This window comes from Ornithinibacillus proteolyticus, assembly GCF_039581225.1.
GTDB classification, from domain to species: domain Bacteria; phylum Bacillota; class Bacilli; order Bacillales; family Amphibacillaceae; genus Ornithinibacillus; species Ornithinibacillus massiliensis.
This window is the reverse complement of record NZ_JBCPXV010000029.1, coordinates 1-46,226: the sequence shown is the minus strand read 5'-3', so window position 1 is coordinate 46,226 and position 46,226 is coordinate 1. Positions and strand designations below refer to the sequence as shown.

The 46,226-nt window shown below is 37.1% G+C and carries 42 protein-coding genes and 2 riboswitches; of the genes, 35 read left to right on the top strand and 7 right to left on the bottom strand.

Annotation, left to right across the window (positions count from 1 at the left end):
• Window positions 1-441 precede the first annotated feature (441 nt).
• The 13 genes from AAIB49_RS13700 (at window position 442) to AAIB49_RS13640 (ending at window position 13,207) form a co-directional block, all read left to right on the top strand.
• The gene (locus AAIB49_RS13700; protein WP_343458342.1) at window positions 442-1,947 is read left to right on the top strand and encodes a VanW family protein; all 1,506 of its coding nucleotides are present in this window, start codon (window positions 442-444) and stop codon (window positions 1,945-1,947) included.
• A 22-nt stretch (window positions 1,948-1,969) separates the two neighbouring features.
• The gene (locus AAIB49_RS13695) at window positions 1,970-3,625 is read left to right on the top strand and encodes a GspE/PulE family protein (protein WP_343458341.1); all 1,656 of its coding nucleotides are present in this window, start codon (window positions 1,970-1,972) and stop codon (window positions 3,623-3,625) included.
• Window positions 3,626-3,636: 11 nt separating this feature from the next.
• Window positions 3,637-4,677: a type IV pilus twitching motility protein PilT gene (locus AAIB49_RS13690; protein ID WP_339214314.1), complete on the top strand. Its 1,041-nt coding sequence runs from the start codon at window positions 3,637-3,639 to the stop codon at window positions 4,675-4,677.
• Window positions 4,677-5,888: a type II secretion system F family protein gene (locus AAIB49_RS13685; protein WP_339214316.1), complete on the top strand. Its 1,212-nt coding sequence runs from the start codon at window positions 4,677-4,679 to the stop codon at window positions 5,886-5,888. Before AAIB49_RS13690 ends, AAIB49_RS13685 begins: the two co-directional genes overlap by 1 nt.
• Before the next feature lie 98 nt (window positions 5,889-5,986).
• Complete coding sequence (locus AAIB49_RS13680) at window positions 5,987-6,433, top strand: type II secretion system protein (protein ID WP_343458340.1); 447 nt, start codon at window positions 5,987-5,989, stop codon at window positions 6,431-6,433.
• A gap of 315 nt (window positions 6,434-6,748) precedes the next feature.
• Window positions 6,749-7,747 (top strand): type IV pilus biogenesis protein PilM, encoded by a 999-nt coding sequence (gene pilM, locus AAIB49_RS13675; RefSeq protein WP_343458339.1) that lies wholly within the window; start codon window positions 6,749-6,751, stop codon window positions 7,745-7,747.
• Window positions 7,748-8,338 carry a PilN domain-containing protein gene (locus tag AAIB49_RS13670; RefSeq protein WP_343458338.1) on the top strand — a complete coding sequence of 197 codons (591 nt, stop codon included), beginning with the start codon at window positions 7,748-7,750 and terminating at the stop codon, window positions 8,336-8,338. It abuts the gene before it with no gap.
• The gene (locus tag AAIB49_RS13665; RefSeq protein ID WP_343458337.1) at window positions 8,331-9,008 is read left to right on the top strand and encodes a hypothetical protein; all 678 of its coding nucleotides are present in this window, start codon (window positions 8,331-8,333) and stop codon (window positions 9,006-9,008) included. Before AAIB49_RS13670 ends, AAIB49_RS13665 begins: the two co-directional genes overlap by 8 nt.
• A 53-nt stretch (window positions 9,009-9,061) precedes the next feature.
• A complete protein-coding gene (locus AAIB49_RS13660; RefSeq protein WP_343458336.1) occupies window positions 9,062-9,523 on the top strand; it encodes a type IV pilus modification PilV family protein in 462 nt (153 codons plus the stop codon).
• The gene (locus AAIB49_RS13655) at window positions 9,513-9,956 is read left to right on the top strand and encodes a PilW family protein (protein WP_339214326.1); all 444 of its coding nucleotides are present in this window, start codon (window positions 9,513-9,515) and stop codon (window positions 9,954-9,956) included. The genes AAIB49_RS13660 and AAIB49_RS13655 overlap by 11 nt, the downstream gene beginning before the upstream one ends.
• A gap of 1 nt (window position 9,957) precedes the next feature.
• A complete protein-coding gene (locus AAIB49_RS13650; RefSeq protein ID WP_343458335.1) occupies window positions 9,958-11,400 on the top strand; it encodes a DUF7305 domain-containing protein in 1,443 nt (480 codons plus the stop codon).
• A 196-nt stretch (window positions 11,401-11,596) separates the two neighbouring features.
• Entirely contained in the window at window positions 11,597-11,821 is a 225-nt protein-coding gene (locus AAIB49_RS13645; RefSeq protein ID WP_339214328.1) for a hypothetical protein, read from the top strand.
• Window positions 11,822-11,899: 78 nt separating this feature from the next.
• Window positions 11,900-13,207: a DRTGG domain-containing protein gene (locus AAIB49_RS13640; protein ID WP_339214329.1), complete on the top strand. Its 1,308-nt coding sequence runs from the start codon at window positions 11,900-11,902 to the stop codon at window positions 13,205-13,207.
• Between the two features lie 22 nt (window positions 13,208-13,229).
• Here AAIB49_RS13640 and AAIB49_RS13635 read toward each other — a convergent pair whose 3' ends face one another.
• Window positions 13,230-13,529, bottom strand: coding sequence for a YtpI family protein (locus AAIB49_RS13635; protein ID WP_339214331.1), 300 nt, complete (start codon window positions 13,527-13,529; stop codon window positions 13,230-13,232).
• 113 nt (window positions 13,530-13,642) lie between these two features.
• Between AAIB49_RS13635 and AAIB49_RS13630 the strand changes: the two genes are divergently transcribed.
• On the top strand, window positions 13,643-14,584 hold the full coding sequence (locus AAIB49_RS13630; RefSeq protein WP_339214332.1) for a DHH family phosphoesterase: 942 nt from the start codon (window positions 13,643-13,645) through the stop codon (window positions 14,582-14,584).
• A gap of 60 nt (window positions 14,585-14,644) precedes the next feature.
• Here the strand turns inward: AAIB49_RS13630 and AAIB49_RS13625 are convergent, their stop codons facing one another.
• From AAIB49_RS13625 to ytrH, 3 genes are all read right to left on the bottom strand, one after another.
• Window positions 14,645-14,842 (bottom strand): YtzJ family protein, encoded by a 198-nt coding sequence (locus AAIB49_RS13625; protein WP_186870182.1) that lies wholly within the window; start codon window positions 14,840-14,842, stop codon window positions 14,645-14,647.
• 183 nt (window positions 14,843-15,025) lie between these two features.
• The gene (gene ytrI, locus AAIB49_RS13620) at window positions 15,026-15,529 is read right to left on the bottom strand and encodes a sporulation membrane protein YtrI (protein ID WP_339214335.1); all 504 of its coding nucleotides are present in this window, start codon (window positions 15,527-15,529) and stop codon (window positions 15,026-15,028) included.
• Complete coding sequence (ytrH, locus tag AAIB49_RS13615; RefSeq protein WP_339214337.1) at window positions 15,529-15,861, bottom strand: sporulation membrane protein YtrH; 333 nt, start codon at window positions 15,859-15,861, stop codon at window positions 15,529-15,531. Before ytrH ends, ytrI begins: the two co-directional genes overlap by 1 nt.
• Window positions 15,862-15,992: 131 nt before the next feature.
• On the opposite strand from ytrH, the gene dnaE reads away from it, so the two are divergent.
• The 8 genes from dnaE to AAIB49_RS13575 all read left to right on the top strand — a co-directional run bounded on the left by dnaE (window position 15,993) and on the right by AAIB49_RS13575 (window position 26,873).
• Window positions 15,993-19,346 (top strand): DNA polymerase III subunit alpha, encoded by a 3,354-nt coding sequence (gene dnaE, locus AAIB49_RS13610; RefSeq protein ID WP_343458334.1) that lies wholly within the window; start codon window positions 15,993-15,995, stop codon window positions 19,344-19,346.
• An 89-nt stretch (window positions 19,347-19,435) separates the two neighbouring features.
• Complete coding sequence (gene ystJ, locus AAIB49_RS13605) at window positions 19,436-20,665, top strand: NADP-dependent malic enzyme (protein WP_343458343.1); 1,230 nt, start codon at window positions 19,436-19,438, stop codon at window positions 20,663-20,665.
• Window positions 20,666-20,715: 50 nt separating this feature from the next.
• The gene (locus tag AAIB49_RS13600) at window positions 20,716-21,330 is read left to right on the top strand and encodes a FadR/GntR family transcriptional regulator (RefSeq protein WP_339217940.1); all 615 of its coding nucleotides are present in this window, start codon (window positions 20,716-20,718) and stop codon (window positions 21,328-21,330) included.
• A 147-nt stretch (window positions 21,331-21,477) separates the two neighbouring features.
• Window positions 21,478-22,338: an acetyl-CoA carboxylase, carboxyltransferase subunit beta gene (gene accD, locus AAIB49_RS13595; protein WP_339214341.1), complete on the top strand. Its 861-nt coding sequence runs from the start codon at window positions 21,478-21,480 to the stop codon at window positions 22,336-22,338.
• A complete protein-coding gene (gene accA / locus AAIB49_RS13590) occupies window positions 22,335-23,291 on the top strand; it encodes an acetyl-CoA carboxylase carboxyl transferase subunit alpha (protein WP_343458333.1) in 957 nt (318 codons plus the stop codon). The genes accD and accA overlap by 4 nt, the downstream gene beginning before the upstream one ends.
• 300 nt (window positions 23,292-23,591) lie before the next feature.
• Entirely contained in the window at window positions 23,592-24,551 is a 960-nt protein-coding gene (gene pfkA / locus AAIB49_RS13585; RefSeq protein ID WP_339214344.1) for a 6-phosphofructokinase, read from the top strand.
• A 19-nt stretch (window positions 24,552-24,570) separates the two neighbouring features.
• Window positions 24,571-26,331, top strand: coding sequence for a pyruvate kinase (pyk, locus tag AAIB49_RS13580; RefSeq protein ID WP_339214346.1), 1,761 nt, complete (start codon window positions 24,571-24,573; stop codon window positions 26,329-26,331).
• 152 nt (window positions 26,332-26,483) lie between these two features.
• Window positions 26,484-26,873, top strand: coding sequence for an FxsA family protein (locus AAIB49_RS13575; RefSeq protein ID WP_339214348.1), 390 nt, complete (start codon window positions 26,484-26,486; stop codon window positions 26,871-26,873).
• A 3-nt stretch (window positions 26,874-26,876) separates the two neighbouring features.
• On the opposite strand, the gene ytvI is transcribed toward AAIB49_RS13575, so the two are convergent.
• On the bottom strand, window positions 26,877-27,983 hold the full coding sequence (gene ytvI / locus AAIB49_RS13570) for a sporulation integral membrane protein YtvI (RefSeq protein ID WP_339214350.1): 1,107 nt from the start codon (window positions 27,981-27,983) through the stop codon (window positions 26,877-26,879).
• A 315-nt stretch (window positions 27,984-28,298) separates the two neighbouring features.
• On the opposite strand from ytvI, the gene citZ reads away from it, so the two are divergent.
• From citZ to pnpS, 5 genes are all read left to right on the top strand, one after another.
• A complete protein-coding gene (gene citZ, locus AAIB49_RS13565; protein ID WP_339214352.1) occupies window positions 28,299-29,414 on the top strand; it encodes a citrate synthase in 1,116 nt (371 codons plus the stop codon).
• Window positions 29,415-29,503: 89 nt separating this feature from the next.
• Complete coding sequence (icd, locus tag AAIB49_RS13560; protein WP_339214354.1) at window positions 29,504-30,775, top strand: NADP-dependent isocitrate dehydrogenase; 1,272 nt, start codon at window positions 29,504-29,506, stop codon at window positions 30,773-30,775.
• 23 nt (window positions 30,776-30,798) lie between these two features.
• Window positions 30,799-31,737: a malate dehydrogenase gene (gene mdh, locus AAIB49_RS13555; protein WP_339214355.1), complete on the top strand. Its 939-nt coding sequence runs from the start codon at window positions 30,799-30,801 to the stop codon at window positions 31,735-31,737.
• 359 nt (window positions 31,738-32,096) lie between these two features.
• A complete protein-coding gene (locus AAIB49_RS13550) occupies window positions 32,097-32,789 on the top strand; it encodes a response regulator transcription factor (protein WP_343458332.1) in 693 nt (230 codons plus the stop codon).
• A complete protein-coding gene (gene pnpS, locus AAIB49_RS13545; protein ID WP_343458331.1) occupies window positions 32,786-34,156 on the top strand; it encodes a two-component system histidine kinase PnpS in 1,371 nt (456 codons plus the stop codon). The genes AAIB49_RS13550 and pnpS overlap by 4 nt, the downstream gene beginning before the upstream one ends.
• A gap of 207 nt (window positions 34,157-34,363) precedes the next feature.
• On the opposite strand, the gene AAIB49_RS13540 is transcribed toward pnpS, so the two are convergent.
• Window positions 34,364-35,149: a carbon-nitrogen family hydrolase gene (locus AAIB49_RS13540; RefSeq protein ID WP_339214359.1), complete on the bottom strand. Its 786-nt coding sequence runs from the start codon at window positions 35,147-35,149 to the stop codon at window positions 34,364-34,366.
• Between the two features lie 10 nt (window positions 35,150-35,159).
• Window positions 35,160-36,233 (bottom strand): iron-containing alcohol dehydrogenase family protein, encoded by a 1,074-nt coding sequence (locus AAIB49_RS13535; protein WP_343458330.1) that lies wholly within the window; start codon window positions 36,231-36,233, stop codon window positions 35,160-35,162.
• Window positions 36,234-36,302: 69 nt separating this feature from the next.
• A riboswitch (SAM riboswitch) is annotated at window positions 36,303-36,407 on the bottom strand.
• A 235-nt stretch (window positions 36,408-36,642) separates the two neighbouring features.
• On the opposite strand from AAIB49_RS13535, the gene AAIB49_RS13530 reads away from it, so the two are divergent.
• The 8 genes from AAIB49_RS13530 (at window position 36,643) to AAIB49_RS13495 (ending at window position 46,080) form a co-directional block, all read left to right on the top strand.
• Window positions 36,643-37,818, top strand: coding sequence for a pyridoxal phosphate-dependent aminotransferase (locus tag AAIB49_RS13530; RefSeq protein WP_343458329.1), 1,176 nt, complete (start codon window positions 36,643-36,645; stop codon window positions 37,816-37,818).
• A gap of 117 nt (window positions 37,819-37,935) precedes the next feature.
• A riboswitch (SAM riboswitch) is annotated at window positions 37,936-38,040 on the top strand.
• A 104-nt stretch (window positions 38,041-38,144) separates the two neighbouring features.
• The gene (locus AAIB49_RS13525) at window positions 38,145-39,149 is read left to right on the top strand and encodes a methionine ABC transporter ATP-binding protein (RefSeq protein ID WP_343458328.1); all 1,005 of its coding nucleotides are present in this window, start codon (window positions 38,145-38,147) and stop codon (window positions 39,147-39,149) included.
• Window position 39,150: 1 nt separating this feature from the next.
• Window positions 39,151-39,822, top strand: a complete 672-nt coding sequence (locus AAIB49_RS13520; protein WP_339214364.1) for a methionine ABC transporter permease — start codon at window positions 39,151-39,153, stop codon at window positions 39,820-39,822.
• A 38-nt stretch (window positions 39,823-39,860) separates the two neighbouring features.
• The gene (locus AAIB49_RS13515) at window positions 39,861-40,676 is read left to right on the top strand and encodes a MetQ/NlpA family ABC transporter substrate-binding protein (protein ID WP_339214365.1); all 816 of its coding nucleotides are present in this window, start codon (window positions 39,861-39,863) and stop codon (window positions 40,674-40,676) included.
• 149 nt (window positions 40,677-40,825) lie between these two features.
• On the top strand, window positions 40,826-43,462 hold the full coding sequence (polA, locus tag AAIB49_RS13510; protein WP_339214366.1) for a DNA polymerase I: 2,637 nt from the start codon (window positions 40,826-40,828) through the stop codon (window positions 43,460-43,462).
• A gap of 12 nt (window positions 43,463-43,474) precedes the next feature.
• Entirely contained in the window at window positions 43,475-44,302 is an 828-nt protein-coding gene (gene mutM / locus AAIB49_RS13505) for a DNA-formamidopyrimidine glycosylase (RefSeq protein ID WP_339214367.1), read from the top strand.
• Between the two features lie 13 nt (window positions 44,303-44,315).
• Complete coding sequence (gene coaE, locus AAIB49_RS13500; protein ID WP_339214368.1) at window positions 44,316-44,918, top strand: dephospho-CoA kinase; 603 nt, start codon at window positions 44,316-44,318, stop codon at window positions 44,916-44,918.
• A gap of 130 nt (window positions 44,919-45,048) precedes the next feature.
• Window positions 45,049-46,080, top strand: coding sequence for a glyceraldehyde-3-phosphate dehydrogenase (locus AAIB49_RS13495; RefSeq protein ID WP_343458327.1), 1,032 nt, complete (start codon window positions 45,049-45,051; stop codon window positions 46,078-46,080).
• The last annotated feature ends 146 nt before the right edge of the window (window positions 46,081-46,226 follow it).

Sequence of the window (46,226 nt, the reverse complement as noted above, 5' to 3'; positions counted from 1 at the left end):
CGCAGACCGAATTAATGTACAATTAAATCAGCAACAAGTAGCATGATTTCTGTTTTTAAAAATACATTTTAGAAATTCTGTAGGATTCTGTATTTTTAAAAAGAGCAATTATGAAATTGACTCAAATTGTAAATAGATAATGTTATAAATATATATTTTTTGTCAAATATTCCTAGAAATTATTGACATTTCACTAAATTCATTGGTACGATTAGGCTGATACTAAAGTACTACTTTTAGAAATACATATAATTTTCAGTATCAATCCCGAGAATTATAGCATAATGGCCTTAACACTAACGGCTCTTCGTTAGTGATATATTTCTATGCAAATGATATAGGGATTGGGTACTAGTTATTAATAACTATACACAAGCTTTACTATGTAATGAATTGTTCTTTTGCGTTCAACGTAATATGTCGAAAAGGTGGATTTTATCCATGAATATAGCAAAAAAAGCTGTCATTTATTCCAGTATTTTGATTGTCATTAGCATTTTGGTAATCGCTAGCTTCATGTTTTTAGGAGATTTTTCATTTCCTAAGGGTTCACAAGTGGCGGGTATTGATGTTGAGGGATTAAAGGTTGATGAAGCGAAAGAAGTCTTGCAAAAAGAAATAAATGATTGGCAGAATCAGCCTTCGATGGTGGCTGTCAGTGAACATGAAGAATTAGAAATTCCACGGGCAATGTTCCAATTTGATATTGAAAAGTCGTTAAAGAATCTGAAGGAAAAAGTACAAGAAAATTGGTTGCCGTTTATCAAACGGAAGAACATACATATTCCATTAGAGTTAACTCTAGCTGCTGATGATAGGTTTAAGGATTGGCCAACCTATATAGATGTGCCGACAACCATGAAGAAAGCTACAACATTAGCGGAGAATTTACAAGAAGCACCGGTTGCAATCGTTTATAAGGATGAAGGAGAGCCATTTTTACATACAGTTGTAGATACTTCTGTTGAATTACCAAATGGACTGTCTTCTAAAAAAGTAGAGATGATTGTCGAGTCGATCAATGGTCAAACAATCAAACCAAAGGAATCCTTTTCTATACTTGGAACATTTCCAACGCTATCGAGTGATAGTCAACAAGAGGTGAATTTTGTTGCGTCAAACCTTTATGCTTTAGTGTTACAAACGAATCTAACCGTATTGGAGCGTCATGCACAAGAAGTTATCCCTGCATACTTAGAGCCGGGGATGGATGTGAATATTAATACGAGGAAGGAAAAAGACTTAGTGCTCTACAATCCGAACGATAACACATACACACTTACAATAAGTCAAGACGGCGACCAGCTTAAATTATCGATTAATGCTTTAACTGATGAGTCTACATTAGGCTATCGAGTAGCAAGGATAAAACGAGTGGAGCCTAGAACGATCTATCGTTATAGTAAAGACCTTAGATTTGGTGAAAGCACGATTATTCAAGAAGGAGAAGCGGGGTTAGAAGTAGCAGTATACCGTAATGATGCTAGGGAGGAAGAGCTTATTAGTAGAGATTTCTATCCTCCTGTTCCGAAAATTGTCGTCGTACCATTTGAAGATGAAATCTCAGAAATGAATCGAGCGGCAGACGAAATGCTATTAAATAGTACTGTTCGAGAAGATGATATTTCATCAAGTGATGAGCAACAAGAAAGGAATCACAACGATGACTCTGTTAGGGAAAGGTTAACACAATGGGATAATCCTAAAGCTATGGAGGACTTTATTCAGTTTGTCATTCTATTCTGTGATCTGCCCATTACAGATATTGATTTAGCAGAAGAGGATATCGAAGAAGCGATTATCGAATGTATCGAGAAAATGGATGCGGAGGAGCTACATCTATTAAGCTTCTTATGGAATGTATGGAATCTAGCAGGTCCATTCGAATTCCAATTGGAGCAATCTGAAGAAATGGAAGCAGATAACCAATCGAATAATGTGAAATAGACAGAAGCTAGGGGTGTTAATTTTGGTGAGAAAGCGATTAGGAGATTTACTTGTAGGTGCAGAATTAATCACGGAAGAACAATTAGCTGCCACATTAGCAGATAAATCACCAGATGAAAAACTCGGTGATGCTCTATTACGTGAAGGCTATATTACAGAACAGCAATTACTAGATGTTTTAAAATACCAGCTTAACATTCCACAAGTAGATCTTTATCAATATGCAATTGATAAGGAAGTGGTTCAGCTAGTACCAAAGGAGCTAGCTAAGCGACATAATCTGATGCCTATTCGTGTGGAGGGGAATAAACTCTTCGTAGCGATGGCAGATCCTATGGACTATTTTGCTATTGAGGAGCTTCGCATTGCAACGGGCCTGCAAATTAATCCAGGTATTGCAACGAAAGATTCTATCTTTCGGACGATTACGAAGTACTATGACCTTCAAGAATCGATTGAAGAAGTGATGGGGGATTATGCTCCGGAAGAATCAATTGATGAGACGGGAATAACGGATGAGGATTCTCCAATTGTACGATTAGTAAATCAGGTGATAGCTAATGCGGTAGCACAAAAGGCAAGTGATATCCACTTTGACCCACAAGAGAGAGAGTTAAGGGTTCGCTATCGTGTGGATGGTGTTTTACGTACGGAACGGTCCTTGCCAAAATATATGCAAGGCATGCTAATCGCACGTATTAAAATCATTAGTACTTTGAATATTACAGAAAACCGTATCCCACAAGATGGACGTGTGAAAATAACCATTCAGGACCGATCAGTAGATATTCGTGTTTCGACACTACCGTCTATTTATGGGGAAAAAGTGGTTATGCGTATTTTAGATTTAGGTACAAACTTAAATGATGTGGACAAGCTAGGATTTACTGAACATAATCTTGTCACATTTAAAAGCATGATCGAGAAGCCGAATGGCATTGTTCTCATAACGGGTCCAACAGGTTCAGGGAAATCCTCGACACTATATGCGGCATTGAACCGGTTGAATCGAGAAGAAGTGAACATTATTACGATTGAAGACCCAGTGGAATATCAATTAGAAGGTATTAATCAAGTGCAGGTGAGGGAAGAAATCGGGATGACCTTTGCAAGTGGATTACGGTCTATTCTTCGCCAAGATCCTGATATCGTCATGATCGGGGAGATACGTGATGTTGAAACAGCACAAATAGCTGTACGTGCATCCTTAACAGGACATCTAGTATTGAGTACACTTCACACGAATAGCGCTGTCGATGCTTTAAGCCGATTAATGGATATGGGGGTAGAACCGTTTCTATTATCCTCTTCATTAAATGGAATAGTGGCTCAACGTTTAGTAAGAAAAATATGTCCTGATTGCAGTGAAAAGGTAGGCCCAACAGAGCGAGAACTAAAAATGTTTTCAAATGCCAATTTAGTAGTATCTGAGGTTACTAGAGGTAAGGGATGCTCTAGCTGTGGGATGACTGGATACCGTGGTAGGGTTGCGATTCATGAGGTACTACCAATCGATGAAATGATTCGTAATCTCATCGTAAATACAGGAACAAGAAGAGAAATCCTTTCGTATGTCAGGAAGAAAGAAATGAAGTTTCTATTGGATGATGGTCTTCTAAAAGTGTCACAAGGATTGACGACTACGGAAGAGGTATTACGGGTCGTGTCATCAGATTAGGAGGAAGATTAATGTACATGATTGAAGAATTGCTCAAACTAGCGCATATCCAACAAGCTTCTGACTTACACATAACGGCAAATTCTCCTCCGGTATATAGAGTTCATGGAAAGCTTATCCGACATGGTGAAGAAGCCCTATCGAATACAGATACAGAAAGTTTAGCAAGGCAGCTTTTATCTGAAGCAGAATGGAAACGATTGATGGAAGTCGGGGAGATGGATAGTTCTTTTAGCTTGGAGAATGTATCTAGATTTCGGATCAATGTGTATCATCAGCTTGGAAACATAAGCATCGTGGCGAGGGTAATCCCAAAAGATATCCCGTCGCTTGAAAAACTACAAATGCCAGTAGTATTACAGCAATTAGCTTCAAAGCCAAATGGGTTAATACTAGTGACCGGTCCAACTGGTTCTGGTAAGTCCACAACATTGGCAGCAATGATTAATTACATAAACGAATCCATTGCAAAGCATATTATTACGCTAGAAGACCCAATTGAGTTTGTACACGAACATAAGAAGTCGATTATAAACCAACGTGAGGTTGGTAAGGATACGGAAAGCTTTGCTAATGGGTTGCGAGCAGCATTAAGACAGGATCCGGATATTATTTTAGTTGGAGAAATGCGTGATCATACAACAATCTCTACAGCGCTAACAGCTGCAGAAACAGGGCATTTAGTATTAGCGACCCTCCATACCAATAGTGCTGCACAGACGATTAATAGAATCATAGATGTATTCCCGCCGCACCAACAAGCACAAATTAGAATTCAGTTGGCATCCGTTTTAGCGGGAGTTATTTCGCAGCGATTACTATCAAAACAAGATGGCTTAGGGAGGGTAGCTGCAACAGAGATTCTAGTAAATTTACCTTCTGTAGCTAATTTGATTCGAAATGAGAAGGTCGATCAAATAACCAATGTGTTACAAACCAATCGTTCAGTTGGCATGCACACGTTAGAAATGTCTATTAAAGACCTGTTACAAAAAGGGTTAGTAAAATTGGATGATGTTAGTGATTTTCTTTCAGGTGTAGGTGATTACTAATGCCAATGTATAAATATGTCGGCAGAACGCCTAATGGATTATTAAAGAAGGGTACGATAGAAAGTGCATCCAAATCCCAGGCTATTATTGCCATAAAAGAAAAAGGGATTAGTCCTCGTGAGATTACCGAAACGAAAGCAACCCTACTAAATAGGGATATATCCATTGGCGGAAATTCCGTTAAAACCCAGGATTTTGTTATTTACTGTAGGCAATTTGCTACATTAATTCGAGCAGGAATTTCAATAGTAGAAGCAACTAATATTTTGGCGCTTCAAACAGAAAGTAAAGGTTTAAAAAAGGCTCTATTCCGTGTAGAAGCAGACCTTAAGGAAGGAAAGGCTTTCTCGGATGCTGCAGAGAAACAATCCAAATTCTTTCCACCTTTATTCATCAATATGATACGAGCTGGAGAGGCAACTGGTAATATTGATGAAACATTAGATCGTCTTGCCGTTTACTTTGAGAAGCAAAATAATCTTAAGAAAAAGGTTCAATCTACATTAGCTTATCCTGCTGTATTATTAGTGGTTATTATTGCTGTGGTCATTTTCTTAATGGTATCGATTGTACCTACACTAACCGCAACATTTGCTAGTTTCGGTGGAGAGTTACCAGCTATAACCCTATTAGTTGTTGCAATGAGTGAATTTATTCAAAGCTCATGGTGGCTTGGGCTGTTAGTCCTTGCTCTTTTTATCGGGATATTCGCATTCCTATATAGAAGTAATCAACGGTTTCAATACGCTACACATGTAGTATTGTTTAGACTACCTATATTTGGCAAGTTATTACAAAAGTCAGTAATTGCACGAATGACAAGAACCTTATCCTCCTTAGTGTCTAGTTCTGTTCCTATTTTACAGGCGTTGACGATAGTGGAGAGGGTAGTCGGAAATCCAGTAATTGGTCAGGTGATACTTGCTTCCCGTGACAGTTTAGAACAGGGGAGAGCATTATCAGAACCACTGAAGAGGAGCTGGGTATTTCCTCCACTCGTAACCCAAATGATTGCGATTGGAGAACGAACTGGTCAGCTTGATTTCATGCTAGCAAAAGTTGCTGATTTCTATGAGGAAGATGTTGACCGTACCGTTGATACATTGAAGTCTCTCATTGAACCGATAATGATTGTAATCCTAGCCTTTGTTGTAGGATTTATTGTCATTGCCATTATGGTTCCAATGTTCTCGATATATACCGAGATGTAAGAGAGTTTATTCTAAATGGGAGGTGAATCAATCGATTATTTGCAGTGGAATTTTATGCTTAAACGTATAAACAATATAAATTTGGAGGGGAAAGAAATATGAAAAAATTATTAAAACGATTAAAGCAAGACGAAAGAGGTTTAACATTAGTTGAGTTATTAGCAGTTATTGTTATTTTAGGAATCGTTGGTGTCATCGCATTTGTGGCGATTGGTAATGTTATTGAGAATTCTAAGAAGGATGCACATATCGCAAACGCACAACAAGTTATCTCAGCAGTAGAATTGGAAGAAGCTAGTGGTAATACTTTAGACGGATCTAAAGATGCTAGTGAAATTGATTCTGTTGGTGAGTTAACAGATCCTTGGGATACTAGTAATGGAAGTTATAATTTTAAAGTTGGAAGAAGTGCTACAGGCGAAGATATTGTAATTTCATCCACTCAAAGTGAATGTTCATTCACTAATGCAACAAAAAGCGATTTAATAGAACATGGTAGAGATGCTTGTGGAAAAACGTTCCCTATAACTAATAGCGAAGAATAATTGTAGAAATCCAGGGTACCAATTTTTTGTGAAAATTAAAGCCAAATAAATAATAACAAAACTCCAGCTCCGGAAATATTACATAGCGCTCAGTAGACGCAGGCTCGATCTAGGGAATTTGAAAGGATTCTCTTGTTCTGCAGAAGTTTATGCATATTTCCGGAGCAGGAATTATCTATTATATAGTCAGAAATCTAGTGTTCTGGCCTTTGATAATCACCTAGTTCTTTTTACAATTTTACAACCCTAACGTTGTGAAATTATAAAAGGAACTAGTAGTAGAACTTAATTTTCCTATTTAGGATGGTGAGCAGGATGTTCGGTAAACCAAATAAAATAATTAACATCGTGATAGAAGACTATGTCATTCGTTTAGTGGAAACCAATAACTCTAATATTTCTTCTATTAAAGTAATACATGAAAAGCCGATTCCTAGTGGCTTGATTGAGAGTGGGAAAATTATGGATGAAATCGGATTTTTTGAGTTTATGAAAAATCTGGTGAAAGAACTTGGAATAAAGAATCGTCATGTGCGATTTTTTGTGCCCAATCCCCTTGTCATTATGCGACAAGTTGAAATTCCGCCTGATTTAAGGAATAAGGACATCACGGAATATTTTCGAGTTGAAATTGGGAAATCGATTCATCTACCCTTTAAAGATCCTGTATTTGATGTTCATTATCTACCTTTTCAGGATTACTTTGATACCAATGAAGAGGAAGTGTTGACCGGGACATTCTTCGCTGCTCCTCGCGATGAGATGATGAAGTACACAGAAATTTTTGATGATGCATCCTTAAAGCCGATTAATGCTGATGTAGAAGCACTTGGAGTATATCGTTACTTTCATCATGTCAATCGTATAGACCGTGATAAAGTGTATTTATTTATAAAATTGGATGTTACATCATTTAATATTAGTATTTTTAAAAGACATCAATTGGAGTTTCTACGCTATCAGAACCTAGATTTGCATTTGAATCATGCAAGCATAGATGAGGGAAGCACTCGTCTGAACTGGGAATACCAAGAAAGTGATGAGCAGGTAGAGGATATGATAGAGAATCAAGTGATTGAATTAGAGCGCATTATGAACTTCTACCAATTTTCTATGAAAAAAGGGGAAGAGAAGATAGATGAATTGATTATTATAGGGGATAATCCATATTTACCAGTATTCTATCAAAAAGTGAATGATCGCTTCGAAATACCGACGAATAGGTTAAAAGGAGTCGTCTCGCAGAAGTCAGATAAGGAAATTGAACCACAATTTATTCCCGCACTCGGTTTAGCGCTTAAAGGAGGGGCATAGATGCTTCCCGAAGTAGATTTATTACCTAAAATAGAAAGGCAGAATTCTGCATTATACCTATTATTTGTTAGTGGATTATTGTTATTTTTACTATTGCTTCTCGTTTTTATCTATTCGTTTTTTACTACGAAACATGCGTTAGGAGAAATCGAGCAGAATTTAGCAGAAGTAAACGAGGAAAAAACGATGCTACTGGAGCAAGTTACGAGTCTAAAGGAAAGCAATGATAAGGATACATATGGACAGGCAATGGCGTATGCGGAGCACCAGATCATACCAACTTCTCGGTTTATTGATGAATTAATAGCCTTACTTCCAGAAAGTGGCTATTTAAGTAGCTATACTTATAACTATCAATCCGTGACAATTGAAACACAACTGGAGACAATGAGTGATGTGGCTGCATATTTTTCAGAGCTAAATGCCTCGCCATTTATTACAGATGTGAAAGTCAATCAAATGAATACCTTTGACATAACCTCTTATCAAGATAGAACAGATATGTATGAGTTAATCCCACGGTACACAGTAAATTATACGATTGATGTTGACCAACGATATATGAAAGAGGAGGTAGAAGGAAATGAATAGCTTATTTCATGAAAATAAACAATCATTTCTTCTACTATTAGCGTTATTATTTATCTTATTGACTGTAGTCTATTTCTTTTTCTATTTACCTATGGATCAGGAATTGAAATCAAAAGAGAATAATATGGAACTTGTAGAAAAGGAAGTTTCTACTCTGCAATCAGAAGTGATGAAGCTAGAAGAAGGAAATCAAGCTGGGGTAGAGCCATATATGCAAGCGGAAAAATTACCACAGGATCCCGAATTAGAGAAGCTTATTCTTACTCTACAGGAGATTGAATTTATTAGTGATAGTAGAATAGACAATATTAACTTTACTTATGGTGGAAGTGAACCGCTGCGAACAGATGTGGAGGATGAAGTTGAATCTGAATCTGAACCTGAAAATCAAGATGAGGAACAAGAGGGATTGGAGCAAGTAGAAAGCGTTATGGATTTTGCAAACAAGCCAGATAATGTAGAAGTCATATCTGTCAGTATGGCTGTAAATTCACCTGACTATGAGCACTTCCAACTATTTCTAAACCAGATTGAAAAACAAGAACGGTTTATGACGGTAAGCTCGCTTCATTTTCAAAAACCAGCAGAAAGAGAATTACTTTTAGAAGGAGATTCTTTTCAAACAATCACAGCAAATGTAACGATTACGACATTTTACTATCAGGACTAATCATTTGGTAGTGTGCTTATTAAACTAATCATTGGTAGTAGGGGTTGAATGTAATGAAATGCTTGAACGATTGGTATCGTAATGAATCTGGTTTAACACTTGTGGAACTCTTAGTGTCGTTTGTGTTAATTACCTTAATATTAACAACCTTTATCACGTTTTTCGTTCAATCCGCTACTATGACTACTACATCTGAAACGATTATAGATGCCACTTATATAGCACAAGCTGAAATGGAAAACCTTTATTCGGCGAGTTCAAGTACGAAATTTAGCCAAAGAGAGAATGCGATAACCGATCTAGGTTATGTATGGTTGAAGGAATCGGAAGAATGGACGGTCTTTACGAAGGAATTGGATGGTTCTAACTATATCATCCATGTAAGACTGCATCGTGATGAAGTCGAAGCTAATATGACTCGAGTCATAGTGGAAGTGTTTGAAGAAGAGGAAGACAACCTTCAAGCTAAAATGGAAAGTGTAGTGGTGTGGGGAGAAGAAGACTATGAAGAATAATCTAGTTAATGACAAAGGAATGACTTTGGCTGAATTGCTAGTAGTGTTAGCAATTAGTAGCTTCATCATGATTATTCTTACTAGTATCCTCCTAACAGTCCAGAATCAGTATACAGATCAATCCAGTGAAACGGGTAAGTTATTTTCGATGACGTACGCGTCTAAAGTCATCACGAAAGAAGTAAGGATGGCAGGGAATATAGAGGTATCCCCTGATCATACATCATTTACAATAAATGATGACACAGCCTATGTATTTCATCGAGAGGACGGATTACTAGTTAAAAATGACGTATCATTTGTATCTAATATTCGCGATTTTTATGTAGATGTCATCAAAGATGAATTTGAAAATGAAAAATTTATACTGAGAATTAATACGGAATCTGGTAAGGGTGTTGATACGGAAATAATCGTAAGGGGAAGTGACTAGATTGAAGAAGCTACCAAATAAGTTTCCACAGGAAAATGGATTCACATTAGTTGGTGTTTTACTAGTTATCGTATTAATTTCGATCCTAAGTGTATCGATTATCGGGATAACGACTACTTCACTACATACTTCTCAGACAGAACGACAAGATCAATCGGCTTATTATATAGCAGAAGCAGGATTACATGTCGAGCTAGCAAAAACGGAAGCTGCCATACGGGAAATATACGAAAATACAGATGATGAAAATACCTTTTTCACCACCTTACATACTAGAATAGTTGGTGATCAGCAGGATTATACCGATTTTGAACCAGTATTTGGTGAAATACCGAAGGCCGCAATAAAGATAGAACAATTGAATGAAACTAACCCAAGAGAATTTCGTATGACATCAACAGGCTATATTAGTGATAAAAAGCGGGTATTACAGCAAGGCTTCACCATTGAATGGGTACCAAAAAGCTCAGGCAAAAGTATAATTCCTAATTGGGCGTTATTAGTAAGTGAGACAATCGATATACCAAACGGACGAATCGAAGGAGATATAGGAACACTTAGAACAGGTGCTCATAGTGTAACTGCCTCAGGTGGCGGGAGTGTAAATGGTAGCATTTATGTGCCTTACGGAAGTGAGCATCATGCTATCTATAAACCCGATTGGATGACTTCCTTCCCAGATGCAACTGGAGCGGACTTAGATGCTACCTTGCCTAGCTTACCTCGATTTCCAGATATTCCTCATTATCCAATTAGTCCGGAGCGTTCGATAATTGTACAGGAATGGTATCAGGATGGGACGTATGATTTAACGACTTCTGAAACATTTGATGAAATTAGACTTGGCAGTAACAGGACACTTACTATCAATGTTGGAAATACGGATAAGGAAATAGTAGTGGATAATTTAAATGTCATCAATGGGCATATTCAACTATTGGGAACTGGAAAACTGACGATTTATACGAATCATATTGTCATGGGAAGCGGAAGTACGATCAATAATCAAGGCGATGTTAATCAGGTAAATATATTTTTATCTGGATCGGACAATCCATCCAATCCTAAGCAGTTTACGTTAGGGGGAGCCCAAAAAATATATGGCTCGTTATATGCTGAGGATGCCAATATAGATCTTGGAGCTGGAGGAGGAATAAAAGGGAACATATTTACCGGTGGGACAAGCTTTAAGGTTAGCGGGGGAAGCTGGGCGACGTCTCCATTAATATTAGCTCCGAATGCAGTGTTTGAACATACCAATGGAACAATAAAGGGTACGGTTATATGTAAGGTATACAACATGAGTGGGGGAGCAAATTTGAGCTATGGGGAAATGCAATTTGTCGAAGGACCTATCTCGGTAGAAGGAATTGAAAAAGAATATGGGAACACCGCTCCAACTGGTCAACCAATCATCATGAAGAAACCATTGAGTGAACAATAGGGATATGTTCTATAAATATATTGTACGATAAAAAAATCCTTTACTATTCGAAGACTATTTCGGTGGTAAAGGATTTTTTTGTCTACCGATTTTTTATGTAACCACAAATTCGATATATAAGAATGTATGGATAGGCTGGCATGGTTCTGTTGACCAAGTCCTCTTCATAGACTGATTATAGAAAGGGGGAACTCGTATGAGACATTATGCATTTTTACGATTACTTCTGGCCGCATTTTTCTTATACTTTGCGTGGCCATTAATTCCACAGTCCTCATCACAGCTTGAAATGCTATTCTGGGGCTGCTGGCTTGTGTTTTTTGTACTCGTATTTGGAGCTAACCTAGCTACTATATTTAAGATGTCCGAACCACCTGTAATGGAACAGGAATATGACAAAGTTAGACAGACAGATGGTTAAACATTGAGCATGACGCTATTCATCTGTATAATAAAGTTACAAAATGTGACTAGTACAGTTGAAAGTCGGTGAACCAAAGTGGCCACTAAACATGAGCAAATTATTCAACATATTATTTCGCTACCTGTTGGAAGTAAAATTTCCGTTAGACAAATTGCGAAACATTTGAATGTAAGTGAAGGAACAGCCTACCGGGCGATAAAAGAAGCTGAAAATATCGGGTTAGTTAGCACGATTGAGCGTGTAGGTACGATTCGTATTGAGCGTAAGAAAAAAGAGAACTTTGAAAAGTTAACATTCGCTGAAGTAATCAATATTGTGGATGGACAAGTACTTGGTGGTCGAGAAGGACTTCATAAGACACTGAATAAGTTCGTTATTGGAGCCATGCAATTAGATGCGATGATGCGTTATACAGAGGCAGGTTCATTACTCATTGTCGGAAACCGAGTAAAGGCGCATGAGCTAGCGCTTAATGAGGGTGCTGCCGTACTGATAACGGGAGGATTTGATACAGAGGATTACATAAAGCGGCTAGCAGATGAAATGCATTTGCCGATTATTTCTACAAGCTATGACACCTTTACCGTAGCAGCAATGATTAATCGGGCCATTTATGACCAGTTAATTAAGAAAGAAATTGTCCTAGTTGGTGATATTTGTACACCAGTAGAACATGCCCACTACTTAATGACAACGGATACCGTAAAGGCATGGTATGAGCTGAATGAGCAATCAACCCATTCTAGGTTCCCTGTACTAGATGGAAAGAATCGAGTAGTTGGTATGGTCACGTCTAAGGATATTATTGGGAAGGAAAGCGACTTTCCAATCGATAGGGTGATGACGAGGAATCCTATCGTTGTGCAATCGAAAACCTCCTTAGCATCAGTTGCGCACATGATGGTATGGGAGGGGATAGAGGTTGTGCCGGTTGTGGATGAGTCCTCTACGTTGAAAGGAATCATCTCGAGACAAGATGTCCTAAAAGCCCTGCAGCAAATTCAACGTCAACCTCAAATAGGGGAAACAATTGATGATATTGTAAAAAATAATATAGCGTCTGATGAAGGGGATAAGACTACTTTCGAGGCTAAAGTAATTCCTCAAATGACCAATCAATTAGGGACCTTATCACCAGGCGTATTTACCTCGCTTGTAACAGAAGCTAGTAGCAGGCTACTTCTTCAGCTAAAAAAAGGGGATTTAGTTGTGGAAAACATTACGGTGTATTTCATGAAGCCAGTTCCAATTGATTCCCAGCTCGTTATTAAACCAACAATTATTGAGGCAGGAAGAATTTATGCTAAGATAGATGTAGAAGTATTTAATGAGAAGAAGTTAGTCGGAAAAGCGTTATTAATGGCACAAATAATGGATCGATAACAAAAAAGCTGGCTAGTTAGAACTAGTCAGCTGGGTTTAATCGTTTCCATTCATTACGATAATGCTTTGTTTCCCTTATTCCTCTAATTAATTGCATTACACCAAGTATAATAAATAGAATGCCAATATAAAGTGATATTTTAGTTTGATAAAATATATATTGATTAATTCCAAATGTAAAAATGAATAACCCAAGACAAATTCTGGATTTCGCATTAAAGTACCGTTGTGTTAATCCGTTCTTGGTTTTCAGTATAGCTACTTTATAATAGATGTACATAACAGCGGATAGGACAATAACGATTGGAAAAATAATTAACATATAATCTACTCCTAATAAACTAGCTTAAATTCATACATGACATATTGTAGCACTATATGAGGACGAAAGGCTAGTTATTATGTGATAATATTTTGAACAGTAAGGAGAATATGATGTCAATACAAGCGATTCAACAAGCCATTGAAGAATTTAATACGATAATTATTCATCGCCATGTTCGGCCAGATCCAGATGCGTTAGGTTCTCAAGCAGGACTACGTGAACTCATTAAAGCATCCTATCCAGAAAAGAATGTGTATGTAGTGGGGGAGGATGATCCTTCCTTAACGTTCATGGTTGAGATGGAACAGATTGATGATCAAGTATATGAGGATGCATTAGTTATTATTTGTGATACTGCAAATACGGGGAGGATTGATGATTCTAGGTATCATCTAGGTAAGAAAGTAATTAAAATTGATCATCATCCTAATGTCGATCCTTATGGTGATTTGAGTTGGGTGGACACAACGGCTAGTTCAACGAGTGAGATGATCTATGAATTCTACCTTCATGCGAAAGGTCTAACCTTAACGACTGCAGCAGCAAGATTGCTTTATGGAGGTATTGTCGGAGATACAGGACGATTTTTGTATCCAAGTACAACGAAGAAAACATTACAATATGCAGCAGACTTAGTCACATATGATTTTGATCGAACGAAGCTATATGATGGGATTTACAATGTTAAGGATCATATTGCTAGAATGCGAGGATATATTCTGCAAAACTTTACATTAGATAAAGATGGTCTTAGTGTTGTGAAATTGACAAAAGATGTCTTAGACAAATTCCATGTCAGTCCACTAGAGACAGGGCAGTTAGTTGGAACGTTAGGGGAAATCGAAGGAATCGTTACATGGGTATTTTTCATCGAAGAAGAGGAACAAATTCGAGTGCGCCTCCGTTCAAAAGGGCCGGTAATTAATGAAGTAGCAGCGAAATACAACGGGGGCGGGCACCCATTAGCATCTGGAGCTTCCGTTTATTCGTGGGATGAAGCGGAGAATGTGGTAAAGGATTTACAAGAAGTAATAAAGCAATTTAATCAATAAGGTTAGAGCTGTTCGTTGTTCTACAAAAAAGTGCTGATTTCTTAATTGAAATCAGCACGATTAACTACTTTTACTCTTTGTTACTGGAATAAACCAGCATCCAGAAGGTGTTTCATCATAGTAGACATCTAGTCCATATTTCTCTATATCTCTTTTAATTAGGCGAATAACTTCTTTTGATTCTGCATATGCGGTACGCCCATTACGAAGCTGATTAATTTTTCGGTCACGAATTCGTCTTTCATTCATAATCAACATGAGAATTCCTCCCCTTTCTCAAATTTATGAATGGATATTCATCTTTATTCTTATTTTACTCGAAAAGTGTTGAAATTCCTACTACTATGCCTCCCTTTTCATGAAATGTTCACATAGTTCACCAAAAAACCTTACCCTTTAACCATATGAAATAGATGTGGGTAAGGTGTTTGTATCCATGTGTTAATTTGAGATTTTAGCATTGGCCATTATTCGAACGGTAGGTGCAATGATTAATCGTTTAATCTCGAGGTTATAGGTGAAATCATCCACTTTAAAGGTTTTATTCTCAATCGAAGAAAATAATAAGGAGTCACTATCGGCAATGGTTAATAAATCCTTTCCGATAATACCTTTAATTTCCTCCTTTACGAGACTTTCCAATTGATTTTGAAGCAATCTATCAATTTTTAGTTCTTCGGCATTTAGTATTTCCAGGTTGATTTCTTCTATCGTAATTTTTTGTTTGGATTTTTCATTTAACTCCTTTTTATCATTTTCTAATACTTCTATTCTATTTTCTGCATCTTGTAGTTGCTCCTTAAGATTACTGTTTTCTATAATTAATTTCTCATACATGGTTCCATACATGAAGATTACCATCCAATAAGAAATAAGACCTCCTAAAAACATCCCAACTAAGAAACGCTGCCAAGTTGGCTTTTTATGGTATCTAGGAATATGCATTACGTAATATCCTCCTGGATGAGCCACTCTATAATAATCATAGCAGTTTTTGCTCCTCCCATTGCCGATAAGATTAGCAGACCTTGTTTTAATACTTCAATAAAAGGACCTTCTAAAAATCCCTTTTGTAAGTTCTCAATAGCGTCAAATGTTCCACCAATTGCAGCAACGATAGCCCAAATTCCAAGCTTACGAGCAATCCGAGCCATTCCTGTAAATGGTGCTTCTCCAGTAGCGAATGCACCAATGCCACCAATAAGTGTTCCGCCAATTAGGACACCGAAAGCGATGAAGAAACATTGAATAAATTGTTCGAAAAAACGTTCTTCCATTTTGGTTACCCCTTAAGTTAAAAGTTACGTTCTATATATTCTATGAGAGATAAGGACGGGTTATGTTTGTTGATATACGAACAGATTGAAATTGGCTATAATAGATTTAGAGAAAGTTGAGGCGGGTTAGTATGTCATTTACACATTTACAAATTAAAACTGGATATAGTTTTTTTAATAGCACAATTACGGTAGATAGACTGATCAGAAAAGCGCTACAGTTGGATTTGAAAGCTTTAGCACTAACAGATGAGAATGTCTTACATGGGGTTATTCCGTTTTATAAGCAATGTGTAAAACATGGGATCAAACCTATTATCGGAATGACCGTAACTGTAGCAGAAGATGATAAACCGATGGATATCCTATTATTAGCAAAAAATAATACAGGCTATCGAAATTTAACGAGATTAAGTACTTTCATTCAACGAGATGAGCAAAATCCAATTAATCAAACAATGCTTGTTGAATATTTAGAGGAATTAATTGTCATTGTACCGGTCCATTCCAGTAAGGTAGAGCAATTAATTCGAAATGGTTCCTATGATCAAGTAGAGCAGTATGTTACATTTTGGAAGTCGAATGTTGGAGCGGAAGACTTCTACTTAGGTGTGGGAGACTATGGCTCCGAACTTGATAAGCAGTTGAATATGTTAGTTCGCGCCTACACTGAGCGATTCAATACGAAAGTAGTAGCAATTAATGATGTTCGGTATTTACAAGAAAAAGATGCCTATGCCTTTGATTGTTTACAGGCAATGAAACAAGGGAAAAACTGGTCTGTACAGGAAGCGGCTGTATCGATGCGAAACCATCATTTGCGATCTATAGCTGAAATGAAGCAATTATTTGCTGAGTGGCCAGAGGTCTTGGAGGAAACGAAACGAATTGAAGATCGATGTCATGTTACATTTAATTTTGAGGCAAGGATGATTCCAGCCTATCCGGTACCAGAGGGAACTACTGCACAAGAATACTTAGAACAGGTTTGTTGGGCTAATCTTCCAAATCGCTATTCCAATGTGACAGAGCAAATAAAAGCAAGGTTAAAACATGAACTATCGATTATTAAGAAGATGGAGTTCAGTGATTATTTCCTAATCGTTTGGGATTTTATTCAATACGCGAAGGAACAGCATATTATGGTTGGACCAGGTCGTGGTTCGTCAGCTGGTTCCTTAGTTGCTTATTCTTTAGGTATCACAGATGTTGATCCAATCCAATATAATTTGCTCTTTGAACGTTTCTTAAATCCGGAGCGAATTACCATGCCAGATATAGATATTGATTTCTCTGATTTACGACGTGATGAGGTAATTGCCTATGTTCGGGAGAAATATGGAGCAGAACATGTGGCTCAGATTATAACGTTTGGAACTTTTGCAGCACGTTCTTTAATTCGTGAGCTTGGAAAGACAATGGCAATTAATCAACAAGATATTTCTTTTGTTTTAAAACAAATCCCTAGTCAGGCTTCGGGTTCATTAGTACATATGATTAAGAATTCAAAGGAATTAACGAATTATGTACAGCAATCCGATAGTCTAAAGGAATTATTTAGAATTGCGACTGTTTTAGAAGGGCTCCCAAGACATACCTCTACCCATGCGGCAGGGGTGGTTATTAGTGACCAACCACTTGTGGAGCATGTACCATTAACAGTAGGTACAACAAATACGGCGCTCACGCAATATCCAATGGGAGATTTAGAGTCATTAGGACTGCTTAAGATGGACTTTTTAGGATTGAGGAATTTAACCTTGATTGAACGAATCGTCAAATCTATTCAGTATAAAGAGGATAAGAACTTCCGTCTAGATACCATACCAGAACATGATGCTCAAACCTTCCAGCTGTTAAAGCGTGGAAAGACGAATGGTATTTTCCAATTAGAATCAGACGGAATGAAGCAGGTTCTAGAGCAGTTAAAACCAAGTACATTTGATGATATTGTAGCGGTTAATGCGTTGTACCGTCCAGGACCGATGGATTTTATCCCAACCTATATAGAACGGAAGCACGGACGTAAAAAAACAACCTATCCACATCCAGATTTAGAGCCTATATTGAAGAGTACGTACGGTGTTTTAATTTATCAAGAGCAAATCATGCAAATTGCCCATCGGATTGCAGGCTTTTCATTAGGTGAAGCGGATGTACTAAGGCGTGCTGTTAGTAAAAAGAAACAGGATATAATGGATGAACAAGAAGTAGCATTTATTCGTGGATGTATAAAGAATGGGTATAGTAAGCAGATTGGTGAGGAAATCTTTAAATGGATTGTAAAGTTTTCAAATTATGGATTTCCGAAAAGCCACGCTGTTGCATACAGTAAAATATCGTATCAATTAGCCTATTTAAAAGCCCATTATCCGAAGCATTTTTATGCGGAACTATTGACATCTATTGGTAATCAGCATGATAAAATTCATATTTATATGAAAGAGATGAAAGAGCTAGGGATAACCATAGGTGTACCATCGATTAATCAGAGCTTTGGGCGGTTCACAGTAGAAAAAGATGGTGTAAGAATGGGGCTGCAATCTATCAAGGGTGTTGGAATCCAGGCGGTACAAGAAATAATTCAAGCAAGGAAGCAAGCTGGTGCCTTTAAGAACTTATTTGATTTTTGTTTACGGATTACCCCTAAAGTTGTTAATCGTGCAACATTGGAATCGTTAATATTAGCAGGTGCCTTTGATGAAGTGTATCCGAATCGAGCAAGTCTATTAGCAACGATTGACCAAGCAATTGAGTCTGCCGAGTTGTTCCGAGAATTCACCGATCAGCCAAGCTTGTTCCAGGAACAATTAGACCTGGAACCTAATTATGTCGAAATTGAAGACTTTAGCCAAATTAAGAAGCTGTCAGATGAGAAGGAGCTACTGGGAATCTATATTTCCAGTCACCCATTAATCCAGTACCGTGAAATGTTACGGGGGAATGGATATGTCACACTGCAACATTCCCAAGAGCTTGAAGGCAATAAACAAGTAAAAAGTGCGGTCATTATTCAAGCGATTAAAACAATCCGTACAAAACGTGGAGAGCCAATGGCTTTCATTACAATAACTGATGATACAGATGATATGGATGCGGTTGTCTTTCCGGAATTATATCGGATGAGTGGCCGATTTATAGAAGAAGAAGCGTTAGTATATATTTCTGGTAAGGTGGAAACCCGAAATGGAAAAAAACAATGGCTCCTTTCCACTATTGAACCATTTGCAGAAGGAAAATTATCCCAACCATTAAAATCAAGACTGTTTATTAAAACAACAGAGCAAACTAATAAGGATGCACTAGACGTTATTGAACAAATAGCAAAAATATACCCTGGATCAACACCGATTATTGTTTACCATGAAGAACAAAAGAAAACCTATCAATTAGCCAAAGACTACTTCTTAGATGTAAATAAGAATACGTTACGAGCACTGCATGATTTCTTTGGGGAAGCAAATGTTGTATACAGCAAGCAGTAAATATTCGAAACTTTACAGTGTATAAGATTTTGTTATAATGTAATAGTTGAGTGGTCAGACCACTTGAAGCGGTATAAAGGAGCGAAATAATTGTGAACTTAAGAGATGAGGCACTGCAATTACACAAAGAGAACAAAGGTAAGCTAGAGACAGTTTCTAAAATACCTGTAACGAATGCAACAGAACTAAGTCTAGCTTATTCACCAGGAGTTGCTGAGCCGTGTAAGGAAATTCATGATCGAAAAGAAACAGTTTATGACTATACAATGAAAGGGAATATGGTTGCAGTTGTAAGCGATGGTTCTGCCGTATTAGGATTAGGTAATATTGGTCCTGAAGCGGCACTACCAGTTATGGAAGGTAAAGCCGTGTTATTTAAAAGCTTTGCTGGAGTAGACTCATTCCCAATTTGCTTAGATACACACGATGTAGATGATATAGTCAAAACTGTAAAATTAATGGAGCCAACCTTTGGTGGGGTTAATTTAGAGGATATTGCAGCACCGAACTGCTTTATTATTGAAGATAGACTAAGAAAAGAAACCAATATCCCAATCTTTCATGACGACCAACATGGTACCGCAATCGTTACAGTTGCAGGGCTAATTAATGCATTAAAACTAGTTGGTAAGAACTTTTCTGAAATCAAAGTAGTAGCAAATGGCGCAGGTGCTGCAGGTATTGCGATAGTGAAATTGTTATACCACTTTGGGGTTAGAGATATGATTATGTGTGACTCACGTGGTGCTATTTTTGAAGGGCGTTCTTACGGAATGAACGACGTGAAAGATGCGGTTGCGAAAATAACCAACATGGATAAAAAAGAAGGTTCTTTGGAAGAAATGGTTGAAGGTGCGGATGTCTTTATCGGAGTTTCCGTAGGTGGCGCATTGACACAAGATATGGTTCGTAAGATGAATACTGACCCTATTATCTTTGCTATGGCAAATCCAGATCCGGAAATATTACCGGAGGATGCGAAGGAAGCTGGAGCAAAAGTAATTGGAACAGGAAGATCTGACTTTCCTAACCAAGTAAATAATGTTCTTGCCTTTCCAGGGATATTCCGTGGTGCGCTAGATGTACGAGCTACTAGAATTAATGAAAAAATGAAAATTGCAGCAGCAGAGGCAATAGCTTCCTTAATTTCTAACGAAGAATTAAATGAGGATTATGTTATTCCTGCTCCTTTTGATGCAAGAGTAGCACCATTAGTTGCCAAAGAGGTAGCAAAAGCAGCAATGGATTCTGGCGTTGCGCGTATACAAGTTGACCCGGAAGAGATTGCAGAAAAGACGAGACGATTAGTTAAAATATAAGCTGTAGGTTTCCATAAGTTTATCAAAAAAGGGGTGAAACATGGGTGTCCATGTTACCAAATCGAAAGGTATACCATGGTGTTTTAGATGAGATTCAAAATTTCATTGTTGAGAACGATTTAAAGCCTGGTGATAAGCTACCTTCTGAAAGAGAATTATCGGAAAAACTACAAGCTGGTCGGTCTTCTATCCGAGAAGCCTTACGCGCTATGGAATTAATCGGTGTAATAGAAACGAGGCGTGGTGAAGGTACTTTTTTGAGCAAATATAGACCTTATCAAACCGTTGAATTATTATCATCATTTATTTTGAAGCAAACGACCAAAGAAGAACTTTTACTTGTAAAAATGCTATTGGAAAAGGAAGCGGCTAAGCTTGCTTATTTGCATATGGACGAGGAGAAAATAAATACTTTAAGCGTAATGATCGATAATCCCTCTTTGGATTCTAAGGAAAAACACTTTGCCTTTTTCTGTTACTTGATGGAGTTAACTAATAATCAATTGTTGATGCGTATATGGGGATTAATTGATGAATATTCGAAGAGTTTTACAGGGAATTATTCAAAGGATCTTTATTGTAATTTGATTAATGCTTATAAAACGAAAAACTATTCAGCTATAGAAAGTCTATTTAAAGAAGTGAAGGAATACGATTTTATGTAATCATCTATTTTTTTATTTATGTACGACAATTAATGACACCTTTTTAGGGTAGACTTGCTGTATAGTATGATAATATGTAGTTCTATTAATTTGAATAATATTACCTGTTTAAGGTTTGGAAGGTTTAATGATAAAGGGGGACTTACTTTGCTCAAAGATCTTTTTAATAAAAAGAAGAAATATGCTTCTATTCCAAGTGAGCAATCAAAAGTAGATATTCCTGAGGGACTTATGAAAAAATGTGAAAATTGTTATAAAATTTTCTATCGTAAAGAGTTATATAACAATTTAAATGTATGTCCTAATTGTGGACACCATCATCAATTGAATGCCTGGGAGCGTATCGATAGTTTATTTGATGCAGACTCATTTGTAGAATGGGATCAAGGAATGATTACGGCCAATCCATTAGATTTTCCAGATTATGAGAAAAAAATGGAAAGTGACCGGTCTAAAACAGGATTAAATGAAGCGGTTGTGACTGGTAAAGGAACCATTGACGGACAAGCTACTGCATTTGCTGTAATGGATGCTAGATTCAGAATGGGTAGCATGGGCTCTGTAGTAGGTGAAAAGATTGCTAGAGCTATTGAAAATGCGAAGAATGAATCACTACCGTTTATCATATTTACAGCTTCTGGTGGTGCAAGAATGCAGGAGGGTGTTTTAAGCTTAATGCAAATGACCAAAACTTCTGTAGCCATCAGTCGTTTTTCGAAATCAGGTGGCTTAATGATTTCTGTCATGACTCATCCAACAACAGGAGGGGTTTCTGCTAGCTTTGCATCGTTAGGAGACTATAATTTTGCTGAGCCAGGTGCTTTAATAGGCTTTGCTGGTCGTCGTATTATTGAGCAGACAATTCGTGAAAAATTACCAGATGATTTTCAGACAGCAGAGTTTCAACTTAAACATGGTCAGTTAGATCAAGTTATCCATCGTCAGGACATGAAATATGTATTAGGAACACTTCTAAAGATGCATCAGAAGGGTGGGACTCCTAAATGAAGCAAATACTAGATTTTGAAAAACCAATTGTGAATTTAAAGGAAAAGATTGCAGAGCTTAAGAAATTTACAAGTGAGAGCGATATCGATTTAACAGAGGAGATTTCCACGCTAGAGAAACGATTAGCCGATTTAGAAAATGACATTTACGGTAATTTAAAGCCTTGGCAACGCGTTCAAATGGCTAGACATCAAGAGCGACCTACAACTCTTGATTATATTGCCGAATTGTTTACGAAATTTCTAGAGTTTCATGGGGATCGTACTTATGGGGATGATGAGGCAATTGTATCTGGAATTGCTTATTACAAAGACACTCCTATTACAGTAATAGGTCATCAGCGCGGGAAGGATACGAAAGAGAATATTCGTAGAAACTTCGGGATGCCGCATCCAGAGGGCTATCGAAAAGCACTACGCCATATGAAGCAAGCAGAGAAATTTAATCGTCCGATTATCTGCTTTATTGATACAAAGGGAGCCTATCCAGGAAAGGCAGCAGAAGAACGTGGTCAAAGTGAAGCCATTGCACGTAACTTAATGGAAATGGCTGGCATTACCGTTCCAATTATTTGTATTGTGATTGGTGAAGGTGGTAGTGGTGGTGCGTTAGCGCTTGGAGTAGGTGATAGAATTCATATGCTGGAGAACTCTACATACTCCGTTATTTCTCCTGAAGGTGCTGCTGCATTACTTTGGAAAGATGCAGGACTCGCACAAAAGGCTGCTGAGTCGATGAGAATTACCGCGCCTGATTTGTATAAGTTAGGTATTATTGATGAAATTATAGTGGAACCAAAAGGTGGCGCACACCGTGATATAAAACAGCAAGCTCGGAATATGGATGTTGTTATAGAAAAATCCCTTCAAGAACTTAAAGATTTATCAAAGGATGAATTATTAGAACAACGATGGGAAAAATATAAACAAATTGGCGAATTTACGGAACAGTAAAATAAAGGCTGTCTCGATTTGTGGGTAACCATTAAATCGGAGACATCCTTTTTTATTGTTGGTGATTAGTATAACGTATTTGTAATGTGTTTTACTTATTGAAGCGTATGGAAACATTAAGTAAAGCATATTTAAAATAACTTGTAAATTTCGGTGTTTTTAATTGATATTTTAGGATTTTAGCCGTATCTTTTAAATGAGGCAAGCAGATCAGCTGGATCTTTTCACTCTAATCTAACCGTACTAATTCGAGTTTTCAAGCGCATACTAAAAGTGACAATATAAGTAGAGGTGGAAAATATGAAAAGACTTGGAGTATTAACTAGTGGGGGAGATGCACCTGGTATGAATGCAGCCATCCGTGCTGTTGTACGTAAATGTATTTACCATGGTGTTGAGATATATGGAATTAAGAATGGCTATCAAGGGTTAATCGAAGGTAACATTGAAAAGATGGATGTTGGATCGGTTGGTGATATTATTCAACGTGGTGGTACAACACTCTATACAGCAAGAAGCCTTGAGTTTAAAACGGAAGAAGGCCAAAGGAAAGGTATTGAGCAACTTAAAAAGTTTGGTATTGAAGGCTTAATTGTGATCGGTGGAGACGGAAGTTTTCGTGGGGCGCAAAAGTTAACGGAAAAAGGTTATCCGTGTATCGGTGTTCCAGGTACGATTGATAATGATATTCCAGGAACTGATTTTACGATTGGCTTCGACACAGCACTTAATACCATTATTGAAGCAATTGATAAAATTCGTGATACTGCTACTTCTCATGAACGTACATATGTTGTTGAGGTAATGGGGAGAGATGCTGGTGATTTAGCTCTATGGGCTGGTCTAGCAGATGGAGCAGAAAGTATCTTAATCCCAGAGAAAAAAGATGACCTAAAGGAAGTTATTTCCCGTTTGAAACGCGGTGTAGAACGCGGTAAGAGACATAGTATTATAATTGTAGCTGAAGGTGTAGGTAGTGCGTTTGATTACAGTGAGCAGATTAAAAAGGAAACTAACCTAGAAACGAGAGTAACGGTTCTTGGTCATATTCAACGTGGTGGTTCCCCAACAGCGAATGACCGAGTACTAGCAAGTCGGTTAGGTGCTAAAGCAGTAGAATTATTGCTAGACGGTAAAGCAGGTAGAATGGTTGGTATTCAAAATAACAAACTAGTCGATCATGATATTACCGAAATCTTAAAAGAGACACACTCCATTGACGAAGAAATGTATCAATTATCGAAGGAATTATCGATATAATTAGTAGGAGGATTTTAAAATGAGAAGAACAAAAATAGTATGTACAATCGGACCAGCTTCCGAATCTGTCGAAACATTAGTAGAGTTAATTAATGCTGGGATGAATGTTGCTCGTCTGAACTTTTCCCACGGGGATTATGAAGAACATGGTGCACGTATAAAAAATATTAGAGAAGCTGCCAAACAAACTGGTAAAACGGTTGCTATTCTATTAGATACGAAAGGACCTGAAATAAGAACAGGTACATTTAAAGATGGCCAAGCAGAATTAGTTCAAGGAAATACAGTGTATATTTCGATGAACGAGGTAGAAGGAACAGCGGAGCGCTTTTCTATTACGTACCCAGGTTTAATTGATGATGTTCAGGTTGGTTCCAAAATTTTATTAGATGATGGTCTTATTGAATTACAAGTAGAGGAAATCGACCGCCAAAATAAAGAATTAAAAACTGTAGCACTTAACTCTGGATTAATTAAAAATAAAAAAGGTGTAAACGTACCAAATGTAGCGGTTAATCTACCAGGTATTACGGATAAAGATGCGAAGGATATCGAATTTGGTATCGAACAAGATGTAGATTTTATTGCAGCATCTTTTGTTCGCAGACCTTCTGACATTCTTGAGATTAAAGAATTATTGGAAAAACACAATGCAGCTCATATTCAAATCATTCCTAAAATCGAAAACCAAGAGGGTGTAGATAATATTGATAGCATCCTTGAAGTTAGTGATGGGCTAATGGTAGCGCGTGGGGATTTAGGTGTGGAAATTCCAGCTGAAGATGTACCTCTAGTACAGAAAAAATTAATTAGAAAATGTAATACGGCAGGAAAGCCTGTTATTACAGCTACTCAAATGCTTGATTCCATGCAACGTAATCCACGTCCTACAAGAGCAGAAGCATCAGACGTAGCAAACGCCATCTTTGATGGTACGGATGCCATTATGCTTTCTGGTGAAACAGCGGCGGGTAATTATCCAGTTGAATCCGTTCAAACTATGAATAACATTGCTGAGAAAACAGAAACAGCATTAGATCATCAATCAATTCTAAAAAATCGTAGTGAATCTGTTGATATGACGATAACAGATGCTATTAGTCAGTCCGTTACGCATACTGCAATGAATCTATCTGTAAGTGCAATTATTACTCCTACAGAAAGTGGACATACGGCACGTATGATTGCTAAATACCGACCAAAAGCACCGATTATTGCCGTAACGTATAGTGACCGTGTTAATCGTCAGCTTTCATTAGTATGGGGAGTTCTTCCAATTACAGGTGAAAAAGCCGGCTCTACAGATGAAATGCTTGACGTTGCAATTGATCTTGGCCTACAAGCTAACCTATTAAAACGTGGTGATCGTGTTGTGATTACGGCTGGTGTTCCGGTTGGAGAGACTGGCACAACAAACATCATGAAAGTCCATATTATTGGCGATGTTGTAGCAAAAGGACAAGGTATCGGAAAGAAAAGTGCATATGGAAAAGCGGTAATTGTTAAAAATACCGAAGAAGCACTTCAAAAAGTACATGAAGGTGATATCATCGTAACCTACGGAACAGATCGTGAAATGATGCCTGCCATTGAAAAAGCTGCTGGTATTATAACACTAGAAGGTGGACTTACTTCCCATGCTGCTGTAGTAGGATTAAGCTTAGGTATACCGGTTATCGTAGGAGTAGATAATGCATTCGATCTACTTAAAGATGGTGAAGATATCACAATCGACAGTACGAAGGGTGACATTTACCGAGGTCATGCTGGCGTACTATAGGACAAATTAAAGAGGCTAGGACATAAGGATTAATCTTAAAGTAAAAACCGAATGATGAGCTAGTATCGTGTATCATTCGGTTTTACATTTATTTCTTTTAGTTATGTCCCATCCTCTTTTTTCCTATCTTAATATACGAAAGGAAGATATGGATGAGATGGTTATTGCTAGCTTTTTTGATTATTTCCGCTGCTGAAATAGGTGTTTTAGTATGGGCTGGAAGCTTAATTGGCCCATGGTGGGTAGTTGTCATTATTTTATTAACAGGATTTATTGGTGTCTCTCTAGCAAAAAGAGAAGGTCTTGAAACCTGGAAACGCGCACAATATTCCATGCAGTATGGTCAAGTGCCGGCTAAAGAACTATTAGATGGTATATGTATATTAATTGGTGGAGTATTTTTATTTTCCCCAGGTTTTATAACAGATATTGCAGGATTTATTTTAGTGTTACCGCAAACGAGAAAGTACTTTAAATTAATGCTCGGTAGATTGATAAAAAAACTAATTGATAACAAGACAATCATTATTAATCGAAGATAGTAGCTATCCTTTTATAAATTGAATCATTTTCGTGAAAATTCCAGATTGGTAGAGCACATATATTGTAATCAAAATGATTGGTGCAAATAATACACCACCAAAGCCCCAAATTTGTATCGTGACAAACAAGATCATTAGGCTAACCAATGGATTAATTCCGATACTAGCTGATAGAATTTTAGGTTCTATAAATTGTCTTGTAATAATAACGGTCATGTAAAGAATACTAAGCGGTATAGTATTTGAATAATCCCCGGTTAAAAAAGCGTATATAATCCATGGAACAAAAATAACCCCAGTTCCAATGACAGGAAGTAAGTCAACAAGTGCGGCAATGGCGGCAATCGTTAAGGCATGTTCACTTCCAATAATGAGTAATCCAATATAAATAATCAAAGCAGATATGAATATGAGAATAAATTGTGCGCGTAGATACCCTGTAAAAGCCTTTTTGATTCCTTTCTGTAAATCATAGATAAAGGAAAGAATATTCGTTGGAAGCAGTTTCGTTAATAGATTTGTTATATTATGCCAATCGTTTACAATCATAAAGGTTGCAAGTACAATAAAAATAAAAATAGTCAAGGAACCTGGAAATTTGCTGACTACTTCTGGGATTTGAACAAGAATAGATTGAAGAAATATCGTTCCACTATTAGCTAGGTTCTCGAGAAAATTTACTAAATTTTCTTGAATCGCTGTTTGTTGTGATTCATCTAATGCTTCAAAATAGGAAGCAATAGTTTGATAGAGTGGTAAAATACGATCATTGATCATATTTTCCATTAATTCAATAAATGACTGGAAGTAAATCGGTAATTTTTCCATTAAATAAATGGTACCTTGTATAACCTCGTTCACAATCACAGCAACAATCCCAATAAAAAATAGAAAAATCGTGATGATAACGACTAAGGTTGCTACGGTTCTAGGTAGCTTCCATTTGGCTTCAATGAAAGATACCAATGGGCTAAGAAATGCTGCGATAATAAATGCTATTAAAAAGGGATAAATATAACCAATCGTCATTTTTATACTAAAGAATATGATGAACAGAATTGCTAGAAGAAAGACTCCTCTGAGAATTGGATCCAATAATTGCTTGTACAATTTTAACGACCCCATTTATATAAATATATCTATCTAACTATATGTTAGAAAAACTAAGAATATTAATCGTTATCGAAGGAACAGAGTAGTTTGCTGAAAGCTTTACAATAATCGTCGTTATTAGGTAAACAATATTCTTATAATAATTATTTGTAGAAATTTAAACGGTTTCATTTCACATTGCTTTCAAAATACTTTATAATTGGTTTTGGGGATGACAATATCCGATTGTTTTACTAGGGAATTGTCTAAATAATTTAACATTATTTTTCGCTTAATGTTAGAACAATATAGAAAAAGGAGAGGGTTTTATCTATGACAGCAACGAAAGGTCTTGAAGGGGTTGTAGCAACACAATCATCAATTAGTTCTATCATTGATGACCAACTAACTTACGTAGGTTACAAGATTGATGATTTAGCAGAGAATTCAAGCTTTGAAGAAGTAGTTTATTTATTATGGAATTTGAAACTACCGACAATCGCTGAATTAGAAGCCTTTAAAAAAGAACTTGCCGATAATATGGAAGTTCCAGAAGCAGTATTAGATCATTTGCGCTCTTATGATTTGTCTAAAGTACATCCTATGGCAGCATTAAGAACATCTATTTCCCTACTAGGTTTATACGATGAAGAAGCAGATGTAATGGAAGAAGAAGCTAATCGACGTAAGGCAGTTCGTATACAAGCTAAGATTGCAACAATCGTGGCAGCTTTTTCGCGAATAAGACAAGGTAAAGACCCTGTTAAACCATTAAAAGATGTAAGCTATGCAGAAAACTTTTTATATATGTTAAATGGCGAAAAACCAAATGAAATAGAAATCGAAGCAATTAATAAAGCGTTAGTATTACATGCTGATCACGAACTCAATGCATCTACATTCACTGCTAGAGTTTGTGTTGCAACACTATCTGATATGTATTCTGGTATTACTGCTGCAATTGGCGCATTAAAAGGTCCATTGCATGGTGGGGCTAATGAGCGTGTGATGAAAATGCTAACGGAAATCGGTACAGAAGAGAATGCTATCCCGTATATTAAAGAAAAATTAGCAAACAAAGAAAAAATCATGGGTATGGGACACCGTGTTTATCGCAATGGTGATCCTAGAGCTAAGCATCTACAAAAGATGTCTAAAGAATTGACAGCCCTTACTGGTCAAGAAAAATGGTATAATATGTCTGTAGCAATCGAGGACTATATTAAACAAGAAAAAGGTTTACCAGCAAACGTAGATTTCTATTCTGCTTCGATGTATCATAGTTTAGGGATTGATCATGATTTATTTACACCAATTTTCGCTATGAGCCGTGTATCTGGTTGGGCTGCACATATATTAGAACAATATTCGAATAATCGTTTAATTCGTCCACGTGCAGAATATGTGGGACCGAATACCCAACAATATATCCCACTTGAAAATCGTTAAGCAATATACTATGAATCTCGTTAGTAATAATAGCCGGTAGCCCCGGCTATTATTCCGATAAGCTACTAGAAAACTAGGAGGAATTATTTATGACACAAGGAGAAAAAATTGTAGTAGAGAATGGTAAATTAAATGTACCAAACCAACCTGTCATTCCATTTATCGAAGGAGACGGTACTGGTCCTGATATTTGGGCAGCAGCTAGTCGAGTATTAGAAGCAGCAGTAGAAAAAGCGTATAATGGTACAAAGAAAATTGAATGGTTAGAGGTTTATGCTGGTGAAAAAGCGTTCAATAAAACTGGTGAATGGTTACCACAAGAAACTCTAGATAAAATTGATGAGTACAAAATTGCTATCAAAGGTCCACTTACTACACCAATTGGTGGAGGAATTCGTTCTTTAAACGTTGCATTACGTCAAGAGCTAGATCTATTCACTTGCCTACGTCCAGTACGTTATTTCGAAGGAGTGCCATCTCCAGTTAAACGTCCTGAAGATGTAGATATGGTAATCTTCCGTGAAAACACAGAAGATATTTATGCTGGTATTGAATGGCAAAAGGGCTCTGACGAAGTGAAGAAAGTAATTGACTTCCTAAAAAATGAAATGGGAGTACATAAAATTCGCTTCCCTGAAACATCTGGTATTGGTATTAAACCAGTTTCAGAGGAAGGTACAAAACGTCTTGTACGTGCAGCTATCGAGTATGCTTTAAATGAAGGACGTAAAAGTGTGACATTAGTTCACAAAGGTAATATCATGAAGTTTACGGAAGGTGCCTTTAAAGGTTGGGGATATGAAGTTGCTGAAGAAGAGTTCGGTGATAAAGTATTCACATGGGCACAATATGATCGTATTGTGGAAGAACAAGGTAAAGATGCTGCAAATAAAGCACAAGATGAAGCAGTTGCTCAAGGTAAGATAATTGTTAAAGATGCCATTGCGGATATCTTCTTACAACAAGTTCTTACTCGTCCAACAGAATTTGATGTTGTGGCAACGATGAACCTTAATGGAGATTACATCTCTGATGCGCTTGCTGCACAAGTTGGTGGTATAGGGATTGCACCTGGAGCAAACATTAACTATAATACAGGTCATGCTATTTTCGAGGCAACACATGGTACTGCACCTAAATATGCTGGCTTAGATAAAGTGAATCCTTCTTCTGTTATTCTTTCTGGTGTATTAATGCTTGAACATCTTGGATGGAGAGAAGCAGCTGATTTAATTACGAAGGCAATGGACAAAACAATTGCTTCTAAAGTTGTAACCTATGACTTTGCTCGTCTAATGGAAGGCGCTACAGAAGTGAAATGTTCTGAGTTTGCCAATGAATTAATTAAAAACATGGACTAGTTAACATCAAGGAGGCATAACAAATGGGAAACAAGCGCAAAAAAGTATCAGTAATAGGATCAGGATTTACCGGTACGACAACCGCATTGATGCTTGCTCAAAAAGAGATTGGGGATATTGTTCTAGTAGATATACCTAATATGGAGAATCCAACAAAGGGTAAAGCACTTGATATGCTAGAAGCAAGCCCAGTACAAGGTTTTGATGCGAATATTATCGGAACGTCTAATTATGAGGATACGAGGGATTCAGATTTAGTAATAATCACGGCCGGTATTGCTAGGAAGCCTGGCATGAGTAGAGATGACTTAGTCAATACCAACGCTAAAATAATGAAATCTGTCACGCAAGAGATTGTGAAGTACTCGAAAGATACGATAATCATCGTGCTAACAAATCCTGTTGATGCGATGACCTATACGGTATTTAAAGAGTCTGGCTTCCCGAAAGAACGAGTTATCGGTCAATCAGGAGTATTAGACACAGCTCGTTTCCGTACATTTGTTGCCAAGGAGTTAAATTTATCCGTTAAAGATATTACTGGTTTTGTGTTAGGCGGCCATGGTGATGATATGGTACCACTAATTCGGTACTCCTATGCGGGTGGAATTCCGCTAGAAAAGTTACTACCTAAGGATCGATTAGATGAAATTGTACAACGCACTCGTACTGGTGGTGGTGAAATCGTCAACCTTTTAGGTAATGGAAGTGCCTATTATGCACCTGCAGCATCTTTAACAGTTATGGCAGAGGCTATCCTAAAAGACCAACGCCGCGTACTACCATCCATCGCTTACTTAGAGGGTGAATATGGATACAACGATATTTACTTAGGTGTTCCGACCATTCTAGGTGGAAATGGAATTGAACAGATCATCGAATTAGATCTAACGGAAGATGAAAAAGCGGCTTTAGATAAATCAGCTAATTCCGTTAAACAGGTTTTAGAGGTATTACAATAAATGAGAAGGAGAGCTTCATTCTACGCGAATGGAGCTCTTTTTTAATATTCTGGAAGCTTAGAACACTTATCAAGGAACCATCAGCTTTGTTACCGATGATCAAACCTATACGGAACGTTATACAGAGATGAAATTTGCTATTGACCGAGTAAAAAGGATAATAAAACAAGATATGTTCTATGTTTTTATGGTAATGTATTAGTAGGGTGTTTTAATCCATATAAATGATTAGAGTATCCTTTAACAGCATTGTGTAAAGATTTATTTACAATATCTATCCATTATTTAATTTATAACGATTTCATTGTAATATTAAGATAAGGTAAATGGTAGCATAGAAGAAATGGGGAATTGATATCATGAATGAACATGTTCTTATTGTAGATGATGAAATGTCTATCGTAACATTACTAAAATTCAATCTCGAGAAAGCTGGATTCACAACGGATGTTGCCTATGACGGACTGGAAGCAATTCGGAAAGCGGATAAGAATACATATGATTTTATTATTCTTGATTTAATGCTTCCAGAAATGGATGGCATTGAAGTCTGTAAGCATTTAAGAAGAAATCATATTGATACACCCGTTTTAATGTTAACTGCTAGAGATGAAGAGTTCGATAAAGTACTAGGATTAGAAATAGGTGCGGATGATTATTTAACTAAGCCATTTAGTCCAAAGGAAGTAATTGCTAGAATTAAAGCAATCTTAAGACGGACCAATGTTTCTGTAACGAGTAATGTGAAAAATATAAAAGTAGGAGAATTAACGATTTTCCCTGAGCGATATGAAGCAGAGAAGAATAATCAGGTACTTAGTTTTACACGAAAAGAATTTGAGTTATTACATTATTTAGCAACACACAAGGATAAAGTGTTATCAAGAGATCAATTATTATCTGCTGTTTGGGATTATGATTTTGTTGGAGATACTCGTATTGTTGATGTTCATGTTAGTCATCTAAGAGAAAAAATTGAGCCCAATACGAAAAAGCCGATTTACATTAAAACAATTCGTGGGTTGGGTTATAAAATGGAGGATCCAACGTGAGGTTTTTGTCCTTAAAACCAGTACTACGCTACGCGTTAATTATCTTATTCATTGTGGTCGCAACAGGTGTAGTATTTAGCTTTTTTATGAGCAATTATATTGTGTTATTGTTAGTACTTTTAACAGAATTTATCGTTCTCATGATGATGCTGCATTATGTATTTGATAAATATGTTAAACCAATTCAGAAGGCCACCAATACGTTAGATGAATTAGTGAAAGGTAATTTTCGTGCGAGAATGCATCATCCAGTTTCTGGTAGTATGGCGTCCTTATTGATGCAAATTAATAAACTTGCCAGAAGTCTCAGTGAACTGTCCATTAATGAGAAGATGCAAGCAGAACAATTAACGACTGTAATAGAAAATATTCAAAGTGGATTAATCCTAATTGATGAAAAAGGCTATATTCATTTAGTCAATAGAAATTTCCTAGGTCTCTTTAGTAACAAGAAGGAACGAGATTATATTGGATATTTGTATTATGATGTATTAGATCATGAGAAAATCCATAAAACGATTCAACAGACCTTTTTGTATGAAGAAAAGGTGAAGGATTCCCTTATTATAGAAAATGGTCATAAGCAATATTTTGAAATTATTGGTGCACCTATCTTTAATGAGAAGAACATGTTAAAGGGTGCAGTTATTGTATTATATGACATTACCGAACTGAAAAAACTAGAAGCAATGCGTAAAGATTTTGTTGCAAATGTATCACATGAGTTAAAAACTCCAATTACTTCTATAAGAGGCTTTGCGGAGACATTACTGGATGATAACAATTTACAGGATGTGGATACAGCAAAACAATTTTTAAGTATTATTAATGAAGAAAGTAAACGACTACAGATGTTAATTCAAGACCTATTATCTTTATCGAAGCTAGAAAAGGATGATTCCAAAATAGAATTAGCGACAGTACGCTTCTCTGAATTAGTTGATGAAGTAATTCCGGTTATAAATCAACAAGCTGAAAATAATGGGATAACACTTCATGTTGGAAGTGGAGATAATATTGAATTTAAAGCGGAACATTCTGGAGTGAAGCAGGTTATGATTAACCTCTTAGTAAATGCAATTAGTTACACGCCAAAGGGTGGAAGTGTAACATTATTAGCAGAGGAACAAGAGGAATATATTCATTTGCAGGTAAGCGATACTGGTATCGGAATACCTAAAGAATCACTGCCAAGAATATTTGAACGCTTCTATCGTGTCGATAAAGCTAGAAGTAGAAATACTGGCGGAACTGGACTTGGCTTAGCAATTGTCAAACATATTGTAGAACTCCATCAAGGGAAAATAGAAGTAGAAAGTGAAGTAAATGAAGGAACGACTTTCCATGTGTACTTTCCGAAGCGATAATGCAAATACCCCAGATAAATAGATTTGGTCTATTTATCTGGGGTATTTTGTTAAGAGAGACCAGATTTTAGATGATTAGAGAGGGAATAACTTTCAATACCTCCTATTATGATTGAAAACCGCAATGAATATTTATCAGACTGATACCAGAAGTACGGATAAGCATATTGCTGGAATGGGTAGATGGCAAACTAGAACAATATAGTCTTATACCTCATAAATATCTGGACGCCTATCCTGAAGAATAGGAATAGTATTTCGCACTTGATGAACTTGATTAAGATCAATGTCTGCATGGATAATTGTTTCTTCTTCTCCAGCCTCAGCTATAATTTCTCCCCATGGGCCAATAATCATAGAGTGACCACCGAACACATTGTTAGGATCGGAGCCAACACGGTTACAAGCAACAACAAAGCATTGATTTTCAATAGCACGACTAATTAGAAGTGCCCTCCAATGATCAATCCTGACTTTTGGCCATTCGGCTACTACGTAGAGAATTTTGCTATCATTTAACATGTGAGTCCGAACCCATTCTGGGAAACGAATATCATAGCATATAATCCCAGCGCTTTGATAGCCTGCAAGTTCAAAATTACCGTTACCATTACCTTCAATAAGATGTTTATCTTCATCCATCAAGCGAAATAAATGGGCTTTATTATATTCTTTTACAAGCTGACCATCTTGGTTTACGACGAAAAGTGTATTGGTAAAGCTATCATTTACTTTTTTGGCAATCGAGCCCGCAATGATATTGGTTTGGTATTGTTTGGCAAGCTTAGATATGAACCCAATGGACTCTTTGCCATCATCAGCTAATTGATGTAAGCGAGTTAAATCATATCCTGTCGTCCATAACTCTGGCAATAATACGACATCAGCGTTATTGGCTTTGAATTCTTTAAATAACTGTGTCACACGCTCATAATTAGCTTGAGGATTACCAAATGTAATATCCATTTGGATTAATGATATAGTTAATCCCATTATACCACCCCTACCTATTTAATTTTTCGACAGTGCGTATAGCGGCTTCTACTGTCGCAGGGTCAGAAACGCCCATAAGATGAATGGATTCACCAGGTTTGGTTGCACCCTGTGCAATAGTTTTAATTGCTTCTTCCTGGTTGCTTACTATACCTAATTCTGCAAGAGAAGTAGGCAATTTTAGCTTTTTGTAATATGGAAGTAAAAATGAAATCTCATCTAATCGTTCTTCCAATGCTAATTGGGTCAATACACCAAAGGCAACTTTATCCCCATGCAAATGTTGGTGGGTCTCATGGATGAGAGTAAGGGCATTATGTATCGAATGAGCACCTGATATTCTACCGTAATGATCGCCATACCCACCGACCATTCCACCTACCATGATGATTGTTTCGGTGACTCGTACTAGTTCTGGTGTTATTTTATGTGCCAAAATGGCCTCAATTGCATTGTCACCATTTTCAAGTAGTACATCTCTGCATAAGCGAGCAGCGTGTAGTGCGATATCTACTGCTAGCGGCTTTGGTGTAAGCTTACGTGTTAAAACATCTGCTTCATACCATTTCGCTATGGTATCCCCAATACCTGCACGTAGATATGCAACTGGAGAATCGACTATAATTCTAGGATCAAGTAACACCATGTACGTGCTTTGTGGAAAAACGATATACTCTTTAAAGTTACCTTTTGTATCATAGAAGACACTTAACGGTGTCCAAGCAGCACAATTTGATGCTAGCGTAGGGATGAGGATTACTGGTAAGTTTACTTTTGCACCTGTTGCTTTGGCGATATCTAGTATCTTGCCACCACCAACCCCAATAATGACATCGGTTTCTATATCATTTGTAACACGTGCGATTCTATCAACTTCTTCATGGGTGCAATCCCCCTGATAATTTATATAAGTTGCTGGTTGTGTTAGCTCGAAATAAGGCTTTGCTGCTTTCCAAGAAGCATTTCCGTGTATTACAGTTGGATGATAAAACTGATGCTCATCTAGTAGACTTGATATTTGGTCAAGCACACCTTCATAACCTAAATATAAATTTGGTGAACCTTTTACATGAATGGCCTGCATCTTTTTCTCCCCTTTGTATCCAAAAATAACCTCTCTTCAAGAGGAAGAGAGGTTATTTCTATACTCCTCCTCTTATCTTGCAATGTCATACTTGCAGGATTTAGCACCGTGTTGAATTTTCAACCGGTTGCCGGGTTTCATAGGGCCAGTCCCTCCACCTTCTCGTGATAAGAGTTTTATATTTACCGAATTATCTTTATATGTGAACGATTATCCCATTGGTTGATCATCATGTCAATAATCAATTTTTAAAACAGTCGTACTTGTTCTTCCTTTCCTAACTAAGTGTACTATTGGTTAATTGGAAAGTTTATGACCATTTGTCTAGCAGAAAGTGCTTTACAAATTTCATGATAATGACTATAGTTAGTTACTAGAATTTGACTGACTTTTCAGGAGAGTGGATGAAATGTATCACTTTGAACAATCAAAATTACTACAAAGATTACCAGAGCAGTTCTTTGCATCTTTAGTTCAAAAGGTTCAAAGATTAGCAAGTCAAGGACACGATATTATCAATTTAGGGCAAGGAAATCCTGACTTACCAACTCCAAAACATATTATAGAGGAGTTAAAGATAGCTGCAGATAACCCTAATTATCATAAATATTCGCCATTTCGTGGACAACAATTTTTAAAAGAAGCAATTGCGGAATTTTATATGCGAGAATATCATGTGGAAATAGACCCAAATAAAGAGGTTGCAATTTTATTTGGTGCTAAAACTGGCTTAGTCGAGATTAGTCAATGCCTGCTCAATCCTGGTGACTTAGCCCTATTGCCAGATCCAGGATATCCGGATTATATGTCCGGAATTGCTATGGCAAATGCAGATATTGCATTAATGCCATTGAAAAAAGAAAATGGTTTCTTACCGAATTATTCTGCAATAGAAAAGGACACACTTGACAGAGCAAAGTTAATGTTTTTAAATTATCCTAATAATCCAACTGCGGCAATAGCAACTAAAGATTTCTTTGATGAGACCGTTATGTTAGCTAACGCGCACAACATTTGTGTGGTTCATGATTTTGCATATGGTGCCATCGGTTTTGACGGGAATAGACCACAGAGTTTTCTGCAATCTGAAGGTGCTAAGGATATTGGAGTAGAAATGTATACCTTGTCCAAAACCTATAATATGGCTGGTTGGCGAGTTGGTTTTGCGGTAGGGAATCAGTCGGTTATTGAGAGTATAAACCTTATTCAAGACCATCTTTATGTTAGTTTATTTAGTGGTATTCAACAAGCTGCCGCAAAAGCACTATTAGGGAGTCAAGAGAATGTTTCGGAACTTGTTCACATTTACGAAGCTAGACGTGACAAGTTTATCGAGAAGCTCCATGATATCGGCTGGAAGGTTGAAGCACCAAAAGGGACTTTTTTTGCCTGGTTACCAGTTCCAGAGGGGTATACGTCAGAGCAGTTCGCAGATTTATTACTAGAGAAAGCACATGTCGTGGTGGCTCCAGGAAATGGTTTTGGCGAGAGTGGCGAAGGTTATGTACGACTTGGCTTACTTGACCATGAAGATCGTCTTATAGAAGCGGCAGAGCGAATCGGGAGCTTAAAAATTTTTCGCTAGCCAATTCAATCGAAGGATTTGAAAATAAAAAATGAATAAAATTTACTAAATTTCGTTGACAAATGGAAAGCACGAGATTAATATAATATCTAACGTAAAATTAAATATAAATTATTTATCTTATCCAGAGTGACCGAGGGAACAGGCCCGAAGACGTCACAGCAACCTTCTTCGTGAGTGGTGCTACCTCCTGCAGAATGCTATCATTCTGAAAGATAAGGATTGAATCTATCTATTCAAAACTCTCTTTCAGGTGCAAAGAGGGTTTTTTTTGTTATTTAACAAGAATGTTAACGGAGTGAGTAATTTGAAGTGTGGTGGAGCAAATGATTAAGCTGGAACACGTTAGTAAGGTTTACAAATCGAAGAAAAGTACTGTTGTTGGTGTTGATGATGTCTCCTTATCTATTCAAAAAGGAGAAGTATATGGAATTGTTGGCTATAGTGGTGCAGGTAAAAGCACGTTGATTCGCTGTATGAATATTCTGGAACGACCTACCTCAGGGAAAGTAATCATAGACGGAGTTGATTTACTACAGCTTTCGAAAAAATCTCTACGTGAGGCTAGACAAGCGATCGGGATGATTTTTCAAGGGTTTTACTTAGTAGCATCGAAAACGGTTTTTGATAATGTTGCTTTCGCATTAAAAGCCGCAGGTGTAGAAAAGAGCAAGCGAAGAGAACGTGTATTGGAATTGCTTGAGCTAGTAGGGCTTTCTGATAAGGCGAACCACTATCCAGCACAATTAAGTGGTGGACAGAAGCAACGAGTAAGTATTGCTCGTGCATTAGCCAATAATCCAAAAGTATTATTATGTGATGAAGCGACATCAGCACTTGACCCTAGTACGACTAAATCCATTCTAAATCTATTGAAAAGAATTAATCAGGAGCTTGGGATAACAATAGTTATTATTACTCATGAGATGGAAGTAGTGAAAGAAATTTGTGATAGATGTGCTGTCATGCAAGATGGAAAGATTATAGAAGAGGGACCTTCCTACGATATCTTTTCCCAACCGACTAAACCATTAACAAAGCAGTTTATCAAAAGTGTGTTAGATTTTGAATTGCCACAAAAGCTACGTGATGCATGTGCTGGAGTGTTAGTTCGACTGCAATTTAGAGGGAATCTTGCAAGTGAAACTGTCGTGTCCGATATGCTGCAAAGCTTTAATGTAAGAGGAAATATTCTTCATGGAAAAGTGGAATATATTAAGGAGACGCCATTGGGGATTTTTATTATGGAATTAAATGGCGAGGAAACGGAAGTTAATCATGCGATTGATTATTTAAAAAATCGCATCCAGCAAGTAGAGGTGATCAAATAAAATGGCCGATTTTTTAACTAGAATCGTAGAGTTATTACCAGAATTAAATACAGCATTTCTTGAGACTTTAATTATGGTCGGGATTGCGTTACTTGTCGCTGTTTTCCTCGGGTTACCAATAGGAATTCTATTATATGTAACAGACCAAGGGTTATTTCTAGAAAATCGATTTTTAAAATTATTAGTTGGGATCGTGGTTAACTTAGTACGATCTGTTCCGTTTATTATTTTATTAGTATTCTTATTGCCGTTTACTAAGCTACTTGTGAATACAACGATTGGACCACTAGCGGCCTCAGTATCGTTATCAGTAGCTGCCATTCCATTTTATGCCAGAATAGTAGAATCATCGGCAAGAGAAATTGATAAGGGGGTTATTGAAGCGGCAGTTGCCGTAGGTGCATCACCTTGGATGATCATAAAAGATATTATCCTTCCAGAAGCTAAACCGGGTCTTATTAGTGGATTAACCATTACTTGTATTAGTTTAATAGGATATTCGGCAATGGCTGGCACTGTAGGTGGTGGCGGGATAGGAGATTTAGCTATTCGATATGGATACTATCGCTATGATGATACCGTCATGTTTACTACCGTTATTATATTAATTGTATTAGTTCAATTCGTACAGTACCTTGGTGATTTTCTAGCGAAAGCTTTTAATAAACGTTAAGTAGTAAGTGAAAAAACAATTTTAGGAGGAAACAAGTTATGAAAAAATATTTAGTAGCGATAACAGCATTTTTATTTATACTTCTTCTTGCTGCATGTGGATCTGAATCAGATGGAGATAAGAAAACAATTCAATTCGGGGCAACTACCGGGCCTTATAGTGATATGGTAACAAAGGCAATTGCGCCATTATTAGAGGAAAAAGGATATGAAGTAAAGAATACAGAGTTTAGTGATTACATCCAACCAAATAATGCGTTAGCTAATGGCGATTTAGATGCTAATTTATTTCAACATAGTATATATTTAGATGCCTTCGCGAAGGAGAATAAGTTAGATTTATCATCGGTTATTATCGTTCCAACTGCGCCAATGGGGTTATACTCAAATAAATATGATAGTATTGGGGATATTGAAGAAGGAAGTACTGTTGTAATTGCCAATGATCCAACTAACTTAGCAAGAACATTAGTAATGCTACAGGATGAGGGGCTAATTACGATAAATGAAGAAGTAGATCCCCTAACTGCATCAGTAAAGGATATTGAAGAGAATCTAAAGAATTTAAACTTTCAAGAAATTGAAGCGGGACAATTACCACGTGCTGTTGAAAATGAAGATTTAGCCGCTGTTCCAGGAAATTTTGCACTGGCAGCAAACTTGAATCTTCTTGATGCATTAGCTTTAGAGAATATGCCAGATGAGTACCGTAATGTTGTAGCCGTAAAAACAGAGGATTTAGAATCGCAGTTTGTTCAAGACATCAAGGAAGTCATTGAATCAGAAGAGTTTGAAGCAATTATAGATGAAGAATTCCAAGGCTTTGGTAAGCCTGAATGGATGCAAAATAGATAATGTAAAAAGAGTGCCTTGGTACTTCCTCAAAAACATTAGTGTTCTACTCTAACGGTTTGGAGGGTACCCTTTAGGTGCTCTTTTTTTACGTGTTCTAGCTTAAATGGTAAAATAGATGAAAAGTGTGATACGGACAAGGAGGAATACCAATGACAAAGAAATTGGTTTTGATAGATGGAAACAGTATTATTTACCGTGCTTTTTTTGCATTACCACTGCTGAATAATGATAAAGGTGTCTACACCAATGCGGTATATGGATTTACAACCATGTTACTTCGTATTTTAGAGGAAAAGAAGCCAACCCATATGCTTGTTGCCTTTGATGCCGGTAAAACAACCTTTAGACATAGCACGTATAAGGAATATAAGGGTGGTCGTCAGAAGACACCACCAGAGCTATCTGAGCAATTTCCACTAGTGAAGGAATTACTTAATGCATTTCAGATTCGTCATTATGAGTTAAATCAATATGAAGCAGATGATATTATTGGAACATTAGCAAAGCAAGCAAAAGAACAGAACGTTGAAGTAGAAGTCATTTCAGGTGACAAAGATATGCTTCAGCTAGTATCTGATAACGTTACGGTTAATGTTACAAAAAAAGGAATATCTGATGTAGAGGCGTATACACCACAATACCTATTTGAGAAAATGGAGATAACACCAGAGCAAATTATTGAATTAAAATCACTAATGGGTGATAGCTCCGATAATATTCCAGGAGTTCCTGGTGTAGGAGAAAAAACAGCAACCAAACTATTAAAGCAATATCAAACACTGGATAATTTATATGAGCATTTAGATGAGGTTAGTGGGAAGAAATTAAAGGAGAACCTAACGAACCATAAAGAGGATGCTTTCATGAGTAGAGAACTCGCAACCATTAATTGTGATTCACCAATAGAAGTGTCTATTAATGATTTGTCCTATGAAGGTTATCCGAATCAAGATGTGGCTAATTTATTCAAGGATTTAGGATTCCAGTCGCTATTAGATCGGGTCGGCTCAGAAGATATAGTAGAAGAAACGGAAGAAGAACTAGAAGAACTAAACTATACGATAGTAAAAGAGATTACTTCGGACATGTTTACCGGTGAAGAAGCGTTAGTAATTGAAATGCTTAGCGATAGTTACCATACCGCACCAATAGAAGGAATTGGCATAACCAATCGGGAAAAGGCTTATTTTATACCAACTAATGTAGCGCTAGAGTCAGAGGAATTTAAAAAATGGGCAGAAAATCCAGCTAATAAGAAAGTTGTATTCGATGCCAAACAATCCGTAGTTTCTTTATTAAAGAAAGGGATTCACCTAAAGGGAGTTAGATTTGATGTACTGCTTGCATCCTATCTTCTAAATCCTGCCGAAAATAATCATGATATTCCGGCTATTGCGCATAGATGGGGATTCAAGTCTGTTCGATTTGATGAAGAGGTATATGGTAAAGGTGCAAAGATGAAGATTCCAGAGCAAGAGACGCTCGCAGAACATATTGCACGTAAAACCAATGTGCTCATAAAGCTTGAGGAAAAGATGGAAGAAGAATTACGTGAACATGAGCTGTATTCCTTACTCAAAGAATTGGAGATGCCATTAGCATTAATTTTAGCGGAAATGGAGCATACAGGTGTACTGGTTGATGTTGCAAGATTAGAGGAAATGGGAACAGAATTGAAGCAACGATTAGCGGAAGTAGAACAGGAGATATACGAATTAGCTGGAGAGAAATTCAACATTAATTCTCCTAAACAGCTAGGACCAATCCTCTTCGAAAAACTTGGATTACCGGTTATTAAGAAGACGAAAACTGGCTACTCTACTGCAGCAGATGTGTTAGAGCAGTTAGAGCCTCAACACGAAATTGTTTCGAAAATACTACTTTATCGCCAATTAGGTAAGCTTCAATCTACGTATATTGAAGGGCTACTAAAGGTAGTCGATAAGAAAACGAGTAAAATCCATACCCGTTATAATCAAGCTTTAACACAAACTGGGCGTTTAAGCTCGATTGATCCTAATCTACAAAATATCCCGATTCGAATTGAAGAAGGACGCAAAATTAGACAAGCATTTGTTCCTTCGAAAAAGGATTGGATTATGTTTGCAGCGGATTACTCACAAATTGAATTACGTGTACTAGCCCATATTGCGAAGGATGAAAAATTAATTGCTGCTTTTAAAAATGGGGAGGATATTCATACGCAGACAGCAATGGAAGTATTCCATGTGGATAAAGATGATGTAACTTCGAATATGCGCAGACAGGCCAAGGCTGTTAACTTCGGAATTGTCTATGGTATTAGTGATTTTGGGCTTTCTCAAAGTCTTGGAATCACTCGTAAAGAAGCGAAGCAATTCATCGAACGTTATTTGGAAAGCTATCCTGGAGTCAAAGCCTATATGGATGACATTGTACAGGAAGCGAAGCATAAAGGCTATGTGACAACATTGATGCATCGGAGAAGATATTTACCTGAGATTACGAGTAGAAACTTTAATTTAAGAAGTTTTGCAGAAAGAACGGCTATGAATACACCAATCCAAGGTACTGCAGCTGATATCATAAAGAAAGCAATGATTGATTTGCGTGAAAAACTACAAGAAGAAAAGATGCAAGCACGCATGCTACTTCAAGTTCACGATGAATTAATTTTAGAAGCACCAAGGGAAGAACTTGAGAAACTGAAGGAAATTGTTCCAGCTATGATGGAGAATACAGTCGAGTTAAATGTTCCTTTAAAAGCAGACTATTCTTATGGTGATAGCTGGTATGATGCAAAATAAGGAGAAATTGAAATGCCAGAGCTACCAGAAGTAGAGACAATACGTAACACATTAAAACGATTTGTATTAAATCGTACGATAGAGGATGTAAAGGTTTATTGGGGGAAGATTATCAAGAAACCAGATGATGTGGAACATTTTAAACAGCTTTTAATCGGACAAACCATTCATGACATAAAACGGAAGGGCAAGTTTCTGTTGTTTGAATTAGATGATTATACACTAATTTCTCATTTGAGGATGGAAGGGAAATATAGTGTACACTACAAGGATGAACCGGTGAAAAAGCATACCCATGTCATCTTTTCATTCACTACTGAGGAAGAACTAAGGTATAATGATGTTCGTAAATTTGGAACGATGCATATTGTGAAAAAAGGGGAAGAGCTACTGCAGAAGCCTTTGGTTCAGCTAGGGCCTGACCCGTTTGACAAAGCATTTACAGCAGAGTATTTTTATAAAAAGCTAAAGGCAACGAACCGTTCCATTAAGTCTGTATTATTGGATCAGACGATTGTAGCCGGATTAGGCAATATTTATGTGGATGAAACATTATTTAAAGCGAGAATTCATCCGTTAAAAAAAGCAAATAAATTAACCAAAAAAGAAGTACAAGAAATTCGCAAACAAGCCATAAGTACTATAGAAGAAGCGGTAGCACAAGGTGGGACAACCATCCGCTCCTATGTAAATAGTCAAGGGGAAATGGGGATGTTCCAACAGGAATTATCCGTTTATGGTCAAGATAATAAGGCATGTCCGTCTTGTGGGAAACCAATTACCAAAATGAAGGTTGGCGGTCGTGGGACACATGTTTGCTTGAATTGTCAAAAGCTCTAAAGGAGAATATACGATGTCTATTGTTATTGGATTAACAGGAAGTATCGCTAGTGGAAAGAGTGCGGTTGCCGCTATGTTTAAGGAACTACTAATTCCAGTAATTGATGCAGACCAAATTGCAAGGGATGTAGTAGAACCAGGGGAATCCACTTTACAAGCTATTGTTAATGAATTTGGTCATGATATCCTACTACCAGATGGAAGCCTTGATCGGAAGAAATTAGGAGCCATTATCTTTTCCGATACGGATAAACGCGCTAAATTAAACGCGATTGTACATCCAGCTGTTAGGAAAAGAATGCTTGAACAGAAGGAGCATTTTTTAGAGAACGGTGCAACATGTGTTGTCATGGACATTCCATTATTATTTGAAAGTAAACTAACCCATATGGTGGATAAAACACTAGTTGTCTATGTAGATGAGGATGTTCAACTACAAAGACTTATGAAACGAGATCATTCCCAGAAAGAAGAGGCATTACAGCGAATTCAGTCACAAATTCCATTAAAGGAAAAGGTAAAGCTGGCTGATGCAGTCATTGATAACAATGGGACGTTAGAACATACATTGGAACAGCTGCAAGATGTGCTGAATCAATGGGGAATACCATGCTAATAAAAACTCAAAGGAGATAAAAATCCTTTGAGTTTTTTTATATATATGCTTCCATTTTTAATCAAATGTGTTATACTATATTTGAATTTTGAATATATAGTATATCATAATCGTATCAGGAGGACTAATGATGGGGAAAACTCGAATTGCTATTAGTGGATTAGGAAGAATTGGGAGAATGGTATTTAGGCAAGCCATTACTGATCCAAACTTAGAGGTTGTAGCGGTTAATGCTAGCTATCCTCCAGAAACATTAGCACACTTAATCAAGTATGATAGTGTCCATGGACCGTTTAATGAAGATGTAAAAGCAGTTCAAGATGGACTTGAAGTATACGGAAAACGAATCGAACTGGTTAATTTCAGAGAACCGGATAAATTACCTTGGGCTAAATTTGAGATTGATGTTGTAATTGATGCAACTGGGAAATTTAAGACAAAAAAAGATGCAGGCTTACATTTAGAAGCTGGAGCTAAAAAAGTTGTTATTACAGCACCAGGTAAACAAGTAGATAAAACGATTGTAATGGGGGTAAACCATCATGATTATGATGAATATCATGATGATGTGATCTCGAATGCATCATGTACAACAAATTGTTTGGCCCCTGTGGTGAAAGTGTTAGATGAAAACTTTAAGATTAAAAATGGATTAATGACGACCGTTCATGCCTTTACGAATGACCAAAAAAACCTTGATAATCCACATAAGGATCTTCGTCGGGCACGAGGATGTACACAATCCATAATCCCAACTTCAACAGGTGCAGCGAAAGCATTAGGTGAAGTATTACCACATCTTAAAGGGAAATTACATGGTATGGCACTGCGAGTTCCTACTCCGAACGTGTCGTTAGTCGATTTAGTAGTAGATGTAGAAGAACCTGTTACAACCGAAATCGTAAATAATGTATTCCGCAATGCCGCTGCGAATGAATTGGCAGGAATCATTCAATATAGTGATCAACCATTAGTATCGATTGACTATACGACTTCTGATTATTCGGCAATCATTGATGGATTATCCACCATGGTAATGGAGGATAATAAAATAAAAGTGTTAGTATGGTATGACAATGAATGGGGTTATTCAGCAAGAGTGATTGACCTTGTTAACTATGTTGGAAGCTTTATAAAAGCGAAAAATGTATCCGTTTCCTAAATGAATATACTTATGATTAGGAGGCTGGGACAAAACCCCAGTAAATTAATATAAGCATGGTCCTTACCAACGTTTTAACGGTAAGGACCATGCTTATTATTTTTTGCACGCAATTTTCTGATATTAAAGTAAACAAAAAGGACACC

Coding starts and splice junctions, on each gene's coding strand:
- AAIB49_RS13700 (WP_343458342.1), top strand. CDS start 442: ATGAATATAGCAAAAAAAGCTGTCATTTATTCCAGTATTTTGATTGTC.
- AAIB49_RS13690 (WP_339214314.1), top strand. CDS start 3,637: ATGTACATGATTGAAGAATTGCTCAAACTAGCGCATATCCAACAAGCT.
- AAIB49_RS13685 (WP_339214316.1), top strand. CDS start 4,677: ATGCCAATGTATAAATATGTCGGCAGAACGCCTAATGGATTATTAAAG.
- AAIB49_RS13680 (WP_343458340.1), top strand. CDS start 5,987: ATGAAAAAATTATTAAAACGATTAAAGCAAGACGAAAGAGGTTTAACA.
- pilM (WP_343458339.1), top strand. CDS start 6,749: ATGTTCGGTAAACCAAATAAAATAATTAACATCGTGATAGAAGACTAT.
- AAIB49_RS13670 (WP_343458338.1), top strand. CDS start 7,748: ATGCTTCCCGAAGTAGATTTATTACCTAAAATAGAAAGGCAGAATTCT.
- AAIB49_RS13665 (WP_343458337.1), top strand. CDS start 8,331: ATGAATAGCTTATTTCATGAAAATAAACAATCATTTCTTCTACTATTA.
- AAIB49_RS13660 (WP_343458336.1), top strand. CDS start 9,062: ATGAAATGCTTGAACGATTGGTATCGTAATGAATCTGGTTTAACACTT.
- AAIB49_RS13655 (WP_339214326.1), top strand. CDS start 9,513: ATGAAGAATAATCTAGTTAATGACAAAGGAATGACTTTGGCTGAATTG.
- AAIB49_RS13645 (WP_339214328.1), top strand. CDS start 11,597: ATGAGACATTATGCATTTTTACGATTACTTCTGGCCGCATTTTTCTTA.
- AAIB49_RS13635 (WP_339214331.1), bottom strand. CDS start 13,529: ATGTTAATTATTTTTCCAATCGTTATTGTCCTATCCGCTGTTATGTAC.
- AAIB49_RS13630 (WP_339214332.1), top strand. CDS start 13,643: ATGTCAATACAAGCGATTCAACAAGCCATTGAAGAATTTAATACGATA.
- AAIB49_RS13625 (WP_186870182.1), bottom strand. CDS start 14,842: ATGTTGATTATGAATGAAAGACGAATTCGTGACCGAAAAATTAATCAG.
- ytrI (WP_339214335.1), bottom strand. CDS start 15,529: ATGCATATTCCTAGATACCATAAAAAGCCAACTTGGCAGCGTTTCTTA.
- ytrH (WP_339214337.1), bottom strand. CDS start 15,861: ATGGAAGAACGTTTTTTCGAACAATTTATTCAATGTTTCTTCATCGCT.
- dnaE (WP_343458334.1), top strand. CDS start 15,993: ATGTCATTTACACATTTACAAATTAAAACTGGATATAGTTTTTTTAAT.
- AAIB49_RS13600 (WP_339217940.1), top strand. CDS start 20,716: ATGTTACCAAATCGAAAGGTATACCATGGTGTTTTAGATGAGATTCAA.
- accA (WP_343458333.1), top strand. CDS start 22,335: ATGAAGCAAATACTAGATTTTGAAAAACCAATTGTGAATTTAAAGGAA.
- pfkA (WP_339214344.1), top strand. CDS start 23,592: ATGAAAAGACTTGGAGTATTAACTAGTGGGGGAGATGCACCTGGTATG.
- pyk (WP_339214346.1), top strand. CDS start 24,571: ATGAGAAGAACAAAAATAGTATGTACAATCGGACCAGCTTCCGAATCT.
- AAIB49_RS13575 (WP_339214348.1), top strand. CDS start 26,484: ATGAGATGGTTATTGCTAGCTTTTTTGATTATTTCCGCTGCTGAAATA.
- citZ (WP_339214352.1), top strand. CDS start 28,299: ATGACAGCAACGAAAGGTCTTGAAGGGGTTGTAGCAACACAATCATCA.
- icd (WP_339214354.1), top strand. CDS start 29,504: ATGACACAAGGAGAAAAAATTGTAGTAGAGAATGGTAAATTAAATGTA.
- mdh (WP_339214355.1), top strand. CDS start 30,799: ATGGGAAACAAGCGCAAAAAAGTATCAGTAATAGGATCAGGATTTACC.
- AAIB49_RS13550 (WP_343458332.1), top strand. CDS start 32,097: ATGAATGAACATGTTCTTATTGTAGATGATGAAATGTCTATCGTAACA.
- AAIB49_RS13540 (WP_339214359.1), bottom strand. CDS start 35,149: ATGGGATTAACTATATCATTAATCCAAATGGATATTACATTTGGTAAT.
- AAIB49_RS13535 (WP_343458330.1), bottom strand. CDS start 36,233: ATGCAGGCCATTCATGTAAAAGGTTCACCAAATTTATATTTAGGTTAT.
- AAIB49_RS13530 (WP_343458329.1), top strand. CDS start 36,643: ATGTATCACTTTGAACAATCAAAATTACTACAAAGATTACCAGAGCAG.
- AAIB49_RS13525 (WP_343458328.1), top strand. CDS start 38,145: ATGATTAAGCTGGAACACGTTAGTAAGGTTTACAAATCGAAGAAAAGT.
- AAIB49_RS13520 (WP_339214364.1), top strand. CDS start 39,151: ATGGCCGATTTTTTAACTAGAATCGTAGAGTTATTACCAGAATTAAAT.
- AAIB49_RS13515 (WP_339214365.1), top strand. CDS start 39,861: ATGAAAAAATATTTAGTAGCGATAACAGCATTTTTATTTATACTTCTT.
- polA (WP_339214366.1), top strand. CDS start 40,826: ATGACAAAGAAATTGGTTTTGATAGATGGAAACAGTATTATTTACCGT.
- mutM (WP_339214367.1), top strand. CDS start 43,475: ATGCCAGAGCTACCAGAAGTAGAGACAATACGTAACACATTAAAACGA.
- coaE (WP_339214368.1), top strand. CDS start 44,316: ATGTCTATTGTTATTGGATTAACAGGAAGTATCGCTAGTGGAAAGAGT.
- AAIB49_RS13495 (WP_343458327.1), top strand. CDS start 45,049: ATGGGGAAAACTCGAATTGCTATTAGTGGATTAGGAAGAATTGGGAGA.